The 57,671-nt window shown below is 71.0% G+C and carries 48 protein-coding genes (2 of these 48 running past the window's edge); 25 read left to right on the top strand and 23 right to left on the bottom strand.

The window, feature by feature from the left end; genetic code table 11:
• The 14 genes from ACIQNU_RS34670 to ACIQNU_RS34605 form a co-directional block, all read left to right on the top strand.
• A protein-coding gene (locus tag ACIQNU_RS34670) for a pyridoxal-phosphate dependent enzyme (RefSeq protein WP_401373940.1) crosses the window boundary here: on the top strand, positions 1 to 909 show its 3' portion. The gene continues 177 nt to the left of window position 1, outside the view; only the last 909 of its 1,086 coding nucleotides appear in the window; its start codon lies off the left edge, out of view; it ends in the stop codon at positions 907 to 909.
• Positions 910 to 916: 7 nt separating this feature from the next.
• Positions 917 to 1,888, top strand: coding sequence for an ornithine carbamoyltransferase (locus tag ACIQNU_RS34665; protein ID WP_401373938.1), 972 nt, complete (start codon positions 917 to 919; stop codon positions 1,886 to 1,888).
• 107 nt (positions 1,889 to 1,995) lie between these two features.
• Complete coding sequence (locus ACIQNU_RS34660) at positions 1,996 to 3,579, top strand: MBL fold metallo-hydrolase (RefSeq protein WP_401373937.1); 1,584 nt, start codon at positions 1,996 to 1,998, stop codon at positions 3,577 to 3,579.
• A gap of 42 nt (positions 3,580 to 3,621) precedes the next feature.
• Positions 3,622 to 4,635 (top strand): 4-hydroxyphenylpyruvate dioxygenase, encoded by a 1,014-nt coding sequence (gene hppD, locus ACIQNU_RS34655; RefSeq protein ID WP_401373936.1) that lies wholly within the window; start codon positions 3,622 to 3,624, stop codon positions 4,633 to 4,635.
• Entirely contained in the window at positions 4,632 to 7,085 is a 2,454-nt protein-coding gene (locus tag ACIQNU_RS34650; RefSeq protein WP_401373935.1) for an aminotransferase class I/II-fold pyridoxal phosphate-dependent enzyme, read from the top strand. The genes hppD and ACIQNU_RS34650 overlap by 4 nt, the downstream gene beginning before the upstream one ends.
• 88 nt (positions 7,086 to 7,173) lie before the next feature.
• Complete coding sequence (gene dpgA, locus ACIQNU_RS34645) at positions 7,174 to 8,325, top strand: 3,5-dihydroxyphenylacetyl-CoA synthase DpgA (protein ID WP_401373934.1); 1,152 nt, start codon at positions 7,174 to 7,176, stop codon at positions 8,323 to 8,325.
• A gap of 11 nt (positions 8,326 to 8,336) precedes the next feature.
• Positions 8,337 to 9,071, top strand: a complete 735-nt coding sequence (gene dpgB / locus ACIQNU_RS34640; RefSeq protein WP_401373933.1) for an enoyl-CoA-hydratase DpgB — start codon at positions 8,337 to 8,339, stop codon at positions 9,069 to 9,071.
• Positions 9,072 to 9,109: 38 nt separating this feature from the next.
• Positions 9,110 to 10,405 carry a (3,5-dihydroxyphenyl)acetyl-CoA 1,2-dioxygenase DpgC gene (gene dpgC / locus ACIQNU_RS34635; protein WP_401373961.1) on the top strand — a complete coding sequence of 432 codons (1,296 nt, stop codon included), beginning with the start codon at positions 9,110 to 9,112 and terminating at the stop codon, positions 10,403 to 10,405.
• Positions 10,406 to 11,242: 837 nt separating this feature from the next.
• Positions 11,243 to 12,076: a helix-turn-helix domain-containing protein gene (locus tag ACIQNU_RS34630; RefSeq protein ID WP_401373932.1), complete on the top strand. Its 834-nt coding sequence runs from the start codon at positions 11,243 to 11,245 to the stop codon at positions 12,074 to 12,076.
• Between the two features lie 45 nt (positions 12,077 to 12,121).
• Positions 12,122 to 13,381 carry a phenylacetate--CoA ligase family protein gene (locus ACIQNU_RS34625; RefSeq protein ID WP_401373930.1) on the top strand — a complete coding sequence of 420 codons (1,260 nt, stop codon included), beginning with the start codon at positions 12,122 to 12,124 and terminating at the stop codon, positions 13,379 to 13,381.
• 2 nt (positions 13,382 to 13,383) lie between these two features.
• Positions 13,384 to 14,625 (top strand): aminotransferase class V-fold PLP-dependent enzyme, encoded by a 1,242-nt coding sequence (locus ACIQNU_RS34620; RefSeq protein ID WP_401373928.1) that lies wholly within the window; start codon positions 13,384 to 13,386, stop codon positions 14,623 to 14,625.
• A gap of 282 nt (positions 14,626 to 14,907) precedes the next feature.
• Positions 14,908 to 16,338, top strand: coding sequence for a family 2B encapsulin nanocompartment shell protein (locus ACIQNU_RS34615; RefSeq protein ID WP_401373926.1), 1,431 nt, complete (start codon positions 14,908 to 14,910; stop codon positions 16,336 to 16,338).
• Positions 16,339 to 16,354: 16 nt separating this feature from the next.
• Positions 16,355 to 17,452 (top strand): family 2 encapsulin nanocompartment cargo protein terpene cyclase, encoded by a 1,098-nt coding sequence (locus ACIQNU_RS34610; RefSeq protein WP_401373924.1) that lies wholly within the window; start codon positions 16,355 to 16,357, stop codon positions 17,450 to 17,452.
• 66 nt (positions 17,453 to 17,518) lie between these two features.
• Complete coding sequence (locus tag ACIQNU_RS34605) at positions 17,519 to 18,394, top strand: geranyl diphosphate 2-C-methyltransferase (protein ID WP_401373922.1); 876 nt, start codon at positions 17,519 to 17,521, stop codon at positions 18,392 to 18,394.
• Positions 18,395 to 18,477: 83 nt separating this feature from the next.
• Here the strand turns inward: ACIQNU_RS34605 and ACIQNU_RS34600 are convergent, their stop codons facing one another.
• Positions 18,478 to 18,969: a DinB family protein gene (locus tag ACIQNU_RS34600; protein WP_401373920.1), complete on the bottom strand. Its 492-nt coding sequence runs from the start codon at positions 18,967 to 18,969 to the stop codon at positions 18,478 to 18,480.
• 57 nt (positions 18,970 to 19,026) lie between these two features.
• On the bottom strand, positions 19,027 to 19,668 hold the full coding sequence (locus ACIQNU_RS34595; protein ID WP_401373918.1) for an SAM-dependent methyltransferase: 642 nt from the start codon (positions 19,666 to 19,668) through the stop codon (positions 19,027 to 19,029).
• 101 nt (positions 19,669 to 19,769) lie between these two features.
• On the opposite strand from ACIQNU_RS34595, the gene ACIQNU_RS34590 reads away from it, so the two are divergent.
• Positions 19,770 to 20,366 carry a helix-turn-helix domain-containing protein gene (locus ACIQNU_RS34590; protein WP_401373916.1) on the top strand — a complete coding sequence of 199 codons (597 nt, stop codon included), beginning with the start codon at positions 19,770 to 19,772 and terminating at the stop codon, positions 20,364 to 20,366.
• Between the two features lie 13 nt (positions 20,367 to 20,379).
• Here the strand turns inward: ACIQNU_RS34590 and ACIQNU_RS34585 are convergent, their stop codons facing one another.
• The 3 genes from ACIQNU_RS34585 to ACIQNU_RS34575 form a co-directional block, all read right to left on the bottom strand.
• Entirely contained in the window at positions 20,380 to 21,312 is a 933-nt protein-coding gene (locus ACIQNU_RS34585; RefSeq protein WP_401373915.1) for a VOC family protein, read from the bottom strand.
• A gap of 82 nt (positions 21,313 to 21,394) precedes the next feature.
• On the bottom strand, positions 21,395 to 22,525 hold the full coding sequence (locus ACIQNU_RS34580; RefSeq protein ID WP_401373914.1) for a tetratricopeptide repeat protein: 1,131 nt from the start codon (positions 22,523 to 22,525) through the stop codon (positions 21,395 to 21,397).
• Between the two features lie 30 nt (positions 22,526 to 22,555).
• Positions 22,556 to 25,903: a CHAT domain-containing protein gene (locus ACIQNU_RS34575; RefSeq protein ID WP_401373913.1), complete on the bottom strand. Its 3,348-nt coding sequence runs from the start codon at positions 25,901 to 25,903 to the stop codon at positions 22,556 to 22,558.
• A gap of 152 nt (positions 25,904 to 26,055) precedes the next feature.
• On the opposite strand from ACIQNU_RS34575, the gene ACIQNU_RS34570 reads away from it, so the two are divergent.
• The 5 genes from ACIQNU_RS34570 (at position 26,056) to ACIQNU_RS34550 (ending at position 30,092) form a co-directional block, all read left to right on the top strand.
• On the top strand, positions 26,056 to 26,520 hold the full coding sequence (locus ACIQNU_RS34570) for a hypothetical protein (protein WP_401373911.1): 465 nt from the start codon (positions 26,056 to 26,058) through the stop codon (positions 26,518 to 26,520).
• Complete coding sequence (locus ACIQNU_RS34565; RefSeq protein WP_401373909.1) at positions 26,517 to 27,425, top strand: hypothetical protein; 909 nt, start codon at positions 26,517 to 26,519, stop codon at positions 27,423 to 27,425. The genes ACIQNU_RS34570 and ACIQNU_RS34565 overlap by 4 nt, the downstream gene beginning before the upstream one ends.
• Positions 27,426 to 27,499: 74 nt before the next feature.
• Complete coding sequence (locus ACIQNU_RS34560) at positions 27,500 to 27,931, top strand: Rrf2 family transcriptional regulator (protein ID WP_401373907.1); 432 nt, start codon at positions 27,500 to 27,502, stop codon at positions 27,929 to 27,931.
• A gap of 110 nt (positions 27,932 to 28,041) precedes the next feature.
• Positions 28,042 to 28,797 (top strand): SDR family NAD(P)-dependent oxidoreductase, encoded by a 756-nt coding sequence (locus tag ACIQNU_RS34555; protein WP_401373905.1) that lies wholly within the window; start codon positions 28,042 to 28,044, stop codon positions 28,795 to 28,797.
• 272 nt (positions 28,798 to 29,069) lie between these two features.
• Positions 29,070 to 30,092 (top strand): phosphotransferase family protein, encoded by a 1,023-nt coding sequence (locus ACIQNU_RS34550; protein ID WP_401373903.1) that lies wholly within the window; start codon positions 29,070 to 29,072, stop codon positions 30,090 to 30,092.
• A 64-nt stretch (positions 30,093 to 30,156) separates the two neighbouring features.
• On the opposite strand, the gene ACIQNU_RS34545 is transcribed toward ACIQNU_RS34550, so the two are convergent.
• The 8 genes from ACIQNU_RS34545 to ACIQNU_RS34510 all read right to left on the bottom strand — a co-directional run bounded on the left by ACIQNU_RS34545 (position 30,157) and on the right by ACIQNU_RS34510 (position 39,687).
• Positions 30,157 to 31,179 (bottom strand): Gfo/Idh/MocA family protein, encoded by a 1,023-nt coding sequence (locus ACIQNU_RS34545; protein WP_401373902.1) that lies wholly within the window; start codon positions 31,177 to 31,179, stop codon positions 30,157 to 30,159.
• Positions 31,176 to 32,252 carry a Gfo/Idh/MocA family protein gene (locus ACIQNU_RS34540; protein WP_401373900.1) on the bottom strand — a complete coding sequence of 359 codons (1,077 nt, stop codon included), beginning with the start codon at positions 32,250 to 32,252 and terminating at the stop codon, positions 31,176 to 31,178. The genes ACIQNU_RS34545 and ACIQNU_RS34540 overlap by 4 nt, the downstream gene beginning before the upstream one ends.
• 111 nt (positions 32,253 to 32,363) lie before the next feature.
• Positions 32,364 to 33,263 carry a carbohydrate ABC transporter permease gene (locus ACIQNU_RS34535; RefSeq protein ID WP_401373898.1) on the bottom strand — a complete coding sequence of 300 codons (900 nt, stop codon included), beginning with the start codon at positions 33,261 to 33,263 and terminating at the stop codon, positions 32,364 to 32,366.
• Complete coding sequence (locus ACIQNU_RS34530; protein WP_401373896.1) at positions 33,256 to 34,254, bottom strand: carbohydrate ABC transporter permease; 999 nt, start codon at positions 34,252 to 34,254, stop codon at positions 33,256 to 33,258. Before ACIQNU_RS34530 ends, ACIQNU_RS34535 begins: the two co-directional genes overlap by 8 nt.
• On the bottom strand, positions 34,255 to 35,523 hold the full coding sequence (locus ACIQNU_RS34525; protein WP_401373894.1) for an ABC transporter substrate-binding protein: 1,269 nt from the start codon (positions 35,521 to 35,523) through the stop codon (positions 34,255 to 34,257).
• Between the two features lie 109 nt (positions 35,524 to 35,632).
• Positions 35,633 to 36,778, bottom strand: a complete 1,146-nt coding sequence (locus ACIQNU_RS34520) for an ROK family transcriptional regulator (RefSeq protein ID WP_401373892.1) — start codon at positions 36,776 to 36,778, stop codon at positions 35,633 to 35,635.
• A 191-nt stretch (positions 36,779 to 36,969) separates the two neighbouring features.
• Positions 36,970 to 38,493 carry an amino acid permease gene (locus ACIQNU_RS34515; RefSeq protein WP_401373891.1) on the bottom strand — a complete coding sequence of 508 codons (1,524 nt, stop codon included), beginning with the start codon at positions 38,491 to 38,493 and terminating at the stop codon, positions 36,970 to 36,972.
• Between the two features lie 195 nt (positions 38,494 to 38,688).
• Positions 38,689 to 39,687 carry a hypothetical protein gene (locus ACIQNU_RS34510; RefSeq protein WP_401373889.1) on the bottom strand — a complete coding sequence of 333 codons (999 nt, stop codon included), beginning with the start codon at positions 39,685 to 39,687 and terminating at the stop codon, positions 38,689 to 38,691.
• A 290-nt stretch (positions 39,688 to 39,977) separates the two neighbouring features.
• Here ACIQNU_RS34510 and ACIQNU_RS34505 point away from each other — a divergent pair, with 290 nt between their 5' ends.
• From ACIQNU_RS34505 to ACIQNU_RS34495, 3 genes are read left to right on the top strand one after another with little or no spacing between them, the layout of a single operon-like run.
• Positions 39,978 to 41,420, top strand: coding sequence for an FGGY family carbohydrate kinase (locus ACIQNU_RS34505; RefSeq protein ID WP_401373887.1), 1,443 nt, complete (start codon positions 39,978 to 39,980; stop codon positions 41,418 to 41,420).
• The gene (locus ACIQNU_RS34500) at positions 41,417 to 42,841 is read left to right on the top strand and encodes an FAD-dependent oxidoreductase (RefSeq protein WP_401373885.1); all 1,425 of its coding nucleotides are present in this window, start codon (positions 41,417 to 41,419) and stop codon (positions 42,839 to 42,841) included. The genes ACIQNU_RS34505 and ACIQNU_RS34500 overlap by 4 nt, the downstream gene beginning before the upstream one ends.
• Positions 42,835 to 44,091: an NAD(P)/FAD-dependent oxidoreductase gene (locus ACIQNU_RS34495; protein ID WP_401373959.1), complete on the top strand. Its 1,257-nt coding sequence runs from the start codon at positions 42,835 to 42,837 to the stop codon at positions 44,089 to 44,091. Before ACIQNU_RS34500 ends, ACIQNU_RS34495 begins: the two co-directional genes overlap by 7 nt.
• Here the strand turns inward: ACIQNU_RS34495 and ACIQNU_RS34490 are convergent.
• Positions 44,013 to 45,896, bottom strand: coding sequence for a flavin-containing monooxygenase (locus ACIQNU_RS34490; protein ID WP_401373883.1), 1,884 nt, complete (start codon positions 45,894 to 45,896; stop codon positions 44,013 to 44,015). The two genes, ACIQNU_RS34495 and ACIQNU_RS34490, sit on opposite strands and share 79 nt — an antisense overlap.
• A gap of 174 nt (positions 45,897 to 46,070) precedes the next feature.
• On the opposite strand from ACIQNU_RS34490, the gene ACIQNU_RS34485 reads away from it, so the two are divergent.
• On the top strand, positions 46,071 to 47,123 hold the full coding sequence (locus ACIQNU_RS34485; RefSeq protein WP_401373882.1) for an SMP-30/gluconolactonase/LRE family protein: 1,053 nt from the start codon (positions 46,071 to 46,073) through the stop codon (positions 47,121 to 47,123).
• Positions 47,124 to 47,138: 15 nt separating this feature from the next.
• Here the strand turns inward: ACIQNU_RS34485 and ACIQNU_RS34480 are convergent, their stop codons facing one another.
• The 3 genes from ACIQNU_RS34480 to ACIQNU_RS34470 form a co-directional block, all read right to left on the bottom strand.
• The gene (locus tag ACIQNU_RS34480; protein WP_401373880.1) at positions 47,139 to 47,729 is read right to left on the bottom strand and encodes a TetR family transcriptional regulator; all 591 of its coding nucleotides are present in this window, start codon (positions 47,727 to 47,729) and stop codon (positions 47,139 to 47,141) included.
• A gap of 64 nt (positions 47,730 to 47,793) precedes the next feature.
• The gene (locus ACIQNU_RS34475; RefSeq protein WP_401373878.1) at positions 47,794 to 48,558 is read right to left on the bottom strand and encodes a crotonase/enoyl-CoA hydratase family protein; all 765 of its coding nucleotides are present in this window, start codon (positions 48,556 to 48,558) and stop codon (positions 47,794 to 47,796) included.
• Positions 48,559 to 48,616: 58 nt separating this feature from the next.
• Positions 48,617 to 49,633: a YbhN family protein gene (locus tag ACIQNU_RS34470; RefSeq protein ID WP_401373877.1), complete on the bottom strand. Its 1,017-nt coding sequence runs from the start codon at positions 49,631 to 49,633 to the stop codon at positions 48,617 to 48,619.
• Positions 49,634 to 49,771: 138 nt separating this feature from the next.
• On the opposite strand from ACIQNU_RS34470, the gene ACIQNU_RS34465 reads away from it, so the two are divergent.
• Entirely contained in the window at positions 49,772 to 51,679 is a 1,908-nt protein-coding gene (locus tag ACIQNU_RS34465) for an ABC transporter ATP-binding protein (protein WP_401373957.1), read from the top strand.
• A gap of 18 nt (positions 51,680 to 51,697) precedes the next feature.
• Here ACIQNU_RS34465 and ACIQNU_RS34460 read toward each other — a convergent pair whose 3' ends face one another.
• The 6 genes in view from ACIQNU_RS34460 to ACIQNU_RS34435 are tightly spaced (at most 19 nt apart) and all read right to left on the bottom strand, a layout consistent with a single transcriptional unit that may run on beyond the window.
• Entirely contained in the window at positions 51,698 to 52,285 is a 588-nt protein-coding gene (locus ACIQNU_RS34460) for a hypothetical protein (protein ID WP_401373876.1), read from the bottom strand.
• Positions 52,286 to 52,304: 19 nt separating this feature from the next.
• A complete protein-coding gene (locus ACIQNU_RS34455; protein ID WP_401373874.1) occupies positions 52,305 to 54,191 on the bottom strand; it encodes a prolyl oligopeptidase family serine peptidase in 1,887 nt (628 codons plus the stop codon).
• Positions 54,192 to 54,193: 2 nt separating this feature from the next.
• Complete coding sequence (locus tag ACIQNU_RS34450) at positions 54,194 to 55,255, bottom strand: ABC transporter ATP-binding protein (protein ID WP_401373873.1); 1,062 nt, start codon at positions 55,253 to 55,255, stop codon at positions 54,194 to 54,196.
• Between the two features lie 14 nt (positions 55,256 to 55,269).
• Entirely contained in the window at positions 55,270 to 56,304 is a 1,035-nt protein-coding gene (locus ACIQNU_RS34445; RefSeq protein ID WP_401373871.1) for an ABC transporter ATP-binding protein, read from the bottom strand.
• Positions 56,304 to 57,221, bottom strand: a complete 918-nt coding sequence (locus ACIQNU_RS34440) for an ABC transporter permease (RefSeq protein WP_401373869.1) — start codon at positions 57,219 to 57,221, stop codon at positions 56,304 to 56,306. The genes ACIQNU_RS34445 and ACIQNU_RS34440 overlap by 1 nt, the downstream gene beginning before the upstream one ends.
• A protein-coding gene (locus tag ACIQNU_RS34435; RefSeq protein ID WP_401373867.1) for an ABC transporter permease crosses the window boundary here: on the bottom strand, positions 57,218 to 57,671 show its 3' end. 515 nt of this gene lie beyond the right edge of the window; 454 of the gene's 969 nt are visible here — the last part of the coding sequence; its start codon lies off the right edge, out of view; its stop codon occupies positions 57,218 to 57,220. Before ACIQNU_RS34435 ends, ACIQNU_RS34440 begins: the two co-directional genes overlap by 4 nt.

The following is a 57,671-nucleotide window of genomic DNA, read 5'->3' as shown; positions in this document are numbered from 1 at the left end:
AAGCTGGAATCCAAGAATCCTTTCGGTTCGCTCAAGGACCGCATATCCGCCGCTTTGATCGACCAGGTGGCCGACCGTATCGACAAGGAAATCGGCGTCATCGAGTCGACTTCGGGGAATCTTGGTGTCGCCATGGCGGCCGAATGTGCGGCGCGGGGGATACCCTTCACCGCCGTTGTCGATCCGCGGACCAGTGTCTTCTTCGTCGACCGGATGCGTGGCTTCGGGGCGCGGGTGCGGGTGATTGATGAACCGGATGCCACCGGCGGATATCTACTGAATCGCATCCGATACGTCAGGGAACAGCTGAAGATTCGACCCGGCCTGGTGTGGACGAATCAGTACCGGAGCGAGGCGAACCCGAACGCCCACTTCGAGAGCACGGCGCCCGAACTCCTGCGCGAGGTGCCCGGCCCGGCGACGGTGCTGGTCCCCGTCTCCACGGGCGGCACGCTCGCCGGCCTGACCCGGTTTGTTGCCGCGAGCGACGCGGAGTGGCGCCTCATCGGTGTCGACGTCCACGGCTCGGCGGCGCTCGGCCGCACGTCCGGGCGGCGGCTGCTGTCCGGGATAGGAGCGAGCTGTCCGTCGAGTTTCCTGGACCCTGCCACCGCATCCGCGCAGTACGTCGATGTCGCCGAGGCCGTATCGGCCTGTCTGTGGCTGTCCGAGGAAGCCGGCATCGGTGTCGGAGGCAGCTCCGGGGCGACCGTGGCCGCCGCGCTGCGGATGTTCCGGCAGGACCCGGCGGCCGAGGAGTTCGTATGCCTCTGCCCCGACGGGGCCGACCGCTACCGGACGACGATCTACCACGCCGACTGGCGGGCCGCGCAGGGGATCACCACCGCCGGGATGGGCGGCGCCGTCGCATACCGCGGCCAGAGCGAAAGCGGAGAACGATGTCCATAGGAGAGCGATGTCCATAGAGGCGCGCGGGCTGCTGACGCTGTCCGAACTGACCAGGGAGGACCTGGAGGGCCTCATGGCCAGGTCCCGAGAGCTTTTCCACGACCGGAAGGCGCATGACAGGCCGCTGCGCGACAAGGTGGTCGGGGTGCTGTTCGCCAAGACGTCGACGCGGACCCGGACCGCTTTCACCAGCGGCGTCGTGCGGCTCGGCGGATTTCCCGTCACCTACGGACCCCACGATCTCCAGACGGTGACGGGCGAATCGCTCAAGGACACCGGCCGCATCTTCGGCTCCATGCTGGACGCGCTCGTCGCGAGGACGTCCGGTCCGCTCGCGGACCTGCGGGAAATGGCCGGCGCAGGGCGGCTCCCCGTCATCAACGCCATGGCCGCCGAGGAGCACCCCACCCAGGGCGTGTGCGACCTGGCGACGATGCTCATGGAATTCGGTTCGCTCGACGGCATCTCCGTCCTCTACGTCGGCGAGGGCAACAACACGGCGTCCGCCCTGGCCCACGGCGCCTCCCACCTCCCGCGCTGCCACCTCACCTTCGCCACCCCGCCCGGCTACGGACTGGACCCCCAGGTGCTGGACAGTGCCGCGAAGCGGGCCGCCGAGTCGGGCGGCAGCGTACGCGAGGTCCACGGCATGGACGATCTGCCGACAGATGTGGACGTCGTCTACACGACGCGCTGGCAGACGACGGGAACCGTCAAGGCGGACCCCGACTGGCGGGAGAAGTTCCGCCCCTTCCACATCGACGAGCAGCTTCTGCGGCGCTGGCCGGAAGCGAAGTTCATGCACGACCTGCCCGCGCACCGCGGCGAGGAGGTCTCCGGCGCGGTCCTCGACGGGCCGCGCTCGATCGCCTGGCAGCAGGCCGAGATGAAGCTGACCAGTGCCATGGCCGTACTGGAGTGGGTGGCCACCGGCAACACCGGCAACACCGGCAACCCGCCGCAGCCGAAGCGCAGTTGACGAACCGCCGCGGACGGCCGCCCTTCCGCATGGGCCTGGGCGTCTTCCGCGGCTGACCAACCAATCGATTGATTCTGGTCCGAATTCTTTGGAGGGCGGGGGCACCCATGTCTGACGAGCTGCTGTTTTTGCGACCCAAGGTCATAGTGGAACCACTGGTGGACCGGTTCTACGTCTGGCCGCACACACTGGCGCCCATTCAGGCCGCGATGAACCTGGCATTTCTTCAGGTGCCGCTCCTGGAGTCGTATCTCCAGTCTCCGAAGGTCCACGTGGCGGCCAGCAGCAATCCCGAACTGCGAGGCGGCTACTTCATCAACATCGCGGAGGAACGCGCCGACGAGGTGCGCGATCTGCTGACCACCATCAAGCGCGACCGGGCGGGCATGCTCCGATTCGCCGAGGCGATCGCCGAGGGCCAGGAACTGCTCCGCGCCCATGCCACCGGCTTCGACCTGACCCCGCTGTACCCGAAGCTGCCCCCGGAACTCGCCGGCCTGGTCGAGTTGGCGTACGACACCGACAACCAGGCGCAGATCCGCTTCATGGAGCCGCTCGCCTACCACAGCGACATCTACCAGGAGGAGCGCCAGTCGGTTCAGCTCTCCTTCGAGACCGGTGTGGAAAGGCCGTTCATCCTCAGTACCCCGCGACTCCCCTCACCCGATGTGCTGGAACTGGACATTCCGTTCCGTCATGCCGGGCTCGAAGAGCTTTTCAAGGCCCGGGTGCGGCCCACGACCCTCGCGAAACTCCGCGAAGCCCTCGAACTGGACGACGCCCAGACGCAGCACCTGTCCGGCATGCTGAGCGACCGGCCGAGCCTCGCGGAGGACCGGCACATCGACGCGGGCGGCCGTATCCGCTACTTCGGGCACGCGTGTCTGGTCCTCCAGACGCCCGATGCCGCCGTCGTGACCGACCCGTTCATCAGCGCCGACAACACCGCCGGCGACCGGTACACCCTTGACGACCTGCCCGACTACATTGACCTTGTACTGATCACGCACGGCCACCAGGACCACATCGTCCTGGAGACACTTCTCCAACTCCGGGGCCGCGTCGGCCGGATCGTCGTCCCCCGGGGCTCGCGCGGCAACCTCGCCGACCCGTCCATGGCGCTCATGCTCAAGCACCAGGGCTTCCCGGTCGTGGAGGTCGACGACTTCGACGAGGTGGAGTTCCCCGGCGGCAAGATCACCGCGACGCCGTTCCTCGGCGAGCACTGCGACCTCGACATCCGCGGCAAGTCCACCTACTGGGCGGAGTTCGCGGGCAAGAAGGTCTTCATCGGCGCGGACTCCTCGGGCATCGACCCGATGCTGTACCGCTACGTCAAGCGTCACCTGGGCACCGCGGACATCGCCTTCCTCGGCATGGAGTGCGACGGCGCCCCCCTCACCTGGCTCTACCAGGCGCTGCTCACCAAGCCGGTGACGAAGAAGATGAGCAACTCCCGCAAGCTGTCCGGCTCCAACGCCGCCCAGGCCGCCGACATCATGACCGAGCTGGGAGCCAAGGAGGCGTACGTCTACGCCATGGGCGAGGAGCCCTGGCTCGGGCACGTCATGGCGACGACCTACACCGAGGACACGTTCCAGATCAAGCAGATCGACGAGTTCATGACCTGGTGCAAGGACCGCGGCATCAAGGCAGGCCACCTGTACGGCCAGCAGGAATGGCGCTGGTAACCCGACCCCAGGCAACTCATCGACTCTTGAGGAGACAGCGTCATGACAGTGCAGGACATCGAACACGTCGAGTTGTACACGAGGGACGCGCCGACGGCCGTCGACTACTTCGTCTCGGGAATGGGTTTCACCCGCGTCGCCGACTCCGTGGAGTCCGACCGGAGTTCCATCCTGCTGCGCCAGGGGCAGACCCGGCTGATCGTGACCTCGGGCCCCGGCACCACCCGCTTCCTCGACCGGCACGGTGACGGTGTCGCCGACATCGCGTTCACCTGTGACGACGTGGCCGCGACCCACGACGCGGCGGTGGCCGCCGGCGCCCGCTCCCAGGGCGTCTCGCACGGCCACCCGGTCGTCTCGGGCTTCGGCGACGTCACCCACACCCTGCTGCCGAACACCGCGGCCGCACTGCCGCCGGGACGCCGATGGGTGAGCACACCGGAGCCGCGCGCCACGTCGCAGGGCCCGGTCCGGCTACTCGACCACATCGCGGTCTGCGTCGAAGGACACCGGCTCACGGAGTACGCCGACTTCTACGAGAGCGCCTTCGGGATGTCCCGGTACTCCTCCGAGTACGTCGCGGTCGGCGAGCAGGCGATGGACTCGATCGTCGTCCGCAGCGACTCCGGACGGGTCACCTTCACCCTCGTCGCCCCGGACCCGACGAAGGAACCCGGACAGCTCGACGCGTTCCTCGACAGGAACGGCGGCCCCGGCGCCCAGCACCTCGCCTTCCTCGTGGACGAGATCATCCCCGCCGTGCGGCACATGCGCGAGGGCGGCACCGAGTTCCTCAGCACACCCGACTCGTACTACGACGTGCTCGCCGAGCGGGTCACCGGCATGCGCGAGGAGGTCGCGGAGCTGAGGGCCGCCCAGGTACTCGCCGACCGGGACGAATGGGGCTATCTGCTCCAGCTGTTCAGCCGCTCGCCCTACGAGCGCAACACCCTCTTCTACGAGCTGATCCAGCGTCAGGGCTCACGCGGCTTCGGCAGCGCCAACATCCGGGCCCTGTACGAAGCGGTCGAGCGAGACCGGCTGGCCGCGGGGTGAACGGCGCGGCGGCGGACGGCGCCGCGCCGGTTCCGTACACCCTCGCCGACTACGCGACCCTGGCCCGCGCGGGCATGGACCCGGCCGTGTGGGACTTCTGCGCGGGCGGCGCGGGCGACGAACGGACGCTCGCGGCCAACGTGGAGGCGTACGACCGCGTGCGGTTCCGGCCGCGCGTGCTCACGGGGATGGGACAGCCGGACACCACGACCCGGATCCTGGGACGTTCCTGGGCAGCGCCCGTCGGTATCGCGCCCCTCTCCTACCACACCCTGGCGGACCCGGCGGGCGAGGTCGCCACGGCGGGGGCCGCAGGGCGGGCCGGGCTGCCGCTCGTCGTGAGCACCTTCGCCGGGCGGACCTTCGAAGACATCGCACGGGCCGCCACGGCGCCACTCTGGCTGCAGGTCTACTGCTTCCGGGACCGCGACACGACGCGGGCCCTCGTCCAACGTGCCGAGCGGGCCGGCTTCGAGGCCCTGGTCCTGACAGCGGACACGCCCCGGCTCGGCCGGCGGCTGCGTAACATGCGCAACGGCTTCCGGCTGCCGGAAGGCATCGTGCCCGCCAACCTCACCGGCGACGGTTTCGCCTCGCCCGCGGATCACGCGCTGGCCGAGTTCGACGCCGCCCTCGACTGGACGGTGATCGCATGGCTGCGCTCGATCAGCTCCCTGCCGGTGCTGGTCAAGGGCATCATGACGCCCGCCGACGCACGGCAGGCGGTCGCGTCGGGTGCCGCCGGCATCGTCGTGTCCAATCACGGAGGCCGCCAACTGGACGGAGTCCCCGCGACGCTCGACGTACTGCCGGAGATCGCGGACGCGCTCCAAGGGGCGTGCCCCGTACTCGTCGACGGGGGTGTGCGGCGCGGCTCGGACGTGCTGGCGGCGCTCGCGCTCGGCGCCGACGCGGTGCTCGTCGGACGGCCGGTGCTGCACGGTCTGGCGGTCGGGGGCGGAGCAGGCGTCGAGCGGGTCCTCGGCACCGTCGTAGAGGAACTGGCGGAGACGATGACGTTCACGGGCACGGCAGCCGTCGACCGGGCCGAGCCCCCGCTCGTGGGAGGGCCCGAGCCCGCCGGGCAGCTCCCGCAGCCACCGCCGAACCGGACGGCTGTCCCCGGCCTCCGCAAGGAGGAGCTGCACGGCAGCGTCCGCGACCCGGTCCTCGACACGATGAACTTCCTCAACGAAGTCACCCATCGCTACCCCGACGCGGTCTCGTTCGCACCCGGCCGCCCCTACGACGGATTCTTCGACACCGAGGACGTCTTCACCCATCTGCGCCGCTACCTGGACCACCTGGCGGCGGAAGGCGCCACCCCCGAGCAGGTCCGCTCCGCGATCTTCCAGTACGGCCCGACCGCCGGCCAGATCCGGGAGCTGGTCGCGGACTCGCTCCGCAAGGACGAGGGGATCGACGTGCCACCCGCGTCGGTGGTCGTGACCGTGGGCTGCCAGGAGGCGATGTTCCTCGCGGTACGGGCCCTCATCTCCGGCCCCGACGACGTGCTGCTCGTGTCCAGTCCGTGCTACGTGGGCATCACCGGCGCCGCACGGCTCCTCGACGTAGAGGTGTGTGCCGTCGAGGAGAGCGAGAAGGGATTCGACTGCGCGGACCTGGAAGCCGCACTCCTCGCGGAGCGGGCCGCCGGCAGACGTCCGCGCGCCTTCTACGTCATCCCCGACCACTCCAACCCCTCCGGTACGACCATGCCGTTGCCTGCCCGCAGGGAACTGCTCGACCTGGCGGAACGCCACGACATCCTGATCCTGGAGGACAGCCCGTACCGGATGGTCAGCCCCGGTGAGCAGCTTCCGACGCTCAAGTCCCTGGACCGCGCACGCAGGGTCGTGCACCTGGGTTCGTACTCCAAGACGCTCTTCCCCGGCACCCGGGTGGGCTTCGTCGTCGCGGACCAGCCCGTCACCGACGATGCGGGGAACACCGGACTGCTCGCGGACGAACTCGCCCGGATCAAGAGCATGCTGACGGTGAACACCTCACCGGTGAGCCAGGCGGTCACGGCCGGGATGCTGCTCTCCGTCGACGGCCGGACCTCGGAACTCAACACCCGCACGGCCGCGTACTACGGAGACGCCATGCGGGTCACTCTCCGGGAGCTGGAACGCTGCTTCCCCGAGGACGAACGCAGCGCGCTCGGCATCAGCTGGAACGAGCCCGGCGGAGGCTTCTTCCTCTCCGTCACGGTCCCGTTCCGCGCGGACAACGCCGCACTGGAACGGTCCGCCGAGGAGTTCGGCGTCATCTGGACGCCGATGTCCTACTTCTATCCGCGGGGCGGCGGCGAGACGAGCATGCGGCTGTCCGTCAGCTATCTGAGCCATGCGCAGATCGCGGACGGCGTCGAGCGGCTGGCGGGCTTCGTACGGAGTGCCCTCCGTACGGAGCACCTCGATACGGAGCCCCGAGTACTCAGCCCCTGATCCGACAACAACTCACCGAAGGGAAAGCGGTGTTTGCCGTGAAGGTTCTCATTCGCAGTAAGACCCGTATGTGGGGGTGGACATTCCGATGACCGCAGGAACGATCACGCCGGGGATCGACGTCACGGAGACACACGCACCCCGGACGAAGCCCGCCGCCGGCGCCGCCCGCATCGTCGGTGTCGGCACGGCGAACACCGAACACTCCTACTCCCAGCGGGAGTTGCTCGACCACTTCGCCATCGAGGACCCCAAGGTCCGGTCGGTCTTCCTCAACAGCGCCATCGACCGGCGCCACCTCTCCCTCCCCGAACTGGACGCCGACGGCGCTCCGATCGAGGAGAGCCAGGGCGAACTGCTCACCAAGCACCGGCGGCTCGCGCTCGACATGGGAGCCCGAGCCTTGCGCGCCTGCCTGGACAACTCCGGCCTCGAACCGTCGGACATCGACTACCTGTGCTGCGTGACCACCACCGGATTCCTCACCCCGGGGCTGAGCGCCCTACTCATCCGCGAGATGGGGCTCTCGCCGCGCATCAGCCGGGTCGACGTGGTGGGTATGGGCTGCAACGCCGGTCTCAACGCCCTCAACCCCGTGGCCGGCTGGTCCGTGGCCAACCCGGGCAAAGTCGCCGTCGCGCTCTGCGTGGAGGCGTGCTCGGCCGCGTACGTCATCGACTCGACCCTGCGCACCGCCGTGGTGAACAGCCTCTTCGGAGACGGTGCGGCGGCGATCGCCCTGGTCACCGACTCCCAGGACACCGCCCACAGCGCCCCCGAAGCGCCGACCGATTCCGGCAGTCCCCGCATCCTGGCCTTCGCCAGCCATCTCATCACCGACGCGATCGACGCGATGCGCTTCGACTGGGACGACGCACAGGGCAAGTTCAGCTTCTTCCTGGACCCGCAGGTCCCCTACGTGGTGGGCGCGCACGCCGAGCGCATCATCGACCGGCTGCTGGACGGCGCGGGGTTGCGCCGCAGCGACATCAGCCACTGGCTGGTGCATTCGGGAGGCAAGAAGGTCATCGACGCTGTCCGGGTCAACCTGGGCCTGACCCGGCACGACGTGCGGCACACGACCGGCGTCCTGCGTGACTACGGCAATCTGTCGAGCGGCTCCTTCCTGTTCTCCTACGAACGGCTGCTCCAGGAACGCGTGACCCGGTCCGGGGACCACGGCGTCCTGATGGTCATGGGCCCCGGTTCGACCATCGAGGCTGCCCTGGTGCAGTGGTGACGGAGACGAAGATGAGCAACGCCACGAAAGACTCGGCCGACACCGCCGATACCGCCGACACCGCCGACCTCGGGGAAGCGGCGGACCACGTCCTGCTGCGCATCGACGGACGGCGGGCCCTGTCCACGGAGACGGTCGCGGCTGTCGCGGCGGCCTGCGACCGGGCCGAGGACCAGGGCGGGCGCGCCAAGGTGATCGTGCGTGTGTCCGGCGAACCCGAGGCGCCCCGGGCGCGCGACCTGACCGTCTCACTGGTCAACAAGTGGGAACAGGCGCTTCGCCGGATGGAGCGGCTGCCGGCGACCACCATCGCCGTCGCCGATGGTGATTGCGGGGGAGTGGCCCTGGACGCCTTCCTCGCCGCGGACTACCGCATCGCGACCCGTTCGGTACGCCTGATGGTGCCGGTGGAGGATGGTGCGACCTGGCCGGGCATGGCGCTCTACCGGCTCGCGAAGCATGGGGCGCACGCCGCCGCGATCCGCCGGGCCGTGCTCTTCGGCACGCCCGTCGAGGCGGCCGACGGGCTGGCCCTGAACCTCGTGGACGAGGTGGTCGACGACCCGGCGAAGGCCGTGGCCGTGGCGGCGGAGCGGGCGGGCGCCGTCGCCGGTGCCGAACTGGCCATCCGGCGCCAGTTGTTGCTGGACGCTCCCACGACGAGCTTCGAAGAGGCCCTTGGCGTCCACCTCGCGGCGTGCGACCGCGCGCTGCGCCGTGCCGCCGGAGTGGGAGGCCGGTCGTGAACCTCGCCGAACCCGCGGCGGAAGGGGGACAGGGCGAGTTGAGGGCCGTGTGCGGTGAACTGGCGCACGCGCGCGTCGCCCTCGCGAAGGCCGCCGCGCGCGCCGACGACGTCATCGCGGCCTTGCCCGAACCGGCGCTGCGCTCACCATCGCAGCGGGCGGACGCCGCAGCAGCGGTGGCCGGGGCCCGGACCCTGCGCGCCGCGTTCCTGGGTGTGCACGCCGACGCCGTGTACGACGAGCTGACCGCGGACCGCACGCGCCATGTGCGGGTCGCCGAGCTGGCCGACGGCGCCGCGACGGCCTTCCGCGGTCTGGTGCCGACCCCCGAACGACTGGCGGCGGAGCGCGCGCGGCACCAGGCCGACAAGGAAGGGGACGAGATCGACCAGGGCCTCTTCTTCCGGGGGGTGCTGCGCTCGCCGACCGCGGGGCCGCACCTGCTCGACGCGATGCTGCGTCCCACCCCGCGAGCCCTCGGCCTGCTGCCGGAGTTCCTGCGCACCGGCCAGGCGGACCTGGGCTCGGTGCGCATGGAGCGGACCGGCGGAGCCGCGCGTCTGACGATGTGCCGTGACGACTGTCTGAACGCGGAGGACAACCAGCAGATCGACGACATGGAGACGGCGGTCGATCTCGCGCTGCTCGACCCCGCGGTGGAGGTCTGTCTGCTGCGGGGCGGCGAGATGACGCACCCCCGGTACCGGGGCAGACGTGTCTTCAGTGCGGGCGTGAACCTCAAGTCGCTGCACGGTGGCGGGATTTCACTGGTCGACTTCCTGCTGCGGCGTGAGCTGGGTTATATTCACAAAATTTTTCGCGGCGTCCTGACCGAGGACGCCCCGGGAGGGTTGCCGGCCACCGTGGAGAAGCCCTGGGTGGCGGCCGTGGACACCTTCGCCATCGGCGGCGGTGCCCAGATCCTGCTGGTGTTCGACCACGTGATCGCCGCCTCGGACGCCTATGTCAGCCTTCCCGCGGCCAAGGAGGGCATCATCCCGGGGGCGGCCAACTTCCGTCTGGGCAGGGCCGTCGGTCCGCGCCTGGCCCGGCAGATGATTCTCGGCGGCCGTCGGCTGCGGGCGAGCGAGCCGGAGGCCCGGCTCGTCTTCGACGAGGTCCACGAGAGCGAGGCGCTGGACGAGGCCGTCGAGGGGGCGCTGCGACGCCTGCGCGGTTCCGCGGTCCTGGCCAATCGGCGGATGCTCAACCTGGCGGAGGAGTCTCCGATCGAGTTCCAGACATATATGGCCGAGTTCGCGTTCCAGCAGTCGCTGCGGCTGTACAGCCCCGACGTCATTGACAAAGTGGGACGGTTCGCCGCCACGGGGTGACGGGTGGCCGGATGGAGCGGGTGTTCGAATGACGCAGGGCCGCAGTTGAACGCTCCCGCCATCCGGCCGGACCCTCCCGTGGCCGGCGCCACGGGAGCGTCCGGAAGCCGCCACCGACGACGTGCGCGGGGAAACCGGCACCTTACCGAATGTTGAATCCGCAGGTGATATCGCCTGGTCAGGACTGGGCATGGACAGTTCATGACCCAGGGGCCCGGTAGGAAGAGAATCAAAAATTCCGGTAAAGGGAATTTTTGATTCCGGTGGTGCTCCGGTCTCACGTCGTGCCGCGTGCTGTCCAGTTCACTGTGCGGGAAATGTTGATCCATTCGGTAGACACGGCGGGGGCGGAAAAGTGACGATGGCAGCGGACGACACGGCAGGCAGGAGTGTTACGGGGGGCCGAGATCGTGGTGCTCTGCTGCCCTCCCGCACGTTCCAGGCACGGGGTGGTGCTGACGCGCTGGAACGTCGGGGGCGACGACGGGAAAGGTAAATCAGGTAGCTCGGCGAACAGCATTTGGATGGCCAATCGAGATGGTTCGAATGGCGCATTCTGAATCGGAACCGGATTGGGTGAAAGCCTTGATTCAGTCAGTTCGCACGCTCGAAGAAAAAGACCTCGAAGAAACAGACGCAGAGAACCGTACCGTTGCGGCCGAGAAGGGCAGCGCTCCGTGGTGTCCGTTGGATCGCCACGAGAATGTCGCACTGATTTCGATAGCATTACTCCTTCCCGGAGAATCTCCGCGTTCGCAGGGGCCCGACGAAGAGCACATAGCCAGACTCGCGGAGATCGACACACCCATCCCGGCAATTCTCGTGGACCGCCGCACCATGCGCGTGATCGACGGGATGCACAGACTCATGGCCGCGAAACTGCGGGGCCAGGAGATGATAGAAGTCGAGCTTTTCGACGGAACGTCGGAAGAAGCTTTCCTCCGGGCGGTGGAGGAGAACGTCTCGCACGGCCTTCCGCTGTCCTTGGCCGATCGGCGGGCCGCGGCCGGCCGGATCATCGCCTCGCACCCGCAGATGTCGGACCGGGCGATCGCGCGGGCGGCCGGCCTCGGCGCCAAGGCCGTCGCGGCGATCCGGCGCCGTACGGCCGGCGAGGTGCCCCAGCTCGGCGCCCGCATCGGCAGGGACGGCAAGATGCGCCCGCTCAACAGCGTGGACGGCCGACTGCGCGCCGCCGAACTGATAGCCGAACGCCCCGAGGCGTCGTTGCGTGAGGTGGCGCGCCTCGCCGGTATCTCGCCCGCGACCGTCAGCGATGTCCGCAAGAGGCTTGAGTCGGGACTGGCCCCGGTGGTGGAGCCGGTCCGGGCCCCCGAGGCACCGGCGGACCCGCCCGCGGCGGCCGAAACCGGCGAGCGGCGGGCCGAGCAGAGGAAGAGCCAGCTCCTGCCGGACCCTTCCGCCGCCCTGGAGAAGCTGTTGCGGGACCCGTCGCTGCGCCACAAGGAGGAAGGGCGGCAACTGCTCCGGCTGCTCCAGCAGAACGCGGTGGTCACCCGGGCGTGCGAGGAACTCATGGCGGCTGTGCCGAGCCACTGCGGAACCCTGGTCCTCGACCTTGCCCGGTACTACGCGGGGACATGGACGGACTTCGCGAAACTGCTGGACGAGCGGGTGCGGATGGAGAACCGGCGTGGAGCCGGTGAGTGATGTGCTGTGGGCCGCGCCATGACCGACCCGGCGGCATTCGAAGCCGTGCGACAGGAAATCGCCTACGCGTTCGACAGCACCGCTTTCTTCCGTCAGCACATGGAGGCCAACGGTCTCCGGCCGGAGGACATCAAGGACCCGGAGGACTTCCTGCGGATTCCGCCGACGTCGAAGCCGGACTACCGGCGCAACTTCCCCGCAGGTGTACTCGCCAAGGAGTACACCCTCAACTCGCCCCACGTCATGCGTTTCCAAAGCTCCGGGACGTCCGGCGATCGTCTCAACAGCGCCATCCTTTCCTACGATCTGGCGCGGCGGCAGGCGACGGCCCTCGCGGTCAACCGTCGCTTCGACGATCTCTGGCGTCCCGGCAGCAGACCCAGGACATGCCGGTTCGCGCCGCCGAACTGCTCGGACGTGGAGTGCGCGACAGGACTGTCGACCCTGGCGGACCGGACGCTCCCGGACGGCACCGTGGTGCTGTCCGTCGCCCACGACCTGCTGGCGACACCGGAGTGGCAGATCGTCAAGGCGCTCGACGAGCTGGACATCTGCCAACCCGACCTGCTGCTCGTGGACTCCACGCACTTCGCCTTCCTGACCAGATGGGCGCGGCGGCTCGGACGGCGGATCACCTCGCCGCACACCGTGCACATGGTGAGCGGCTACACCCTCATGACGCGGGTGGCCCGTCGTGAGATCGACGAGTTCATGGGCGCGGACATGCCGGTCGGCGACATGATCGGCATGTCCGAGCTGGGCTACCTGGGTTTCGAGTGCCACAAGGGACGCCGGCACATGAACAACAGGGACTTCTTTCTGGAGTTCGTCCGCGACGGCCGGCCCGTCGAGGACGGCACGATGGGCGAGTTGTACGTGACCACGGTGGACGACGGTCTCGTCCCGCGCATCCGCTACGCCACCGGGGACTACTTCACCCCCTTGGGGGCCTCGTGCGACTGCGGCAGTGATCTGCCGGTGGTGCGGATCGAGGGCCGCGCCACCCAACTGGTGCGGCTGCGGGACGGTCGCGTCGTCTCACCGGGCGCCGTGGACGCAGTGGTCGGCGACGCACCCTGGATGGATCTCTACAAACTGGAGCAGGACCTGACCGGTGCGTGCACCTTCCGGTACGTCGCCAACTCCAAGGAACAGGCCGGCGACGCACCGGCACTCGCACTCCGCCTGACCGAAGCACTGGAGCCGAACCGCGTCCGTACCGAGGCCGTCGACTACATCTCCTGCGAACGCAGCGGGAAGTTCCAGGCATGCGTTTCCCACCTCTCCGCGGAAGGTGCGTGGTGACCGTGACCGATCCCCGCCGGGACGACTTCCCGGCGCTGCGGCGACAGATCGACGGACAGACGATCTCGTACCTCGACAACGCTGCCACGACCCTGAAACCGCGCTCGGTCATCGAGGCGGTCACCCGGTACTACGAGTCCAACGGCGCGAACATTCACCGAGGGAAGCACCGGCTCTCCGAGGAGGCGTCCGACGCCTACGAGTCCTCCCGCACGGTCATCGCCCGGCACATCGGCGCCGCGGCGAACGAGGTGGTCCTGCTGAAGAACGCGAGCGAGGCGCTGAACCTCGTCGCCGGCGGACTTCGCCTGGACCCCGACGCCCCCATCGTGGGTTGTCTGGACGCGCACCACTCCCAGCTCCTGCCATGGCGGAGAGTCGGCCGCCTCCACCTGACACGGGTGGACGCGCACGGCCGCCTCGACCGCGAACACTTCCGGACGCTCCTGCGCACCCGGCCGAAGGTGGTCGTTCTCACCCACTGCTCCAACGTCACGGGCGTCATACACCCGGTGCCGGAACTTATTGCGGAGGTCCGCGCGGCCTGCGATGCGACGGTCGTGCTCGACGCCGCACAGTCCCTGCCCCACCGGCGTCTCCACGTGCGCGACCTGGACGTCGACTTCATGGCGTTCTCGCTGCACAAGATGCTCGGCCCCACCGGCGTCGGCTGCCTCTACGGCCGGAGCGAACTCCTCGGGGGACTGCGCCCCCTGACGGTCGGCGGGGGGATGGTCGACTGGGTCGACCTCGACGGCAGTGTCGACCGGCGCATCCCCTTCATGTTCGAAACGGGCACACCGGCCATCGCCTCCGTCATCGGCGGCGCCGCGGCGATCCGGTACCTGGAGGAACGGGACACGGCACAACGCCATCAGCACGACCAGGAGCTGTGCGCGGCCCTGGTCGACGGTGCGCTCGCCCGCCCCGCGGTGAGCCTCATCGGGCCCCCGGACCGGACCGACCGGATCGCACTCGCGTCCCTGCGCCTGGACAGCGCTGTCCCCGCCGGCGAGGTCGCCCGCCTGCTGAGCGACTCGTACGGCTACATGGTGCGCAGCGGCCACATGTGCGCGCAGCCCGTGGTCACCGAACTGGCAGGCGGCGAAATCCTCCGCGTCTCGGCGTACTTGTACAACGAGGTCTCGGAGATCGAGGGTTTCTACCAGGCGTTGGACGAACTGCTGAGCTGGATGGCACCCGCACCGCCCGCCTCCGACTCGCCACCGCTCTCCCGCACCTGACCGGCCTCCCTCCGGGCTTCCCTCCCGGTGTTCGTTTCGGGGCACCCGTGAGGGTGAATGATGAGGGGTAAAACCTGGGCCAGGGGTGACGCGGCAGCGTGGATCTTGGCGCGCGCCTGTTGTTTGCCGCAAGGGGCGCGTTTACGCAACCTGCGCGCGAAGCGCCCCCTTTTCACGCCTTACCCGATGATCGTGCCGCCTGTTTGGCTGTCCTCCGCAGCGCGCCGACCGGCTCACCACCGGCCGGTCCCCTCACCACCGTTCCGCCGCTCTGGAGGGCATGTGTCCACACCGGACGCCACCGGTTCCGTCGTCGAAGAAGCCGTCCCCGACCCCGACGCACAGCTCAGTCTGAGTACCCGGGCGGCCCGCCAACTCAGTACGACCACCAAGTCCGAACCACAGATGCAGGCCATCACCTCGCGATGGCTGCTGAAGTCGCTGCCGTGGGTGGACGTCAAGGGAGGCACCTACCGCGTCAACCGCCGGCTGCAACTGCGCACCGGACGCGGCCGGGTGCAGTTCGAGCAGAACGGCGCGGACGACATCCGCGTCATCCCGGAGACACTGACCGAACTGCCCGTGCTGCGCGGCTATCCCGACGGCGACGTCCTGCGCGAGCTGGCAGGCGGCTTCCGGCCCCGCGAGGTGCGCGCCGGTGAGGTGCTGTTCGAGGCCGGTCAGCCCGTGACGGAGACCTATCTGGTCGTCCACGGCCGGTTCACCCGCTACACCAGCGGCAAGTACGGCGGCGAAGAGATCACCGGAGTGGTCACCGCCGGCGACCAGATGGGCGACGAGGCGGTCGGCCAGTCCGACCCGCTGTGGCTGACCTCCGTGCGGGCCGACACCGCGGGCGTGGTGCTCGCCCTGCCCTGGGCCGCCGTCCGGGAGGTCACCGACCGGGCGCCGTCGCTCGCCGCACACCTCCAGGCGTACGTCGAGCAGCAGCGCAAGCCCATGAACCGCAAGGGCGAGGCCGAGGTACCCGTACAGGCCGGCCATGTCGGCGAGCCGACGATCCAGGGCGGCTTCGTCGACTACGAACTCAAACCGCGCGAGTACGAACTGTCCCTCACCCAGACCGTGTTGCGGGTGCACACCCGGATCGCCGACCTCTACAACGACCCCATGGACCAGACGCAGCAACAGTTGCGCCTCACGGTCGAGGAGATCCGCGAGCGCCAGGAGTGGGAGCTGGTCAACAACCGCGAGTTCGGGCTCCTGCACAACGTCGACTACGGCCAGCGGATCAGCACCTTCACCGGCCCGCCGACCCCGGACGACATGGACGAACTGCTGTCCATGCGCCGTAAGACCAAGGTGTTCCTCGCCCACCCGAAGGCCATCGCGGCCTTGTTCCGGCAGTGCAACCGGCGCGGCCTGGTGCCCGGCACCGCGACGCTCGACGGACACGAGGTGCCGGCCTGGCGCGGGGTGCCCGTCCTGCCCTGCGGCAAGATCCCGATCAGCGACAACCACACCACCAGCATCATCGCGCTGCGCACCGGGGAGGCCGACCAAGGGGTCGTCGGCCTCTACCCGACCGGTATCCCGGAGGAGTTCCAGCCGGGCCTCAACGTCCGCTTCATGGGCATCACCGAGCAGGCCATCGTCAACTACCTGGTCACCGCCTACTACTCGCTGGCCATCCTCGTCCCGGACGCCGCCGGAATCCTGGAGCACGTCCAACTCGGCCGGACCGCCGACTGAGGCTGGAGCGCGCACCATGGACACGGACACCACCCCGCCCACTGTCGCCACGGACACCGCCACCACCCCGCCCCTCGCCGTCTACACACCCCCCGGGCCCCCGAACATCGCCCAGAGCCTGCGCCCGGCGCGGCGTACGGGCGTGGTTCCGGGACTGCACCACCGGCCCGCCGTGCCCGCCGATCCGGAGAAGGCCGCCGAGATCGACCGGCGGCTGGAGGACTGGGCCCGCGACCTGGACCTCTTCCCCGAGGCGTGGAAGGGGGACTTCTCGGACTTCCAGTTCGGCCGCGCCGTCGTCCTCCAGCACCCCGGCGCCCTCGACCTGGACCGGCTCACCCTGGCGGGCAAGCTGCTGCTCGCCGAGAACATCGTGGACTCCTGCTACTGCGAGGAGGACGAGGGGCGCGGTGGATCGCGTCGCGGTCTCGGCAGCCCGCTGATCATCGCCCAGTCCGCGCTCGACCCGTTCCACGGCGTCCCGGAGTTGCAGGCGGAGTGGCGCGCGGGCATCCAGGCCGACGGCCCACTGCGCTCGTACCACCACGCCCTCGCGGATTACGCCGCCTTCGCGACGCCCAGCCAGACCGACCGGTTCGTCCACGACATGGCCCGGCTGCACCTGGGCTATCTGGGCGAGGCCGCCTGGATGGAGACCGGGTACACGCCCCGGATCTGGGAGTACCTGGTGATGCGGCAGTTCAACAACTTCCGCCCCTGTCTGTCGCTCGTGGACGCCGTGGACGGCTACGAGCTGCCCGAGCAGGTCTACGCCCGCCCCGAGATCCAGCGCATCACGGCCCTGGCCTGCAACGCCACCACGATCATGAACGATCTGTACTCCTTCACCAAGGAGCTGGCGAGCGACCCGGACCACCTCAATCTGCCGCAGGTCGTCGCGGCCAACGACCGGCGCGGACTGAAAGCCGCCTACCTGAAGTCCGTCGACATCCACAACCAGATCATGGACGCCTTCGAGGAGGAGTCGGCCGCCCTGTCCGGCACCTCGCCCCTCGTCGAGCGTTACGCCCAGGGTCTGGCGGCCTGGGTCTCCGGCAACCACGAGTGGCATGCCACCAACACCCGCCGCTACCACCTTCCCGACTACTGGTAGTCCGCCCCTGCCATGGGCGAACCACCTTCACCGCAATGCCGTCATATGTGTCCAGAGGAGTCATCGTTGACCACTGCCCCCGTCGCCACCACGCGCGTCCAGGTACCGACCCACTCCGTCTATCAGACCCGGGTCGCGGACTACTGGAACGCCGAGAAGAACCCGGTCAATCTCGAACTCGGCCAGATCGATGACCTGTACCACCACCACTACGGCATCGGTGCGGCCGACCGGTCGGTCCTCGACGAGACCGACCCCGAACTGCGCAGGGAGCGGATCACCGGCGAACTGCACCGCCTGGAGCACGCCCAGGCCGAACTGCTGGCCGCCCACCTCGGCCCGCTCGACCCCACCGACCGGGTCTTCGACGCCGGCTGCGGCCGGGGCGGCGGCAGCATCGTGGCGAACCTCCGCTACGGCTGCCATGCCGACGGTGTCACCATCTCCGCCAAGCAGTGCGACTTCGCGAACGAGATGGCCCGCAAGCGGGGCGTCGGCGAAAAGGTGCGCTACCACCACCGCAACATGCTCGACACCGGCTTCACATCGGGGGCGTACGCGGCCTCGTGGAACAACGAGTCCACGATGTACGTCGAGTTGGAGCTGCTGTTCGCCGAGCACGCCCGGCTGCTGCGCCGCGGCGGTCGCTATGTGACGGTCACCGGCTGCTACAACGACACCTACGGCCGGGCCTCGCGCGAGGTGTCGCAGATCAACGCGCACTACATCTGCGACATCCACCCGAGGTCGGAGTACTTCCGGGCGATGGCCAGGAACCGGCTGGTGCCGGTCCATGTGCAGGACCTGACCGCAGAAACGATCCCCTACTGGGAACTCCGGAAGGAGGCCGACCATCTGGTGACGGGAATCGAGGACGCGTTCCTCGACGCCTACAAGAACGGCAGCTTCCAGTACCTGTTGATCGTGGCCGACCGGGTCTGAGTCCGCGGACGGCGGCGGCGTACGGTACTTCGGTGACTGGTTCCCATGCCCGTCACCGAAGTGTCGACGCCGTCGCCGTCCCTTCAGCGTCCGGTGGTGCCGTCGAGCAGTTCGCGGAGGATGTCCGCGTGACCCGCGTGGCGGCCGGTTTCCTCGATCAGGTGGGTGAGTGCCCAGCGCACGCTCGGCGCCGGGCCCGGACGCCCCGGGCGGGGGAGCGGTGCGCCGAGATCGGCGCATCCGTCGAGAACCTTGTTCGCGCGGTCGACGGTGGCCCGGTAGCGGGCGACGACATCGGCGACGCTGTCGTCGGGGGACGCGCGGAACGTCGCCTGCCAGTCGGTGACCTTCTCGCCGAGGAACGTGGCGCTCTCGACGGCGGTCAGATGGGTGAGCAGGCCCAGCAGGTTCGTACCCGAGGGGACCGCCGGGGTCCGGACCTGAGGCTCCGCGGCCCCGTCGACCTTCGCGGCGATCGACGCCCGCAGATAGTCGAGGAAGCCGCGCAGGACATCGGCTTCGCTGTTCGCGGTGCGCGGCGGAGGGGTGTCGGTGCGGCGGGAGGAGGTGGGCACGGCGTTCTCCTTGCGGGGTGCTGGTCCGTGTACGTACGTACGCGTGTGGGGGCGGTGTCACGCGGTCCGGCGGATGAGCAGGACGTGGTCGACGACCTCGGCGATCTGCCGCCCGTCCGGGCCGGTCGCGATCCGGCGGGGCGCGTCCGCCCGCTCCACCGTCCATCGCGCGGGCGACAGACGCAGCGGCGCCGCGACCTCCTGAGGAGTCGGAAACCGCACGTCCGGACCCTGATTCCACGACCACGGCGCCGTCGAACCGTGATCGACCACCAGGAGTCGTCCACCCGGACGCAGCAGGTCGGCGGCCGATCGGAGGACGGCCGTCCTGTCCTGCTCGTAGGGCGCTTGGAAGTAGTGGGCGGTCACCAGGTCGTAGCGCAGCGTGGGCAGCGAGGCGCGTACGTCGTGCTGCTGGGCGGTGATCCGGTCGCCGAGGCCCCGTGCGCGGGCCAGCCGGGCGAGCCGTGTGGTCGCCACCGCTGAGACATCGAGGGCGGTGACCCGCCAGCCCCGGCCCGCGAGCCACAGGGCGTCGCCGCCGCCCCCGCATCCGAGGTCCAGCGCGTCCCCCGCGGGGAGCGCCGTGACCGTCTCGACCAGGCGGGCGTTCGGCTGCGGGTCGGTGGGCGCGGGCCGCTGCCCGTACACCTTGTCCCAGTACGTTGCCGCGGACACTGCCGCTTCGGTGTGCTCCATCGGGTTCCTTCCCGTCGGTCTCCGTCGGTTTCCGTGCGGTCAGTCTCGGCCGACGGGTCGCGAAGTGGCGCCGATCCTTGCTGTTTCGGCAAGCTGGCCCCATGGACCCCGCAATGGAAGACCTGCTGACAGCGGTCGGCCCCCGGCTGCGTGCGCTGCGGCAGACGCGTGGCATCACCCTCGCCGAGCTGTCCCGGACCACCGGAGTGTCCGAAAGCACGCTGTCCCGCCTGGAGAGCGGTCAGCGCCGGGCGACCCTGGAACTGCTGCTGCACCTGTCCGGCGCCTATGACGTGCCCCTGGACGATCTCGTGGGCGCCCCGCGCGCCGGCGACCCCCGTATCCATCTGAAGCCGATCCGGCGGTTCGGGATGACGTTCGTCCCGCTGTCCCGGCGGCCGGGCGGAACGCAGGCCTTCAAGATGATCATTCCCGCACAGCCGAAGCCACGGGAACCGACCCTCCAGACACACGAGGGCTTCGAGTGGCTGTACGTCCTCCACGGCACCCTGCGCCTGGTGGTCGGGGAGCGTGATCTGACGGTGGCGGCGGACGAGGTCGCCGAGTTCGACACCTCGTTGCCGCACTGGCTGGGCAGCGCGGACGGTGGAGCGGTGGAACTTCTCGTCCTCTTCGACATGCAGGGTGCGCGTGCCCATGTGCATGCCGGGCGCACACCACGGACGGCGAAGCCATAGCCGTTACGCGCTGTCACATGCTCGGTGGCGTCCACAGGGCGGGGTCCGTCGCCGGTGTCATCTTCGCGAGGACCAGTTCGTCCCAGGGATTGGCCGTGCCCCACTGGTCGTTCTCCTCGGGCGTCGTGCCCCACACCTTCGGCGTCCAGCCGTGCTCCTCGTCGATCTGGAGCAGCGCGGTCGTGTACTCCATGACGAACCCGCTCGACGGCTCCTGGAAGTACGCGTAGGTGTTGTCCCCGGCGCCGTGCCGGCCGGGGCCCCACAGTGGCTGGACGCCCGCGCGCATCATCCGGCCGGTGCCGCGCATGAACTCGTCGATCCCGTTGAGTTCGAAGGACACATGGTTCAGGCTCGTGTGCGCCGATCTGACGAGCCCGATGATGTGGTGCGCGCTTCCGGTGCGCAGGAAGCAGAAGAAGTCCCCGACCCAGTCCGAGATCCGGAAGCCCAGCATCTCGACGTACCAGGAGACGGACCGGTCCACGTCCGTGGTGTTGAAGACGGCGTGGCTGAGGGACTTCGGTCGCGACTCGCCCCGCTCGACCGGGCGGTGGACGCGCTGTTCGACCTCGGTGGCGAGTTCGACGGGACGGCCGTCGCAGTCGAAGAAGAGACAGGAGTACCCGCCGCCGAGGTCCCCGCGGTCGCCGGGTTCGCGAATGATCTTCGCGCCGCCGTGGGCGACCCGCTCGAACAGCAGGTCCACCCCGGCCCGGTCCCGGACGTCGAACGTGGTGAGTTCGATGCCTGGGGCGCTGCTCCGGCGCAGCTTGACGACGTAGTTGCTGGGGCATCCGGACCCGAGGTAGCTCCTGTCCCGCTCCTCGGTGACCAGGTCCAGCGCCCAGAGGTCGCGGTAGAAGCTCCGCGTGGCCGGCAGATCCTCGACGGTGATCGCGACCGACCGCAGGCCGGTGATCGGGTGGGGGGTGGGGAGGGGCATGTGATGCTCGCCTTCTCGTGGAGGATTCGGCGCCGGTCCCATCGAGCATCGTGCGGTCACGTCGTCCGGTCACATCGAGCGGTCACGAATGGAGCCAGTCGAGGCGTTCGGCGGCCTTCCGGGTCAGGGGATGGTGTGCGCCGAAGACACGGGTGTAGTCGGCGTGGCAGCGCGTGAGGAGCTGGGTGGCCTCGTCGTACTCTCCGGCGTCGATCAGCACGTTGGCGAGGTTGTCGCGGGCGTGCACGGTGTTCGGGTGGTCGTCCCCGTCCCGCCGGGTCACGGCCGCGAGAACCTCCCACAGGATGACCGCCGCCTCCGGGTACCGCTCCCGGGCGTGCAGGACGGCCGCGAGGTTGTTGCGGGTGGTGAGCGCTTCCGGATGGTCCGTACCCTTGGTGCGCTGCTGGGCGGCGAGCACGTCGCGGATCACCACCTCGGCCTCGTCCAGGCGGTCGAGGCGGCACAGGGCGGCGCCCAGGTTGGCGCGGGCGGAGAGACCGGCGGAGCCGTCCTGTTCGCCGCGGCGCTCCAGGCGGGCGATGAGTTCACGCAGGGCCGGTTCGGCCTCGTGCCACAGGTCGGCCCTGCCCAGTGCGGCGGCGTGGCGCCCGAAGTCGTCCAGTACCGCCGGATCGTCCGGTCCGAGGAGCCGGGTCCTGCGCTCAAGGACGTCCCGCTGGAGCGCGACGGACTCCGCCTCGCGGCGCAGGTCCGAGAGGACCCTCGCCAGTCCGTTCGCGGCGTCCAGGGTCTGCGGGTGGTCGGGCCCGAGCAGTTGGCTCCGGCTGGTCCACACACTGCGCCAGATCTCCTCCGCCTTCGCGAAGTCACCCATGGTCCGGACGAGGTCGGCCACGTCGGCGGAGGTCGTCAGGGTGTCCTCGTGGACGTAGCCGAGCACCTGGGACTGGAGGCGTGCCAGGTCCATGAGCCGGTCAAGGGCCTCTCCCCGGCGGTCCTCCATCGCCGCCAGCGCCCGCGCGTAGTCCCGGAAGGCCAGCAGGGTCTCGGGGTGGTCGGGCCCCAGACGTTCGTAGGCGGCGTTGGCCTTCATCCCGAAGAACTCGTGCGGCGGGATGGCGACCCGGCCGATCTCCTCCTCCTGCCCGTCCTCGCCTCCCAGCGACATCACCCACTCCGCGACCGGGGGCGGCGGCGGTGGGTTCCGCCCCTCGTCGTCGTCCCGCTTCCTGCGCCATGTGGAGGCCATGTCGTGGCCAACTCCTTCCCGATGGAATCGTCAGGCTCCGGAATGCATGTGCGCGGCCCACAGACTGGGGCTGCCCCCGAACGTGGTCCGGCACTGCCGGACCGCCCGGTGCAGCGCGAGGGCCGCCTGGTCGGCGTCGAGCCCCGGGGACCCGGCCGCTCTGTCACCGCGCAGATGGCGGTAGAGAATCCTGGCCACCCGTCCCGCCACCGCGTCGTGCACCGGCCACAGGGTGCCGATCGCGTGCGGGTAGCCGGCGACCTGGAACGCGGAGGTGATGTGGATGGACTCGTCCGCGAGGCGCCCGGAGCCCCGCGCCGTCTCGCACGCCGACAGCACGGCGAGCCGGGCGTCCGGCAGCTCCAGACGCGAGATGTGATGGACCGTCAGCGGATGCTCCTGGTGGTCGTGCACGAGGAGACGGGCGTGGGACGGGGCGTCCGGGTCGCTCACACCGTGGCAGGCGAAATGCACGTACGGGTAGTCCGGCAGTGCGCGCAGGACCTCGGCGAACGTCGCCCGCGGGCCGGAGACCACCTCCGTGGGCAGCAGCGCGCTCAGCTCCTTCACCTCCCGGCGTACGCCGCCGAGTGCGCGCGTTCCGGGGGCGTCGGGCACGACCACGGCGAGCAGGTCGCCGGTGGGGTGGGGGCCCGCCGCGCGGTGTCGCGCGTAGGCGAGGGCGCGGACGGTCGGCGTGTACGACGAGACCACCAGGTCGAGGACGGCCGGGGGCCGGGGACCGGGCGGCTCGCCGTGATGTCCGGCCGCGTGCAGCGGCAGCGCGGCCAGTGCGCCGACCGGTGACCACCACAGCCGTGGCCAGGCGCCGTCGGCGGGCGCGTTGAGCAGCCCGAGTCGGCGGAGTACCGGTTCGGCCACCCGGTCCCAGGTCCAGGCGAGCACCGCCTCGACGGCCTGCTGGGCGCCCCGCTCCCCGGTCGGCGAGACCGCGGCGGCCAGCGCCTTGTCGAGCCGCGCCACCTGCTCCGCGACCGCCTCGGGGCTCACCCACGGCAGCGGCACCAACCGCACACCGTCGGGCAGCAGGACCAGGGCGTCGCTGCCGTAGACGCTGGAGTACGCCACCACTACGGGACCCCGCTCGGCGCACGCAAGGATCTCCTCGTACGCCGGGGCGCCGAGAAAGTCCCCGAAACCGGGCAGCGCACGGATCTCGCCGATCAGCCGCTCCCAACGGGCCGCGAGGGTGTGCAGCGCGTCGGAGTCGTGGCCGGTGGTCTCCTGCTCGGTGACCCCCGGGTCCAGCGCGTCGATGTGGTCGCGCAGTTGGACGAAGACCGCGGCAACCTCCGGGTGCGCGGCGCGCAACCGCTCCAGTTCGGCACGCGCGGCCATCGTCCGGCCGAGCAGGACACCGCGACCCTGCTCCAGCAGCACCATCGCGTGGCCGAGCCGCCCCAGCCGTACGGCGCACGCCGCGGCGTCGGCGGCCAGCCCCTGGACACCGGTGAGGCGGTGCTCCTGGTCGCCGCGCCGCAGCCTCCTGGTGAGGGTGAGCGGCAAGAGGGCCAGGGCCAGTTCGAATCCGGCGAGTGCTTCCTCCCAGCGGCCCGCGTCACCCGCGGCGGCACCCCAGTCGCGGGCGGCGGCGGTGCGGGACGCCGCCGGGAGGGCGTCGATGAGAGCGACCTGCCGGTACGCGTCCTCGGCGGCGAGCAGAACGGCGGGGTCGCCGTTCGCCGCGTGCAGGGTACGGAGCGAGGAGGCGTACGACTGGAGGAAGCCGGCGGTCTGGGCGGTGCCGGGGGACGACGCGTACACGGCACGGCCGAGCGTGCTCACCGCCTCGTTCACCAGCGTCTCGTCCTCGGTCGCCCTGGCTCGGGCGAGCTGCGAAAGCCCGAGGTTGTGCAGGTGACTCGCGTGGTTCGGTTCGCCGTACGACGTCTTCGTCGCCGCGCGGGTGAGGACCGTGACGGACTCGTCCAGGTCGGCCGGGTCGCCCCCGGACAGGTAGAGCTGGTGCAGTGCGTTGCCGAGGTGGTTCAGGCGTTCGGCGAGGTCGGTGCTGTCCTCGGGGGTGCGGTCGACGACCTGTCGGGCCGCTGCCACGGCTTCGGCGGCGGCGTCGGGGTCCGCCGTCCGGTCGTACCAGGTCTGGAGGATGACGCCGAGGGTGTCGAGCTTGGTGGCGGAGTCCAGGGGCGACCGGGCGGAGCGCAGTGCGAGCCGGGCCAGTTCGGCGGCCTCCCGCAGGGTCGTGAGGTCGCCGGACTGGAGGTAGCGCTCGCGCAGGACGGTGGCCAGGTTCGCGACGCGGCCGAAGTGGTCCGAACTGTCGCCGGACGGCTCCGTGACGGCTTCGCGCAGATGCCGCACGGACTCGTCGAGGAGCGTGACGTCGCCGGTGCGTTCGCCGAGCCTGAGCAGGGCGTTGCCCAGGCTGTTCAGCCGGGCCAGGTATACGGGATCGGCCCGGCCCGTCATCCGCACGGACTCGCGCAGCAGCCCGACCGATTCGTACAACAGGTCGGTTCCCTCGGTGTGTTCGGACGCCATCCGCAGCGCGACGCCCAGCACCGTCAGGCCGCGCGGGTGCTCGGGATGCCCTGGCGGTGTCGCCGCGTGGGCCACCCGGGCCGCGCCGACCATCTCCTCGATGTCGGTCGCAGCCGAGGTCAGACCGGCCTTCCTGCGCAGCGCCTCGGCGAGATGCAGCAGTGCCGGTGTCCGGCGGGGCGAGCCGGGAGGCGTCGCCGCGAGGACTCCCCGTAGCAGCTCGACGGCTTCGTACGCGGCGGACGGTGTCCCGTGGTTGTCGACGGCGCGGCCCAGGACCGCCGCCAGGTTGTTCCGGGTGGCGGTGATGTGCGCCGCGCTCCCAGGTTCCCTGTCGAGCAGCACCCGTACGGCCTGCCGCAGCGACCGCACCGCCTCCGCCATGTCGGCCGCGCTGCCCGTCTCCGCCAGCATCAGTCCGAGGACGTCGAGGGCCAGCGCCGGTTGCTCGGTTCCGTCCGGAGGCATCGCCGCGGCGCGCCGCAGTACCGTGATCGCCGCGTCCCTGTCCGCGGGGTTCCGGTCCAGGTCGAACCGGTCCGCGAGCATGCACCCCCACAGACGTACATCCTGCTCGCTGGGGGCACTCCCGGCTGCCAGTAGTTGCCCGAGGCCGATCGCGTCGTCCAGGTCGGGCCGTTGCCGACGGGACTGCCAGCGCATCACCAGTGTGGAGCGCAGCGTCTCCAGCCAGAACCTCCGTACCCGTTCCACCGCGGGTTCCTGGCCAAGTGCTGCCCGGCACATCTCGACGGCGGCGTCCAGCGGGGCGCGCTCCCCGGTGCGGTTGAACTGTCCGATCAGCGCGGCCACCCTCCGGGTGGGGTCCTCGGCTGTTCGGTACGCGTCCGGCATCACGGCCCCCGTGGGTGTCACTGCGGGCTCTCGACCGTGGTCGGCGGCGGGAACTCCGGAACCCGATTTACCCACCCGATTTTACCCAAGTAGCCCATGCGGCGCGCTCGTTATGCTGGGGGCGCGGCCGGTCGATCCATGGAGGTGCGGCGGTGAGCGGACCCGGCGACGGTGATGGTGGCGGTGACGGGGGAGACGGAAGCGGCGCGGCGAGCGGCGGCCCTGCGCACGAACGGCTGGCGGCCCTCTGCCACCGGCTCACGTCCGCACCTGGCATGCCGGACCTCGGCGCGGAGGGCGACCGCCTGGTCGCGGACATCATCTCCCAGGTGCGCGAGGGCCGTTCCCCCGAGGAGTTCGAGGACGCCTTCGACGACCTGGAGGACCGACTCCTCGCCGCCGGCCACAGCGCGGGCCTCGGCTCCTACCGTACGGAGACCCCGCCCGCCTACCAGAGCTTCCCCGGCGCCGGACCCGGCCACCCCTGGCTCTACGTCCTCGCCTGCCCGCGCGGCCACTGCGCCCGTGTGGAGGCACCGGCTTCGGAGGGCGCCGAACCGTCGGCCTGCCGCGTCTTCGGCGGACCGCTGCGCGAGATCGGGCTGCGCCGCCCGTGAGCGCGTTCCTCAGCGCGCTCGGCGGGCGACTCGCCGAACGCTGGCTGGCGCTCCTGACGATCCCCGGCCTGGCGTACCTCGTGTCCCTGGCCACGGCGGTCACCCTGGGCCAGAGCCACTGGCACGACGTCGGGCGGCTGCGGACGCGGCTCGACTCCCTGGCCGCGTCGCCGGGCGCGTCGAGCGCGGGCGCCCTCGCCGTGGCGGCGGTCGCCGTGCTGGCCGGGGCCGCCGCGACCGGTACCGTCGCGCAGGCCGCCGGATCCCTGATCGAACGGGTCTGGCTCATGGACGCGCGGGGACCGGTGAGCCGACGGCTGACCGAGCGCCGAGCGCGCCGCTGGCGGACGGCCGACGCCGAGTACCGCACGGCCCTGGTCGCCGCAGGCCGCGCCCAGATCGGCGGCACGGCCGACGCCCCCGCCCTCACCGAAGAGGCCGAGTCGCGGTACGCCGTCCGCAACCGGATCTCCCTGGTCCCACCCCGGCACCCGTTCTGGACCGGTGACCGGATCACCGCACCGGACCGCCGAGTCCGGCGCGCCTACCGCCTGGACCTGACGCTCTCCTGGCCCCATCTGTGGCTCCTCGCCCCCGACACGACCCGCAACGAGCTGAGCACCGCCCGCACGGCCCTGAGCGCGGCGGCCCGCCTCACCGCCTGGGGCCTCGCGTACGTCCTGCTGTCCGTCTGGTGGTGGCCCGCGGCCCTGGTCGGCGCGGCCACGGTGGCGACGGGCGTCACACGCGGTCGCACGGCGGCCACCTCCTTCGCCGAACTGGCCGAAGCGCTGGCGGACCTGCACGGCAGGGATCTGGCGGTGGCGGTGGGAGTGGAGTGCGAGGGTCGCCTCACCGCACCGGTCGGCGAGCAGGTGACACGGCTGCTGAGCAAGTCGGACTGAGGCCGGGCTGAGCCGGAGTTGCCGTTCGCTGTCGTAACAATTACTGTTACTATGAGCGCGAGTGGAGGTGAGGCGTGAGTGCCAACAGCAGACTGACCGTCGCCGTACATGCTCTGACCTGGATCGGGCTGTATCAGCGGCGCGGTCACGAGGTCGCCACGTCCGAGCAGATCGCGACGAGCGTCAACACGAATCCCGTCGTCATCCGCCGCCTGCTGGCCGAGCTGCGCAAGGCGGGCCTGGCCGCGTCGCGGAGGGGTGCCGGTGCCGGCTGGACCCTGTCGCGGGACCTGTCGGAGATCACGCTGCTCGATGTGTACGAGGCGGTGGAGCCGGGGCCGATCTTCGCGCTGCACCGCTCCACGCCCGACCCCGAATGCGTCGTGGGCAACGGCATCGCACCGGCGCTGACCACCGTCTACGACGGGATCGAAGCCGTTCTCCGCGAAGAGTTGGCGGGAACCACGCTGGAGGACGTACTGCGGGATGTACTGAAGGCCGCCTAGCTCGACCGTCGACGTTCCTGGCCGTTCGCGGGCTCCGTGGACCGTCTTTTGCGGCCTTTTGCGGCATGAAATGTAACAAGATTAGTTACATCAAAGATTCGGAGAATCTCATGGGACAGCTGGACAACAAGATCGCCCTCGTGACCGGGGCGTCCACCGGTATCGGCCTGGCCGTGGCCCGGCGGTTCGCCGCCGAGGGGGCGACCGTCTATCTGACCGGTCGCCGGGAGGCCGAGCTGGCGGCTGCCGTCGAGCAGGTCGGAGGCCGTGGCGTCGGTGTCCGCAGCGATGTGTCACGGCTCGACGACCTCGACCGGCTCTACGCCGAGATCGCCGAGCGCAGCGGCCGGCTCGACATCGTCGTGGCCAACGCAGGCGTCGGCGACTTCGGCCCACTCGGCGAGATCACCGAGGAGGAGTACGACCGCACCACCGACATCAACCTCAAGGGCACGGTCTTCACCGTTCAGAAGGCGCTCCCGCTGCTCCCGGCGGGCGCCTCGGTGATCGTGCTCTCCTCCAGCGCGGCCCTGCGCGGCGCCCCCGGCCTGGGGGTCTACGCCGCCACCAAGGCCGCGATCCGCAGCCTCGCCCGCACCTGGGCCGCCGAACTCGCCGACCGGGGCATCCGGGTCAACGCCCTCACCCCCGGCCCCGTCGCAACCCCCGGCGCCGACGAACTGCGCGCCGCGCTCCCGCAGGACGATGGAGCCACGCCGGCGGCCCGGCCCGCCCCGCCGACCCCGCTCGGCCGCGTCGGCCGCCCCGAGGAGGTCGCCGCCACCGCCCTCTATCTGGCCGGTGACCAGAGCACCTTCACCACGGGCGCGGAACTCCTCGTGGACGGCGGCGTCACGCAGATCTAGCCCACGCAGCTCTGGACCGCGCTGAGGAGCTGGCGCTTTTTCGACACCGTCTTCGACACGGGGCTCGACAAGTCGAGATTCGCCGAGTTGGCTTCGGCCGGGGACCAGGTGGCCGTGGCCGCTCTACTGGTGCCTGTGGTCGGCCAGTTGGCCCCGGATGCGGACGGCGCGTTCGACTGGCGCGCTCACGGGCACGGAGGCTGACGGTCCGCAACAGGAGGACCAGCGGCGGACAACGGCGGAGCAACTGCGACGTGACGGAGGAGCCAAGGGTGAGTGCGTCGTACGAGGTCATCGTGGACGTGGTCGACGCCGTCCTGCGGGACGCCGGCGTACCGGGCAGACAGACCGCCCGGTACACACCGCTGACCGGCGGCACCTACAACACGGTTGTCCGCGTCTCGCTCGGCGGGGGGCGGGACTGGGTGCTCAAGCTGCCGCCCCCGCAGGGCCCGTGTCTCGCGTACGAACGGGCCCTGCTCGCCGGTGAGATCGCCTTCTACTCGGCCGCCGCGGACACCGACCGCACCGGCATCGTGCCCCGGGTCGTCGCCGCGAGGACGGACAGCGGGGACGACATCGGCCCCTACCTGATGATGACGGCCCGGCCCGGAACCCCCTGGTCCGAGGTCGCCACCTCGCTGGAGGACGGGGAACGGCGGCGGCTGCGAAGGGAGTTGGGAGGGATCACCGCCCGCCTTCACACCGTCACCGGACCCGGATTCGGTTACCCCGGGGAGCCGTTGGGCTCCCTGGAGGCCGGCTGGCGGGAGGCGTTCACGGCGATGACCGATGCCGTCCTGGACGACGCGGAGCGGTACGCGGCACGGCTTCCGCGCTCCGCCGACGCGATCCGGAAGCTGCTCGCGGCGGCCTCCGGCGTACTGGACGACGTCACCCGGCCCGCGCTGGTCCACTTCGACCTGTGGCAGGGCAATCTGCTGCTGGCCGGGGAGCCGGGCGACCGCCGGCTCAGCGGCCTCATCGACGGCGAGCGGATGTTCTGGGGCGACCCGGTCGCGGACTTCGTCTCGCTCGCCCTCCTCGCGGACATGGAGGCCGACCAGGACTTCCTGGACGGGTACGCGAGCGCGGGCGGAGAGGCCGTCTTCAGCGAGTCGGTCCGGCTGCGGCTCGCGCTCTACCGCGTCTACCTCTACCTGATCATGCTGGTGGAGCTGGAACCCCGGCAGGCCACCCCCACCGACCGCGCCTGGGCATGGGACCGGGTGGCCCCCCACCTCCTGTCGGCCCTGGACGACGTGGAGAGGGGAGCACGGCACGGCGACCGGTGACCGGTGACCGCGCCGCCCTCTCCTCCCGTCGCACCCCGTCCCTCACCCCGTCGCACCCCGTCCCTCACCCCACCCGCACCGACCGCCCCGTCCGCGCCGACTCGTACGCCGCCGTCACGATCCGCAGTGACCGTAGCCCCGCATCGCCGTCCGTGACCGGGATCGAGCCGGACGTGGGCACCGGTGGACCGAACAGGAACTCCCGCAGCATCAGGGCGTCCAGGTCGACCCCGTAAGGGAGTTCGACGGGAGTGCGGGCGGTCTCGCTGAAGCCGTGGACCTTCTGGTCGAACGCGTCCATCTCGACCGTCGCCCGCTCCCCGATGACCTGCATCTGGAGCCCGCCCCACGCCGGATGGTGCCGGGGCTGGCTCCAACTGCAGTCGATGGTGGCGACCGCGCCGTTCGCGTACCGGACCGTGATCAGCCCCGCCGTCTCGGCCGCCACCTCACCCTCGTACAGGAGATTGTTGACCTGCGCGTACACCTCCTCCGCCGACGACGCTTCGAACAGGTCGTCCAGGAGGTCCGCCAGATGCACGGTGTGGTCCATCAGGGCGCCGCCGCCCGCGAGCGCCGGATCACCGAACCAGCGACGGGCGCCCGCCGGCATATAGCCGTTGTTGGCGCCGGACACCGTCAGGACCCGGCCCGCCGCGCCCGAGCGCACCGCGTCCCGGACCGCGCGGTAGGCGGGGCTGAACCGCACCGGGTGCGCCACCGCGAGCCGCACCCCGGCCGCCCGGCACGCGGCCACCATCGCCGCGCCGTCCTCGTCGGTCGTCGCGAGGGGCTTCTCGCACAGGACGTCCACGCCGTGCGCCGCCGCCAGCTCCACCAGGGGCCGGTGGCGTACGTTCTCGGAGCAGACGACGACCTTGTCCGGGCCCCAGGCGAACAACTCCTCGTACGTAGCCGCGTAGTCGACACCGATCTCCTCGGCGAACGCCCGGCCGCGCACCTCGCCCGGCGCCGCCAGATCCGTGTCCGGGTCGGCGGCGCGCACCTCCACACCGTCCATCCCGGCGAGGAGCCGGGCGAAGCCCCCGGCGTGGACATGGGCGAACGACAGCACTCCGACCTTCACAGTGCACCCTCCCGTGACCTGGACACCTCGACCACCGATGGATCGGCCACGGACGGCTCGACCACCGGGGGTTCGACCACCGACACCTCGACCGCCGCCCCGGTGCGCGCAGACTCGGCCGCCGCTGTGGCGATCCGTACCGCCTCCACCCCGTCCCGCGCCGTCACCCGGGGCGGCGGACCACCCGCGACGGCCGCCGCGAACTCCCTCAGCTCCGTCAGATACGGGCTCTCCGTCATCGGGCTGCCCGGAATCCCCTCACCGGCCTCACCGTGCCCCCGCGAGAGGACCCGGAAGCCGGGCACGGCCGTCGAGTCGTGCTCCAGGACCCCACCGGGGCCGGCGATCCGGAACGTGGTGCGGAACGGCAGGTCCGGCTGCCCCCAGACGCCCAGGACATGGCTGACCGCGCCCGACGCATGGGTCAGCACCGCCGTGCCGACCGCGACGTCACCGGCCCGCGCCCCCGGCTCCTGAACACCGCTGACCTGCGCGTGCACCCGTACGACCTCGCCGGCCAGCAGCCGCGCGAAGTCGAAGTCGTGGATCATCTGGTCCACCAGGATCCCGCCGGACAGCGCCGGGTCCGAGAACCAGGGCGCCCACACCGGATACGTCCCCGAGCGGGTGAAGCGGAGGACCGCGGGCGCCCCGATGTCGCCCCGGGCCACCGCCCGCGCCATCGTCTCGTACGCGGGGAAGTACCGCACGACATGCGCCGGGAACAGCAGCAGCCCGGCGGCGTCGGCCGCGTCGGCGATCTCGGTGGCCTCCGCCACCGTCAGGGCGAGGGGCTTCTCACAGGCGAGGTGCTTGCCCGCGGCGAGGGCCGCCAGCGCCAGATCGCGGTGCGTGTACGTCGGGGTGCAGAGGTCGACGACCGTGCAGCGGTCGAGGAGTTCGGGGAGGTCACGGGCGGCGGTCACGCCCTGGTCGGCATGGGTCTCGGCGAGTTTCTGCGCATGGCCGTCCGTCGACAGCACGGTGACCCGTGCGCCGAGGGCCAGCCAGCCCGGGAGGTGGGCACGGGCGATACCGCCCGCGCCGATCAGCCCCACGTCAAGCCCTGTCATGGAGTTCCCCCTTCTTCCGGCTTTCCGGCCTTCCGGCAACTGGCGAGTGGTCATGTGCCCTTCCGGTCGCGGGTGGTGGTGCGCTGGTCGGTCGACGCTGAGTCTCCGCACTCAGCCCTTCGTGCCGCTCGACGCGATGCCCTGCACGAAGTGCCGCTGGAGCAGCAGATAGAGGACGATCATCGGCAGGCTCGCGATCAGCGAACCGGCCATCATCACCGGGTAGTTGGTCTCGAACTGGCCCTCAAGGGAGGTCAGTCCGGCGCTGATCGGCATCTTCGCCGGATCTGTGTTGACGACGAGGGGCCACAGCAGGTCGTTCCACGACCACATCGCCGTGATCACCGCGAGCGCGGCGAGCGCCGGACGCATCAGCGGCAGCATCACCGACCAGAAGATCCGGAAGGAACCGGCGCCGTCGATCCGCGCGGCCTCCTCCAACTCCTTGGGCAGCGAGAGGAAGAACTGCCGCAGGAGGAAGGTGCCGAACGCGCTGAACATGCCCGGCAGGAACAGCGCGGGCGGTGTGTTGAGCAGCCCGAGCCGCTGGATCACGTCGTACTGCGGCAGCACGAGCAGCGACGGCGGGACCATCAGGACGGACAGGAACAGCGCGAACAGGACATTGCGCCCCCGGAACCGCATACGGGCGAACGCGTACGCGGCGAGGGAGCAGAACACCAGCTGGCCCGCCGTCCGGCCCACCGTGTTGATGACACTGTTGCCGAGCATGTCCGCGTACGGCAGCGCGCTGAAGACCTCCTTGAACGCCGACCAGTCCCAGCGCTCCGGCAGGAACGTCGGCGGCGCGTGCACCGCCTCGGGCAGCGACTTGAACGAGGTCAGAAGCTGCCACAGGAACGGGAACACCATCACCAGGGCGCCCAGGGACAGCACGAGATGGGTGGCCACGGAGCCGGGCGAGAAGCGGCGGCCCGGCGAGAGACGGCGGCCTGGCGAGATGCGCCGGACGCGTACCGCCGCCGCGGTGCCCGTCGAAGGCTCAGCCATAGTGCACCCACCTCTTCTGGAGCCGGAACTGGACAAAGGTGAGCGCGGCCGTCATCACCATCAGCAGGAACGCGAGAGCGGTCGCGGCGCCCTGCGCGTTCTGCTGGAACGCCCACTGGTAGAAGAGGCTCACCACGGACTGCGTGGAGGCGAGCGCCGGATTCGAACCGCTCATCATCACGTAGATGAGGTCGAAGGTCTGGAGCGAGTTGATCACGCAGATCACGGCGGCGAAGAAGATGCTCGGACTCAGCAGCGGCAGCGTGATCCGGAAGAACCGCCGCATCGGGCCGGCGCCGTCCAGCTCGGCGGCCTCGTAGTAGTCACGGGGAATCCCCTTGATCCCGGCGATGAAGATGATCAAGTAGTAGCCGACGCTCTGCCAGACCATCACCACACCGATCGCCCACAGGGCCGTCGTCGGGTCGGACGCCCAGTAGTGCCGGGCCACGCCGAACCACGACAGGACCTCGTTGAGCAGCCCGAAGTTGCCGTTGTAGAGCCAGTTCCAGACCAGGCCGACCGCGACCGGCAGGGTGACGAACGGGATGAAGTACAGCGCCCGGTAGACGGTGACCCCGCGCAGCCCGCGCCGGTTGAGCAGCGCCGCGACCAGGACGGAGACCGGCAGCGTCACCAGTCCGATCGCCCCGTACAGCAGGGTGTTGCCGATGGCCCGCCACACCGTGACGTCGCCCACCACGCGCGCGTAGTTGTCGCCACCGATCCAGGTGTTGCCACCGAACGGCCCGAACGACGTGAAGCTGTACACGAAGGTCTGGATCAGCGGCCAGATGTAGAAGAGGAGGAAGCCGATCGCGAGGGGTGCGACGAAGACGTAGGCCGACTTCTGGGTACGGGAGTTGGGGCCCCGGCCCTTGCTCGCGGCGCCGGATCCGGTGCCGCGGCCGGTGCGGGTGCGGGTGCGGGTGCGGTCACGGGCGGCGCGGGACTCCGCTTCCGCCGCCGCGGTCGAGGGGAACACCGCCATCTATCCGCCCGCCTTTCGCTCTTCGTCCAGCGCCCGGTCCATCTGCCGGGCGAGCGTCCGTGCGGCGGACTCGATGCCGCCCTTGCCGCTGAACGGCGCGCCGAGCAGCAGATACTCCAGGTCCTCCCAGACGGCCGTGTTCTTCGACCTCGGGAACGGATAGGCGTAGTCGAGCATGTCGATGAAGACCCGCAGATCGAACTCCGGCATCGACGCACGCCAGGTGTCCTGCGTCCCCGCGTACGACGAGATGGTCACGCCGCCCGCCGCCTGGATCTCCGCCGCCTCCCTGCGCGCCATGAAGTCGACGAAACGCCAGGCCGCCTCCTTGTTGCGGCTCTTGGCCGAGACGACATTGGCGAGACCGTGGATGACGGTCGCGCGCCGGCGGCCCTTCGGCAGCACGGCGACGCCTCCGTGGTCCTTGATGGCGGGCGTCCCGTGCATGAACGACGCCATCGCCGACAGGTCGTGGTTCATCGCGACCCGCTCCGACAGGAACAGATTGCGGGCCGTGACCTCGGCCATCGCGCTCTGCGGCGGCGACCAGCCCCGGTCCACCATGTCGGTCCAGTACCGCAGGCCGTCGATCGTCTCCGGATCGGCGTACCCGGACCGGCCGTCGCGCAGCACCTGACCGCCGGCCGCGAAGATCGACGGATAGAAGTAGCTCTGCCGGTCCATCTGGGCCGCGATGCCGTACACCTGGGCCGACGGGTCGGTCAGCTCACGGGCCGCGTCCCGTACGTCGTCCCAGGTCCACGTCGCGTCCGGGTAGCCGATGCCCGCCTTGTCGAACAGCGCCTTGTTGTACCAGAGGCCGATGGTGTCGAAGTCCTTGGGCAAGCCGTACTGCTCGCCCCCGTACGCGTACAGCTCCACCAGCGCCTTCGGATGCCGGTCGACGGGGGTGCGGTCCTGGGCGATATGGGCCTTGAGGGGTTCCAGGACACCGTTCGACGCGTACAGCTGTATGTTCACCGCGTTCATCCAGAACACATCGGGTGCGGTGCCGCCGCGCATCGACGTCCTGAGGGTCGTCCAGTACGACGCCCAGGGCGTGAGCTGGATCTCCACCGCGATGTCCGGATGCTCCCGCTCGAACGCGGCGATGATCTTCCGCATGCCGGGCGCCTGGGCCACGTCCCAGATGCCGTACGAGAGGGTCGTCCGGCCGCCCGAGGCGGCGGTGCCTGATCCGCCGCCCCGGTCGCACGCGGCGAGCGCCGGCGCGGCCAGTGCACCGGCGAGAAGGGTTCTCCTGCGCATACGCGCCTCCGGTAGCTCGGTTCAAGGGAGTTGAGGAGTGAAGGAGTGAGGGAGTGAGGGAGTGAGGGAGTGAGGCCGTGAAGGGGCGGGGGAGTAAGGGGGTGGGGTGTCAGCGGGGCGGTAACGGTATGGCGCGGTCGGGCAGTTCGGCGTCGACCGCGTCCAGCGCGCGCCGCACCGCGCCGAGCGCGACGCCTTCCCTGCCGAGGGTGCTGACCACGATCCGCGGGACGTGCAGGGTAAGTTCGCGCAGATGCTCCGTGAGCAGCGGTACCAGCGGCTCACCGACCGGTGCCATCGCGCCGGACAGCACGACGAGTTCCGGGTCGACGGCCAGGACGAGGGCGGCGATTCCGGGGGCGAGTCCGGCGAGATAGCCGTCCAGGACGGTGAGCGCGTCCGGGTCGCCGTCCCGTACCGCGCGTGCCAGGGCGTCCGTCTCGGACTCGCCGTCGTGCCGCGCGCCTGCCCAGACGAGGGACTTCGCGGCCTTGCCCATGCCGAGCTGGGGCAGGATGCCCAGCTCTCCGGCGCCGCCCCTGCGGCCCCGGTGCAGCTTGCCGTCGATGATCAGACCGCAGGAGATCCGGCGGCCCGCGAGGACGCACGCGACGTCGTCGGCGAGGACGGCCGCGCCGCGCCAGTGTTCGGCGAGCACGGCGAGGTTGACGTCGTTCTCGACCAGGATGCGGCAGGGGAAGTCGTCGGCGAGGCGGCGGGCGAGGTCCACGTCGGTCCAGTCCGGGACGATCACCGACCGGATCCGGCCGGTCTCGTCGACCATGCCGGGCACCCCGATGCCGACGGCCCACACCTCGTCGTGCCGGAGCCCGTGCTCGCGCAGGAACCCGCCGATCCGTTCCCGCAGAAAGGTGATGCGATCGGCGCCGGTCATCGAGGGTGGGACCGTGTCGATGTCGGTGGCGACGGTCTCGCCGTCGAGCCGGGAGAGCAGCAGCACGATCTTGCGCAGTCCGAAGTCGACGCCTACGACATGGCCCGCCTCGGCCCGGAAGCGGAGCCGGCGGGCCGGGCGGCCGGGGGTGCGCTCGGCGGGCCGGTCCTCGGCCTCGGCGATCCAGCCCCGGCCCATGAGTTCGTCGGCCAGACCCTCGACGGTGGGCCGTGACAGGCCCGTGGCGGCGGCCAACTGGCTCACCGTCTGCGGGCTCAGCCCGCGCAGCGCCCGCAGCACGACGGCGGTGTTGAGCCCGCGGAGGGCCGCCAGATCGTGGCCTCGCGCATCGCGCCGCATGCCCTCACCCCGCCGCCGTGTCGTACGCGTCGTCGTGCGTGTCGTCGTGCACATGACCGCGCCGGGCCCCGGGCCCGGCGCGGGTTGTGCAGGACTCTTGCATAACGTCGGCTCGTTGAGAACCCCACGACGTGATGAATTACGGAAGACTCCTTCTGAACGTCGATCCGGCGGGGCTTGGATCCGGTCGACTAGACGATGCCCTCCGCGATCTCCGCCTGCTCCCGGTCCGAGCCGTACGCGGACGGCGTGCCGTACGAGCGCCGGGCCACGTACCACCAGACGCTGGCCAGGACGAGGACCACGGCCAGTGCGATCGACGCGTAGTTCATCGTGTCGCCCGTCACCGGCGACGACTGCGGCAGACAGAACAGCACCGTCACACAGGCCACCCACACCACCGCGATCCAGCCGATGGGACGGCTCCAGCGGCCCAGGCTCCACGGTCCTGGCTGGAAACGGTCGCCCGCCCGCAGTCGTAGGAAGATCGGGATGGCGTACGCGGGCGTGATCCCGATGACGTTGATCGCGGTCACCGCGCCGTACGCCGTCGCCGAGTACAGGGACGGCAGCGCGAGGACGCACGCGACGGCGACCGACAGCCACACGGCGGGGACCGGCGTCTGCGTCCGGCTGCTGACCTTGCGCCACAGCGCCGAGCCGGGCAGCGCGTTGTCACGGCTGAACGCGAACACCATCCGGCTCGCGGCGGCCACCTCGGCGTTGCCGCAGAACAACTGCGCCGCGATCACCACGAGGAGCAGCGCGGTGGCGCCGCCCGAGCCCAGCGCGTCCAGCAGGATCTGTGCCGGCGGTACCCCGGTCGCGCTCTCCTGCGTGCCCTTGTAGTCCTGGATCGCGAAGGTCAGCCCGGTCAGCAGCACGAAACCGGCGATCCATGACACCCAGATCGCGCGGACTATGCCCTTGGCCGCGGACACCGACGCGTTGGACGTCTCCTCGGAGAGATGCGCCGACGCGTCGTACCCGGAGAACGTGTACTGGGCGAGCAGCAGACCGATCGCGGCGACGTAGAACGGGTTGGACCAGCCGGTGTCGTTGACGAACTCGGTGAACACGAACTCCGGCGACTGGTGGTGGTCCGGCACGATCCACAGGGCGCCGACGATGAGCGCCACCCCTCCCAGGTGCCACCACACGCTGATCGAGTTCAGGATGCTGACCAGGCGGACGCCGAACAGGTTCAGGACCGCGTGCAGCAGCAGGATCGCGATGAAGATCAGCATCGTGGAGCCGGGCGTCGGCTCGAAACCCCACTGGAGGTTCAGGAACGCCCCCGTGAACAGCGCGGCGCCGTAGTCGATGCCCGCGATGGCGCCCAGCAGACCGAGCAGATTCAGCCAGCCCGTGTACCAGCCCCAGCGGCGACCACCGAGCCGGTCGGCCATGTAGTACAGCGCCCCCGACGTCGGATAGGCGCTCGTCACCTCGGCCAGCGCCAGACCCACGCACAGGACGAACAGGCCGACGCCCGCCCAGCCCCAGAGCATGACCGCGGGCCCGCCGGTGCCGAGCCCGAACCCGTACAGGGTCATGCAGCCGGACAGGATGGAGATGACGGAGAAGCTGATGGCGAAGTTGCCGAACCCGCCCATGCGGCGGGCGAGAACCGGCTTGTAGCCCAGCTCCCGCAGCCGTTGCTCCTCGTCCTGGTGCACCGGGGCACCAGGCTCCGACCATTGCGTACGGGACATGACAAATACCTCCGGGAGAAAGGTCAGCGGAAGGAAAAACAGGAGAAGGGGAAACAGGGGAAGGGGGCAGGAGATGGGGAAAGGGAATATCGGTGGTGCGCGAGGCCGGTCGTGCGAAGGCGCGAAGCGCGGTGCCCGGCCGGCCTCGTCAGGGGGCGCGGCGAGTGGCGGCGGGTCAGGGCCCGCCGTGCCGGTTCACGGACGGCCCCGGCCGCGGCCCGTGCCGAGACAGCGCGCGCGGGCCTGCGTGAACAGCTCGACCGCCGCGGCCGAGTCACCCGCGTCGGGCGTACGGTACGACCAGGGCACGGGCGTCCAGTACGGGCCCAGGGCCTCGAACACCCGGGCGCCGTCGGTGAATTGCAGCGCACCCCACAGGGCGTGCGCCAGATGGTTCAGATCGAGGAGGGAACTCTCCTCCGGCTCCACATGGTCGAACCATCCACCGAGCGCGCGCAGCGCCTCACGCGTCGCGTCCTCGGCGACCCAGTGCAGATCGAGCGCCGACTCCCGGCCACCCTCCCTGCGATACCGCTCCACCCGCACATACAGCGGCAGCACGTGCAGCGCCGAACCGGGCCCCGCCGAAGTCACCGCCCACTGCACGAAGTTGACGGCCTCCGACAGCCTGCCGCCCGCCCGGCGCACATACATGAACTGGAGCATCCGGTGGTACGCCTCGCGGTTGTGCGGGTCCCGCTTGTCGGCCTCGGCGAGCAGACCCCACGGCCCGTACGGCAGCATCGGCTCGGGCGGCGCCGCCCGGTGCTCCTCCATCTGCTGCCCGGTGTCGAGCGGTGCGAGCGCCAGCAGACACACCCAGGGCACCGGGTCGTCGGGGGCCGCGTGCGCCGCGAGCCGGCACGCCTCCCACGCCTGCTGCCACAGCTCATGGGTGTGCCGGTGCTCCCCGCGATGCGCGCGCAGGGTCCGCTCGACGGCCACCCGGCCCTCCATCACGGCCGCGGACACACTGCGGGGCTCCTCCGCGCGCCACGCCTGCACCAGATCCGTGCCGGCCGCCGCGGCGGCGAGCACCTGGGTGCGCTGCGTCCACAGGGAGCGGTCGGCGGTGGAGTCGAGCAGATTCCGCATCGACACCCAGCGACCCGCCCGCAGATCCTGGAGCGCGACACGCAGCCCGGCGTCGTGCCCGGCGGGGTGGTAGGCGGGGCGGAAGCCGTCTCGGGACATCAGGGCCGCGCCCCCGTGAGGCCCGGAGGGACGGTGTTGGACAACAAGGGTCCTCCGCGCTTTCGGTGGGGGGATGCGATGGACGGGCGACAGTGTAGAGGGGCGACTTCCACTTACCGGGCGGTTTACCGATCTTACTCGCGTGAGATCCATCGCCTCGCTCAACAGTGGTTCTTTCAAGGGAAATTGACGGAGCGTCTGATCTGGGTGCTTGACGGGCGGCCGTACGCGGGAGGAGGCTGACGCGCGATGATCACCGAACGCGGCTGCGCGCGCCCCGGGAGCGGACGATGACGGCACCCGTCCTGGCCGTCGACCAGGGCACATCCGGCACCAAGGCGCTCGTGGTCTGCCCGGAGCGCGGAGTGATCGGCACCGGCACCGCGGAGGTACGCCCCCGCCATCTGCCCGGCGGCCTCGTCGAGGTCGATCCGGCCGAGCTGTACGGTTCGGTGGTCGCCGCCGGGCGCGCCGCGCTCGCCGCCGCCGGTGAACCGGTCGCCGCGGTGGGCCTCGCCAACCAGGGCGAGACCGTACTCGCCTGGGACCGCGCCACCGGACAGCCGCTCACCGACGCGCTCGTCTGGCAGGACCGCCGCGCCGAGACGGTCTGCGCCGACCTCGCGCCCCGCGCCGACGAACTGCGGCAGCTCACCGGACTGCCCCTCGACCCGTACTTCGCGGCGCCCAAGATGGCGTGGATCCGCCGCCACCTCACCCGCGACGGCGTGGTCACCACCAGCGACGCGTGGCTCGTCCACCGGCTCACCGGCGCGTACGTCACCGACGCGGCGACCGCGGGCCGTACCCAACTGCTCGACCTGGACCGCGTCGACTGGTCCCCGGCCGCGCTCGACGCCTTCGGCCTCAGCGGCGAACACCTTCCCGAGATCGTCGACGCGGCCGGACCCGTCGGCACCACCCGCGCCTTCGGACCCGAACTCCCGCTCACCGGGCTGCTCGTGGACCAGCAGGCCGCGCTCCTCGCCCAGCGCGTCACCGCACCGGGCGCCGCCAAGTGCACGTACGGCACCGGCGCCTTCCTGCTCGCCCAGACCGGCGACCGGCCACGGCGCGGCGCGTCAGGGCTCGTCAGTTGTGTCGCCTGGCGCCTCGCCGGGAGGACCAGCTACTGCCTCGACGGGCAGGTCTACACGGCCGCTTCGGCGGTCCGCTGGCTCACCGACCTCGGGGTGATCTCCGGCGCCGCCGACCTCGACCCGGTCGGCTCGGCCGTACCCGACAGCGGCGGCACCACCTTCGTGCCCGCGCTCGCCGGGCTCGCCGCGCCCTGGTGGCGCGGCGACCTGCGCGGCACCCTCACCGGGCTCGGCCTCGACACCACCCCCGGCCATCTGGTGCGCGCCCTCTGCGAGGGCATCGCCGCGCAGGTCACCGCACTCGCCGACGCCGCCGCCGAAGATCTCGGCACCCCGCTCACCGTGCTGCGCGTGGACGGCGGGCTGACCCGCTCGGCGCTGCTCATGCAGACCCAGGCGGATCTGCTGCAACGCCCCGTCGAGGTCTCGGCGCTGCCCGACGTCACCGCGCTCGGCGTCGCCGCGCTCGCCCGGATGGGGCTCGACCCGGAGGTCGGCGTGGACGACGCGGTGCCCGCGTGGCGTCCGGTCACGGTGTACGAGCCCCGGATCACGGCGAGCGAGGCGGCGGAGCGGCTGGCCGGGTTCCGGGCGGCCGTGGACACCCTGATCCGCTCCGGAAGCTCTTCATGACCGTCACCAGGTCGGGCGCGCTGCCGGACACCCCGTACGACGTGACCGTGGTGGGCGCGGGGGTCGTCGGCTCGGCGATCGCCCGTGAGCTGGCCCGGTACCGGGGTGCCGTCGACGGTCGCCCGCCGCGTATCGCGCTGGTCGAGGCGCGGGACGACGTCGGGGACGCGACGTCGAAGGCCAACACCGCGATCCTGCACACCGGATTCGACGCCGTGCCCGGGTCCCTCGAAGCCCGGCTCGTGCGGGACGGCGCGCGCCGCCTCACCGCCTACGCGGCCGACTGCGGCATCCCCGTCGAACGGGTCGGCGCCCTCCTCGTCGCCTGGGACGACGAGCAACTGGCCGCGCTGCCCGCGCTCGCCGCCAAGGCGGAACGCAACGGCTGCCACGACACCCGCACCATCGGCCCCGACGAGGTCCGCACCCGCGAACCGCACCTCGGTCCCGGTGTGCGCGGCGCCCTCCACGTGCCCGGCGAAAGCATCATCTGCCCCTGGACCACGACCCTCGCCTACGCCACCCAGGCCGTCCGCGCGGGCGTCGACCTGCACCTGAACTGCCGGGTGGAACAGGTGGACCAGGCGGCCGGCGCGCACGAGCTGACGACGAGCCGGGGCGTTCTGCGTACCCGTTACCTCGTCAACGCCGCCGGGCTGCACGCCGACGACCTCGACCGGCGGCTCGGCCACGACGACTTCACGGTACGCCCGCGCCGCGGCCAGCTCGTCGTCTACGACAAGCTCGCCCGTGACCTCGTCCACCACATCCTGCTGCCCGTCCCCACCGCGCTCGGCAAGGGCGTCCTCGTCGCGCCCACGGTGTACGGCAACGTCCTGCTCGGGCCGACCGCCGAGGACCTGGAAGACAAGGGCGCCACCGGATCCACCGCCGAAGGGCTCGCCCTGCTGCGGGAGAAGGGCCACCGGATCCTGCCCGCCCTCGTCGACGAGGAGGTCACCGCCGTGTACGCGGGGCTGCGCGCCGCCACCGAACAGGACGACTACCAAATCCGGGCCCACGCCGAACAGCGCTACGTCACCGTCGGAGGCATCCGCTCCACCGGCCTCACCGCTTCCCTCGCCATCGCCGCGTACGTCACCGATCTCCTCGCCGAAGCGGGCCTCGACATCGGAACGCCCGAGGACCTGGAGCCCGTACGCATGCCCAACCTCGGCGAGGCGTTCCCGCGCCCGTATCAGCGCGCCGAACTGATCGCCGCCGACGCCGAGTACGGGACGCTCGTGTGCCACTGCGAGCGGGTGTCCCGGGGCGAGATCCGCGACGCGCTCGCCTCCACCGTGCCGCCCGCCTCGCTGGACGGGCTGCGCCGCAGGACGCGGGCGCGCGCGGGCCGCTGCCAGGGATTCCACTGCGGCGCCGCGGTACGGGACCTCTTCGAGCGGGGGCGGAAATCGTGAACGGCTCCCGCAGCGTCGATGTCCTGGTCGTCGGCGCCGGACCCGCCGGTCTCGCCGCAGCGGCGCGGCTCGCCGAAGCCGGTGCGGGCCGGGTCGAGGTCCTGGAGCGCGAGCGGCGCCCCGGCGGCGTGCCGCGCCACTGCTTCCACGGCGGCTTCGGCACCGCGAAGCGGCCCGCCGACGGACCCACCGCCGCGCGCCGCTGGATCGACACGGCGGTCCGTGCCGGAGCCGAACTCCGTACCGGCGTCACCGCGCTCGGCTGGGCCGGTCCGCTGGCCCTGGACACCACGAGCCCCCGGGGACCCGAAACGGTCACCGCACGGGCCGTCGTCCTCGCCACCGGAGCCCGCGAACGCCCGCGCAGCGCACGCCTCGTACCGGGCAGCCGACCCGCCGGGGTCCTCACCACGGGCGAGTTGCAGCAGTCGGTGCATCTGTACGGGCTCGACATCGGGCGCCGCGCGGTCGTCGTCGGGGCCGAGCAGGTGGCCTACCACGCCGTGGACACCCTGCGCGGCGCCGGAGTCGACGTCGTCGCGATGGTCACCGATCTGCCCCGCCACCAGGCGTCGGCCGCGCACGCCCTCGCCACCCGGCTGCGGCATCGCGTCCCGCTGCTCAGCGGCGCGACCGTCACCGAACTCGTGGGCAGGGGACGCCTCTCCGGGGTCGCCGTCCGCCGTGACGACGGCAGGGCCATGACACTCGCCTGCGACACGGTGGTGTTCACCGGCGACTTCACGCCCGAGCACGAACTGGCCCGGCGCGGTGGCCTCACCGTCGATACCGGCACGCGGGGACCGGCCGTCGACGCCGCCTTCCGTACCTCGCGGCCCGGCGTCTTCGCGGTGGGGAACCTGCTGCACGCCGTGGAGAGCGCGGGCACGGTCGTCCGCGAGGGCACGCTCGCCGCCGAGTACGTACTCCGTCATCTCGCCGACGGCTCCACCTGGCCCGCCGAAAGGCCCGTACCGCCCGTACGGATCGAGGCCGCGGCGCCGCTGCGCTGGATCGCCCCGAACCGCGTCGACCCCGAACTGCCGTCCCCCCGCCCCTTCGTACTGCGCACCACCCGCTTCCTCGACCGGCCCACGTTCGTGGTGACCCAGGACGGCAGGGCGCTGCACCGGGAGCGCACGTGGCGAACGGCCGTACCGAACAGGTCCGTTCACCTCTCCGGGGCGTGGACGCGGGGTGTGGACGCCGGGGAAGGGACGGTCCGGGTCGAGGTGGAGGGCGTGTCGTGACGGCGCGTCCGGAGGATGTCGCCCAGGGACTCCTCGCGCCATCGCTGGAGGAGTGCGTGGAAGGCGACGGCGCCGTGCGGGTAGGAGGTCGGGCCGTTCGGCCGGCCTCGCCCTTCGCGGTTGTAGTAGCCGGGGGTGCACTCGGCGTGGAACCACTCGTGGTCGGGGGCGTCGGCGGCCAGGGTGGCGATCCAGGAGTCCTCGGCAGCGCGTGACGGTTCGACGAGGGCGCCCTCGGCTTCGGCGGCTGCGACCAGGGCGGCGGCGTGCACGGCCTGCTCGTCCAGGATGTGCGTGTAGTTGACGCTGCTGGCGTTCTGCATGCTTCCCATCTGGATCAGGTTCGGGAAGCCGTTGCACGTGAAGCCGTGCAGGGTGCGCGGGCCCTGTCGCCGCCACACGTCAAGGAGCGGGGTGCCGTCCCGGCCGTGGACGGGGAGCTTGCCGGAGAGCACGCCGGAGGTGCCGACGGAGAAACCGGTGGCGAAGATCAGGCAGTCGAGAGCGTAGGTGGTGTCGCCGACCACGACGCCGTCCGCGGTCACGCGCTCGATGCCGTGGGTGTCCGCGGTGTCGACCAGGGTGACGTTGTCGCGGTTGAACGCCGGATAGTAGGCGTCCGAGAAAGTGGGGCGCTTGCAGGCGTAGCGGTACCAGGGCTTGAGCCGGTCCGCCGTGTCCGGGTCGGTGACGATCTGCTCGACGCGGGCGCGGAGTTCGTTCATCTTGGCGGCGTCGGCGGCCTCGTAGGCGGCCTCGAACCCGCTCAGGTCCCCTGGGCGGCGGAAACTTGTCAGCTTCTCCAGAAGCCCGGCCGACATCGTCCACCGGTCCGCGACGAGGTCCTGCTCGGCTCCCTCGCCGGAGACGATACGGAGATAGTTCTCGCGGCGCCGACGCGCCCAGCCGTCGTGCCCCGCGCCGACGTCCTCTGCGCTGGTGCGGCGGTTGGCGCGCACGTCCACGGTGGACGGGGTGCGCTGGAAGACGTAGACGCGGGCGGCGTCATCGGCCAGCTTCGGGATGACCTGGATGCCGGTGGCGCCGGTGCCGACGATGCCCACCCGCCGGTCCGCGAGACCGGTCATGCCGCCGTCCGGGGTGCCTCCCGTGTAGGCGTAGTCCCACCGGGACGTGTGGAAGGTGTGGCCCTTGAAGTCCTTGATGCCGGGTATCCCGGGGAGCTTCGGCTCGGAGAGCGTGCCGGTCGCGGTGACGACGTAGGTGGCCCGGAACGCGTCGCCCCGGTCGGTGGCCACGATCCACATCTCGGATGCCTCGTCCCAGGTCAGCGAGGTGACCACGGTGGAGAAGAGGGCATCCGGGTAGAGATCGAACTGCCGTGCCACGCGCACCGCGTGACGGCGGATCTCCTCGCCGGGGGCGTACTTCCACTCCGGCACGTACCCGGTCTCGTCCAGCAGCGGCAGGTAGACGTGCGCCTCGATGTCGCAGTGGACGCCCGGGTACCGGTTCCAGTACCACGTCCCCCCGAAGTCGCCTCCCGTCTCGACGATCCTGACCCGTGCCACGCCCTGCTGCCGCAGCCGCGCCCCGGCGAGGATGCCGCCGAATCCGCCGCCGACCACGGCGACGTCGACCGTGTCGTGCAGCGGCTCGCGGTCGGCGACCTCTCCCGTGTACGGATCGGCGGCGTAGTAACCGAACTCGGCTTCGGCGTCGGTGGCCAGGTACTGGCGTGCGCCGTCGGGCCGCACGCGCCGCTCGCGTTCGCGGTGGTAGCGCTGCCTCAGCGCGGCGAGTTCGTCGGGGGCCGGGGTGTGCGGGGTGTGGGGGGTCGACACGTGGGGGGCCTCGATCCTTCGGGCTGCGGTGGGGTGGCCGCTCCGGGGGAGCGCGGCCGTCCGCTACGGTAACAACTACCGGACAAGGGTGTCCGGTTGGAGTGTCGGCGCACCTCGGTATCCGGCCAGAGTGCGTCCGGGCATCGCCCCACCCGTCGACAGGAAGAGCCCCCCATGCGACGACTCCCGATCCGATCCCTCGCCGTGCTCACCGCGATCGGTGCGCTGGCCCTCACGGGATGCGGTACGGAAACAGGTACGGGTACAAGTACAGGTGCGGGCGCGGGCGCAGGTGCTCGCGGCGACGAGGCGGCCTCCGCCGGCACCGGCCGGACCCTCACCGCGCAGAAGGTCATGCAGGTGACGAAGGTGCACGAGGAGACCGGGATGACCCTCCTGGAGGGCCCGGTCTTCGCCCCGGACGGCAGCCTGCTCGTCGTGGACGTCACCGCGCCCGAGGGTAAGCCCAAGGTGATACGTGTGGATGTCCGGAAGAAGACGTCACGGGCGGTCCACACCGATGGCCGGGGCGCCTACACCTCGGCGCAATTCAGCCCGTACGACGGACGGATCTACCTGACCGACTTCCACGGCGAGGTCGTGAGCCTGGCCCCGGACGGTACGGATCCGCGGACCTTCTTCTCCGGGGAGGTCGACGGCGCGCCGATGAACCCCGACGACATCGCCTTCGACCAGGACGGCAACCTCTATCTCAGCGACTCGCGCGGCCTGTCCGAGGGCGAGGCGCACGGCCGCGTGGTGCGGATCGACCGCGACGGCGGGAAGGCCACCGTCCTGGCAGACGGACTGGCCGCGACGAACGGCATCTCCTTCGACGCGGACTACCGGGGGCTGTGGTTCAGCGAACTCACCGAGAACCGGATCTCGTACCTGCGCCTCGACGAGGACGGGAAGGTGGTGTCCCGGCACACCGCGATCCGCGTCGACGGCGGCATCGCCCAGACCGACTCGATCGCCGTGGACGCGGACGGCAACCTCTACCAGGGGCTGCACGGCAGGCCCGCGATGATCGTCTACAGCAAGCACGGCGAGCGCCTGGCGACGGTGGAGATCCCCGGCCGCGCCGAAGGACTTGAGTCGGCGACGAACGTGGCGATCACGCCTGGCGGGACCAGGGCGTACATGACCGTCAGCGGGCCCGCCGGGGGCTATCTGTACGCCTTCGACGCGCTGGCGGAGGGCGTCCGCCAGTCCAACGGCGGCTGACCCCGCCCGCCGTCCTCACCCCTCGAAGGGCCGCACCGGTCCCACCTCGACACCGAGCAGCCGCCACGCGGCCAGCGCCCGAAGCTCCCGTACCTCGCGGGTGGGGCCGGTGACGGCGCCGGAGACCATGGCGACGGCGAGCATGAGGTCGCTCGCCCCGGCCAGCGGATGACCGTCCGGCAGGTGTCCCCGCAGAGCGTGCTCCACGCGTTCGGACAGGGACATGGCGTGCGTGATCATGCCGGAGCGGCTGGTCGCCACGTCGGCGTGCAGGAGGCCGATGAAGGCGGCCGACTCCCTCAGATGCCAGGTCAGCACGCCGAGGACTCCGGCGCAGGTCGCGTCCTGCGCTGCCGCCGCCCGCTCGATCTCCCGTACGTTCTCCTCCAGAACCGCGCTCGTCACGGCGGCCCGGTCGGGGAAGTGCCGGTAGAGCACGCCCTGTCCGACACCGGCCCGGCGCGCGATGGCGGACAGTGGAGCGTTCAGGCCGTACTCGGCGTAGATCTCGCGGGCGGCGGCGACCAGCGCCGCCCGATTACGGGCAGCGGCCTTGGGCCCGTGGTTCGCGGGTCGCCGCCGGTCCGGTACGGGGTGCTGCGTCACCCGGGAAGGGTACCGGCCGGACGGGCCGGCCCCACCTGCCGTCAGATGTCCCCGAACCCGCCCGTCAGATGTCCCTGAAGTCCCCGTGGCGTCCCGCGCCCGCCGTGAAGCGGGCCGCGCCCTCCAGGCTCCGCGCCAACACGCCCATCCCGTGCCGGAGTTCGCCCGCCATCGCCGCCGCCTCCTCCTGTCCCTCCTGTTCCAGCACCGACGCCCGGTCGGCGCGCAGGCACTCCTGCGGGAAGCGGGCGATGCCGGCCGCCAGCGCCTCGGCCTCGGCGCGGGCCCGCCCCGGCGGCACCACCCGGTTGGCGAGGCCCATCGCGTGCGCCTCCGCTGCCGGGACCGGGCGCCCGGTGAGGATCATGTCCATCGCGTGACTGGTGCCGATCAGCCGGGGCAGCCGTACCGTGCCGCCGTCGATCAGCGGAACGCCCCAGCGGCGGCAGAACACACCGAACACGGCGTCCTCTTCGGCGACCCGCAGATCGCACCAGAGCGCCAGCTCCAGGCCGCCCGCCACCGCGTGTCCGCTGACCGCGGCGATCACCGGCTTCGACAGCCGCAACCGGGTCGGACCCATCGGCCCATCGCCGTCGGTGGCGACCCGGTTGCCGCGCTCCGTACCGATCGCCTTGAGGTCCGCGCCCGCGCAGAACGTGCCGCCCTCACCCCACAGCACCGCGACACGCGCCGTCGGATCCGCGTCGAACTCCCGGAAGGCGGCGACGAGTTCGGCGGCGGTCGGACCGTCCACGGCGTTGCGCGCCTCGGGGCGGGAGAGGACGACCGTGGTGACGTACTCCTGGCGTTCGACCCGGACGGGCATGGCGGTGACCCCTCTGCTTCGGCTTCCGCCGTGGGGGTACGGCGGCCCGGTGAGGCTCTCAGATCACCTTGAGCCGCACCAGCACCCCGAGCGTGAGGGCCCCCGGCAGCAGAGGCAGCCAGACCGTGATGATGCGGTACGTGAGGACGACCGCCGTCGCCACCGCCGCGTCGCCGCCCGCCGCGACCAGGGTCACGATCAGCGCGGCCTCCACCGAGCCGAGCCCGCCCGGTGTGGGTACGAGTGCCACCGCGACCGTCGCCGCGAGATAGGCGACCGCCATGTGCGCCGCCGGGATCTGGAGCCCCAGCGCCTGTCCGACCGCGACGAGCCCTGCGGCCTGGAGCGCCGGGAAGGCCAGCGAGCCGCCCCACAGTGCGAGGGCCCGCGCGGGCCTGGTGTGGACGCTGCGGGCCTCGCCGAGCGCGGTCCGCAGGAACGACACGGCCGCCGTCCTCAGCCGGCGCACCAGGAGCAGGACCGCCGCCGCGACGACCGTCGCCACCGCGACCGCCAGCAGGAGCGGGCCGACCGCGCCCTCGGGCAGCAGGGTGCTCAGGCGCAGGGCGCTGGGGAAGGCGAGGAGCAGGGCGATCAGGAGGGTCACGCGGCTGATGGCCTCGGCGAGTATGTACAGCGCCAGCGCGGCCGACGAGCGGGCCAGCGGGATGCCGCACACCGTCATGAAGCGGAGGTTCACGGCGCTCGCGCCGAGTCCGGTCGGCAGCAGGTGGTTCGCGGCGCCGGCCGCGAACTGCGTGGCCAGCAGCCGGAACACGGGCATCCGCTCGACGACGGCGCCCTGCCGGGTGACGGCGGCGGCGACCCAGGCGAGACAGGTCGTCGTGGCGGCGGCGAGCAGCCAGGGCCACTCGCCGGTGCCGAGCTTGCCGAAGCCCTCGGTGAGGACTGTCCAGTGCTGTACGGCCACCACCGCGACCAGCGCGAGCGGCAGCAGGCAGAGCACCTGCCGGACGGGCAGACGCCGGGGAAAGCGTCCGGGGAGCCGGGGGATGCGTCGGGGGAGCGCGGGGGACACGCGAGCGGCCGTCACATCCAACGAGGTTTTCCGCATCGGACCAACGTGGGGTTGCGAGCGGGCGGACGGGCGCCGACACGCCGGTCAACTACGTGTGCGGGGGGTGATGTCAGGTGTGCGGCCACCCCCGCTTGACCTCAAGGTTGCTTGAGGTCCTACGGTCCTCGCATGAGTATGGAGACCACGGCGTGGACGCAGTTGCAGAGTGTCATGCACGCCCATCAGGACCGGCGGCCCTTCGCCCGTGCGACGCTGCGCCGTATCGCCGCCTTCGCCCGGCCGCACCGCCGCCGTATCGTGCAGTTCGTTCTACTCGGCATGGTGACCGCGCTGCTCGCGGTGGCCACGCCGGTCCTCGCGGGGCGGGTCGTGGACGCGATCGTGACCGGCGGGTCCGCCCGGTCCGCCGAGAACACGGCCACCGTCGTCCGCCTCGCGCTGCTCATCGCGGTGATCGCCGTCGCGGAGGCGGCGCTCGGTCTCCTCAACCGGCGTCTGTCGGCGACCCTCGGCGAGGGGCTGATCCTCGATCTGCGGACGGCCGTCTTCGACCACGTCCAGCGGATGCCGGTCGCCTTCTTCACGCGTACCCGCACCGGCGCCCTCGTCAGCCGACTCAACAACGACGTGATCGGTGCCCAGCGTGCTTTCAGCAACACGCTCTCCGGTGTCGTCACCAATCTGGTGACCCTGCTGCTCACCCTCGCCGTGATGCTCACGCTCTCGTGGCAGATCACGCTGCTCGCGCTGGTCCTGCTGCCGGTGTTCGTGGTGCCGGCGCGCCGGATGGGCACCCGGATGGCACGGCTCCAGCGGGAGGCGGCGCATCTCAACGCCGCGATGGGCACACGGATGACCGAGCGGTTCTCGGCGCCGGGGGCCACGCTGATCAAACTGTTCGGGCGGCCCGACGACGAGTCGGCGGAGTTCGCGGCGCGGGCCCGGCGGGTGCGGGACATCGGCGTACGGACCGCGATGGCGCAGTCCACCTTCATCACGGCCCTGACCCTCGTCTCGGCGCTCGCGCTCGCCCTGGTCTACGGACTTGGCGGCTTCTACGCCCTGCGCGGCAGCCTCGAACCCGGCGCGGTCGTCGCCCTCGCACTGCTCCTGACCCGGCTGTACGCGCCGCTGACCGCGCTCGCCGGGGCGCGTGTCGAGGTGATGAGCGCCCTCGTCAGCTTCGAGAGGGTCTTCGAAGTGCTCGACCTCAAGCCGCTCATCGCGCAGCGGCCCGACGCCCGGCAGGTCCCCGAAGGCCCGGTCGCCGTCGAGTTCGACGACGTCCGCTTCGGCTACCCCTCCGCCGACAAGGTCTCCCTCGCGTCGCTCGAAGAGGTCGCCTCACTCGACGGGCGGGGCGGCGCCGAAGTCCTGCACGGGGTCTCGTTCCGCGCCGAACCCGGCCAGACCGTCGCCCTCGTCGGCTCGTCCGGGGCGGGCAAGTCGACCATCGCGCAGCTCCTGCCCCGCCTGTACGACGCGGACGCGGGCGCCGTCCGGATCGGCGGCGTCGACGTACGCGACCTGTCCGCGGACTCCCTGCGTGCCACGCTCGGCATGGTCACGCAGGACGGCCACCTCTTCCACGAGTCCGTCCGCGCCAACCTCCTGCTCGCCCGTCCCGGCGCCACCGACGACGAGCTGTGGGACGTGCTGGGGCGGGCCCGCCTGGACGACCTCGTGCGGTCCCTGCCGGACGGGCTCGACACCGTCGTCGGTGAACGCGGCTACCGGCTCTCCGGCGGCGAACGCCAGCGCATGACCATCGCCCGGCTCCTCCTCGCCCGCCAGCGCGTCGTCATCCTCGACGAGGCGACCGCCCATCTCGACAACACGTCCGAGGCGGCGGTCCAGGCGGCCCTCGCCGAGGCCCTGGCGGACCGGACGGCCCTGGTGATCGCGCACCGCCTGTCGACGGTCCGCACGGCGGACCAGATCCTGGTCATCGAGAACGGTCTCGTCGTGGAACAGGGCACCCACGAAGACCTGTTGACCCGAGGGGGCCGCTACGCGGAGCTGTACCGCACACAGTTCGCGGACGACGACCCGCTGACGGAGAGCACTCCGGCACCGGTATAGGCGACTCTCCGGTGCGGGTCACTCACCGGAGTGGTGCTCCAGGAAGTCCGCGACGAGGTACGGCGGGTTCGCGGCCTCCGTTGCCTCGACCTCCCAGCCGGGGCAGTCCATGTCGAACAGGACGATCGGCACCTCGTGCCCGAGGGCCGCGGCGACGCTGCCCTCGGCATGCAGGTGCCGCGCCAGCTCGACGCAGGCATCGGCGAAGTGCCGATAGAGCAATTCGTCACTGGCCTCCTGCTCCGCCTCGTCCTGCGTGTCGCCCGAGGGATCGTCGTCGTACCAGAGCCCCCGCGCCCGCACTTCCTCGACGTAGAGCCGGCTGCCGACAGGATCGTCCTCCAGATGCCCGAGCGCTTCGAACCCTTCGAGCAGCCAGTACGCGTACTCCCAGCGAGCCGTGCCGGGATCGGAGGACTCTCCCCCCAGCACGCGCCGCACCTCACTCTCGGTGTTGAACCCGATGGCCACATACGGATACCGAGGATCCTGCTCCCGCCGCCAGACCCGGAACGACACCACATAGATCTCACCCTTGACCGCCCCAGGAAACCCTTCCAAAATCCGCCGGGCCTCCCGCCGAAGGTGTTCCTGAAACGCGGTCACGGGGCGGCTCCTTCGTCGCTCAGGTCGTCTGCGGTGGCTGCGGTGGTGGGGTCACCGGGGAGTGGGACCAAGGGGTGCCGTTCAGGGCTGACCTGAGCAAGGCTCTCATGTGGGTGTGGTCCGTTTCGGACTTGGTGCGGCTTGTTGTTTCGTGGCCGCCCGTGTACCAGTCCACCACGACGTCGCCGCCCGCGGCCTCCAGGGCGCGGGCGTAGCCGTGCACCTGGGCGGGGGGTGTGCGGGTGTCGTGGGATGCCTGGCTGATCCAGACCGGGGCGCGGACCTGGTCGACGTAGGTGATCGGTGAGGAGTGGCGGTAGCGGTCGGGGACCTCTTCGGGGGTGCCGCCGATGAAGTTGCGCCAGGCCGGCCGGAGCGCCGGGTTCATGTCCCGGTAGCCGGTGACCCAGTCCGCCATCGGGACGAACGCCAGTCCGCCCGCGAAGAGTTCGGGCAGCCGGCCGAGCGAGAGCAGGGTGAGGAAGCCGCCGTACGAGACGCCGGTGACGAAGACCTGGTCCTTGTGGGCGTAGCCGTCGTCGACGAGTCGGTGCACCGCCGCCTCGATGTCCTCGATCTCCCGGTCCCCGACGGTGCCGAGGAACCCCTCCCGGAAGTCGCGGCCGAAGGTCACGGAGCCCCGGTAGTTGAGCGCCGCGTACCCGACACCGTCCGCGAGCCACGCCTGCGCCTCCGGCGAATAGTGGTCCACGGTGACCATGTTGGGGCCGCCGTGCAGGTACAGGACCAGCGGTCCCGGCGCGGTGGCGTTCGGCGGGCTTGCCGCCCAGAGTTGTACGTCCGTCCCGTCGGCCGACGTCACCGTGAGGGACCGCAGAGGTGTGCCCGCCGGACCGGGCGGACCCGTGAGCGGCGAGGTCAGGTCCCGTGTGCCCGACCGGTCGATCCGCAGCACACTCAGCGGCAGGTCGAACCGCTGCCGCAGCAGCCGTATCTCGTCGTCGGCCCCGTAGTGCGACGCCCAGATGTGCAGATGTGTGTCGGCCACGTCGGGTTCGAAGTACGCGCCGTCCGGGTGCGGTACGGCCGCGAGACCGCCGGTCGTCAGGTCGTACTCCAGGACCCGGTGCACCCCGGCGTCGACATGGACGGCCAGGATCCGGGTCGCGCCGGGGGACCAGTCGAGCGCGACCACGTCACCCCGCAGTTCGGGCGCTTCCACGTCCACGCGGCTGCCGTCCAGGGGATTCCATACGCAGGGGCGGGCGTAGCCGCCCGCGCGCTCGGTGCTGACCAGGATGCGCGGGTCGCCGGGCACCGGCGAGAACCGCAGGCCGCGTACCGGGGCGTCCGGGCCATCGCTGAGGGTCGCCGTGAACTCCGGGTCGTCGATGCCGACCACGGTGACCGCGAAGCGGCGTATGCCCGGGTTGTGATCGGTGGTGTCGACGGAGGCGAACCGTCCGTCGGCGGAGATCAGACCGTTCCACGCCTCGTTCGGCGAGGAGTACAACACCCGGGGATCCGTGGGCCGTTCACTGTCGGCCAGCAGGAGGCGGAAGCCCTCGGAGGAGACGGCGGTGAGGACGATCCGGGTGGAGGAGCGCGTCACATCTATCCCCCGCAGAACATACGGCGGCAGGCCGGGAGTGAGATTCGTGGCCGCCGAGCCGTCCAGCGGGGTGTGCCAGACATGCCCGACCTCGGAGCCGTGATCGTCGCGCAGGATCAGCGCGGCCTTCCCGTCCGAGGTGAGCACCGACTCCTGCACATCCCCGAAGTCACCTTCCAGATAAGTCAGTTGATCGCGGGCGACATCCCACAGGGCGAGTCCGGGTCCGTCCTCCGTGTCGGTGACGACCAGTTCCAGGTCTCCCTCGCCGCGCCCCCTGCGCAGCGTCTGGAACCGGCGGGCGTGAAAGTACTGCTGCCAGGTGACCGTCATGGTCACACTCCATTTCCGGTCGAGGCGGCCGAGGCCGCGGAGGTCGGGGAGGTGGTCGCGGCCGTGGGTGCGTCGGTGCGGTCCGGGTAGTGGCACGCCGCCCGGTGCCCGGCGCCCACCTCGACCGGCGGCGGAACGGTCGACGCGCACAGCTCCGTCGCCATCCAGCAGCGGGTACGGAAACGGCACCCCGACGGCGGAGACATCGGGCTCGGCACGTCACCGGTCAGCACGATCCGCCGGCGGGCCCGTTCGACCCGCGGGTCCGGAACGGGCACCGCCGACAGCAGCGCCCGCGTGTAGGGGTGCGCCGGACTTTCGTACAGCGCGTCGACCGGCCCGTGTTCGACCACCCGGCCCAGATACATCACCGCGACCTCGTGACTGATCTGCCGGACCACCGACAGATCGTGGGCGATGAACAGATAGCTGAGACCGAGGTCCCGCTGAAGGTCCTCCAGGAGATTGATCACGCCCGCCTGCACACTGACGTCCAGCGCGGAGACGGGTTCGTCGAGGACCAGGATCCCGGGCTCGACGGCGAGCGCGCGGGCGATACCGATGCGCTGCCGCTGCCCGCCGGAGAACTCGTGCGGAAACCGGTCGGCGTGCGCCGGGTTCAGCCCGACCAGCTCCAGGAGTTCCCCGACCCGCCGCGCGGTGTGCCCCTCGTGCAGCCCGTGCACGGTGAGCGGTTCGGTGAGCAACGCCCGTACGCTCATACGGGGGTTGAGCGAGGCGTACGGGTCCTGGAACACGAGTTGCACCGTGCGGCGCAGGCGGCGCAGCTCGGCGCCCTTGGCCGCGGCGACATCGATACCGCCCGCGATCACGTCACCGCTCGTCGGCCGCACCAGCCGGACCAGCGTGCGCCCGAGTGTGCTCTTGCCGCAGCCGGTCTCGCCGACCAGGCCCGTGGTCCGGCCCCGGGGCACTGTGAGACTGAGCCCGGCGACGGCCCGTACCGATCCGGTGTGGCCGCCGAGCCGCTTCGTGAGCCGGTAATCGGCCACCAGGTCCCTGATCTCGATCGCCGGGCCGTCGGCCGCCGCGGTCTCTGTCACAGCCGCTGTCGTGGTCACCGTCCCACGCTCGCAATCTCGTGCACCCGCACGCAGTTGGTGGTGTGACCCGGGGAGACCTGAGTGGTCGCCGAGGTCGCCGAGGTCACGGAGGAGCACACGCCCGGGTCGGCGTGGGCGCAGCGCGGCTGGAAGGGGCAGCCCGCTGGACGGGAGTGCGGCAGCGGCGGCTGCCCCGGGATGGGGTGCAGCCGTCCGGTCCTGCGGTCGACGCGGGGGAGTGCGGCCAGCAGTCCACTGGTGTACGGATGCGCCGGCTCGTAGAAGATCGACTCGACCGGGCCCTCCTCCAGCTTGGCGCCCGCGTACATCACCATGACCCGGTCCGCGAGCCCCGCCACCACGCCGAGGTCGTGCGTGATGAGGAGCACCGCCGTACCGGTCCCCTGCTGCACCCGCTCGATGACGTCGAGCACCTGCGCCTGCACGGTGACGTCGAGCGCCGTGGTGGGCTCGTCGGCGATCAGGATGTCGGGGTCGTTCGCGATGCCCATGGCGATGAGGGCGCGCTGACGCATACCGCCGGAGAACTCGTGCGGGTACTGGTCGAGCCGGGTCGCCGCCGAGGCGATGCCGACCAGGTCGAACAGCTCCTCGGCCCGCCGCCGCAGCTCGCGCGCGGTCCGGTCCGGGTGGTGGACGAGGACGGCTTCGGTCAGTTGCGCGCCGACCGTCATCATCGGATTGAGCGCGGACAGCGCGTCCTGGAAGATCACCGCGATGTGCCGCCCCCGGATCTCCCGCATCCGGCCGTCCGCGAGCCCCAGCAGCTCCCGGCCGCGCAGCCGGACCGACCCGGTCACCTCCGCGGAACGCGGCAACAGGCCCATCAGCGCCATCGACGCGGCGCTCTTGCCCGAACCGGACTCCCCGACGATGCCCAGGGTCTCCCCGGGGCCGACGTCGAAGCTGATCCCGTCCACGGCGGTGACCGGCCCCTCGTCACTCGCGTAACGCACCGTCAGATCCCTGACCTGGAGCAGGGGTTCCCCGCCCGGCTGCCGCACCTCCGGGTCCCGTACCTCCGGCATCAGTGCCTCCCCTGAGGGTCGAAGGCGTCGCGCAGACCGTCGCCGACGAAGTTCACCGCGAGCACGGTGAGCAGGATCGCCGCGCCCGGCGCGTACAGCAGATACGACTGCGAGGTGCCGACCATCCCGGACGCCTGGCTGAGCATGTTGCCCCAGCTCGACCGGGGTGGCTGCACACCGAATCCGAGGAAGCTCAGGGTGGATTCGAGGATCACCGCACCGGCCACGGACAGCGACACATTGACGACGATCACACCGAGCAGGTTCGGCAGCAGATGGCGCCAGAGGATGCGCAGATCGGAGACCCCGAGGACTCGTGCCGCGTCGATGTACTCCTTCTCGCGCAGACTGAGCACCTGGGCCCGCACCACCCGGGCGATCAGCGTCCAGCCGAGCGCCGTCAGCACCAGGACGATGGTCACCGGCGAGGAGCCGAGCCCCTGGATGGCCAGGGCGAGCACGGCGATCGCGGGGACCACCAGGAACAGATCGGTCACTCGCATCGTCCACTCCTCGGCCCAGCCCCCGAGATATCCGGCGAGCCCGCCCAGGACGGTGCCGACCGCGGTGGACAGGACCGCCACGCTCAGCCCGATCGCCAGTGAGATCCGGCCCGCGTACAGCACCTCGCTCAGATAGTCGCGGCCGAGCTGATCGGTGCCCAGCCAGTGCGCGCCGGACGGCGGCGTCGCGCCGAGGAGGACGTCCTGCGCGTTACGGGGGTACGGGGCCACCCAGTCGGCGCCGAAGCAGCCCACGGCGAGGGCGACCAGTACGAACAGGCCGACGACGGCGAGACGGTGCCGCAGGAACCGCCTGAGCGTGGTCCGCCTCGGGCCGGGTTCGGTGCCGTCCGGCGCGAGCGCGCCGGCGGACGGCGGCGGGGTGGGGGGCGACGCTGTGCTGGGGGCGTTCATCTCAGGACCACCCGTGGGTCGAGGAGGGCGTAGGCGACATCGGCGAGCAGGTTGAGGAGGATCATCGCGAGGGCGACCACGAGCATCCACGGCACCAGCGTGAACACGTCCCCGGCCAGCATGGAGTCGAGGAAGAGCCGGCCCATGCCGGGGATCGCGTAGATCTGCTCGGTGACCACCAGACCGCCGAACAGCAGCGCCGCGTCCATCGCGACGACGGTGACCAGCGGGGCGACGGAGTTCCGCAGCGCGTGCCGGACGAGGATCCGGTGCCGAGGGACCCCCTTGGCGCGCGCGGTCCGCACATAGTCCCCGGACAGCGATTCCAGGAGGGAGGCGCGGCTGAACCGGGACCAGCTCGCCACCAGGCTGACGGTGAGCGTGAGGACGGGCAGCGCGAGATGCCGGAAGTAGTCGAGGTTCAGTCCGCTGCTGCCCGGTGAGTGCAGC

Origin of the sequence: Streptomyces sp. NPDC091292, from assembly GCF_044757265.1 — a bacterium.
Taxonomy (GTDB): Bacteria; Actinomycetota; Actinomycetes; order Streptomycetales; family Streptomycetaceae; genus Streptomyces.
This window is presented reverse-complemented; position numbering and strand designations above follow the sequence as displayed.

Coding starts and splice junctions, on each gene's coding strand:
- ACIQNU_RS34595 (WP_401373918.1), bottom strand. CDS start 19,668: ATGGAGCACACCGAAGCGGCAGTGTCCGCGGCAACGTACTGGGACAAG.
- ACIQNU_RS34470 (WP_401373877.1), bottom strand. CDS start 49,633: ATGCGGAAAACCTCGTTGGATGTGACGGCCGCTCGCGTGTCCCCCGCG.
- ACIQNU_RS34525 (WP_401373894.1), bottom strand. CDS start 35,523: ATGCGCAGGAGAACCCTTCTCGCCGGTGCACTGGCCGCGCCGGCGCTC.
- hppD (WP_401373936.1), top strand. CDS start 3,622: ATGACAGTGCAGGACATCGAACACGTCGAGTTGTACACGAGGGACGCG.
- ACIQNU_RS34630 (WP_401373932.1), top strand. CDS start 11,243: ATGCGCGTGATCGACGGGATGCACAGACTCATGGCCGCGAAACTGCGG.
- ACIQNU_RS34500 (WP_401373885.1), top strand. CDS start 41,417: ATGACCGTCACCAGGTCGGGCGCGCTGCCGGACACCCCGTACGACGTG.
- ACIQNU_RS34515 (WP_401373891.1), bottom strand. CDS start 38,493: ATGTCCCGTACGCAATGGTCGGAGCCTGGTGCCCCGGTGCACCAGGAC.
- ACIQNU_RS34465 (WP_401373957.1), top strand. CDS start 49,772: ATGGAGACCACGGCGTGGACGCAGTTGCAGAGTGTCATGCACGCCCAT.
- ACIQNU_RS34505 (WP_401373887.1), top strand. CDS start 39,978: ATGACGGCACCCGTCCTGGCCGTCGACCAGGGCACATCCGGCACCAAG.
- ACIQNU_RS34445 (WP_401373871.1), bottom strand. CDS start 56,304: ATGCCGGAGGTACGGGACCCGGAGGTGCGGCAGCCGGGCGGGGAACCC.
- ACIQNU_RS34555 (WP_401373905.1), top strand. CDS start 28,042: ATGGGACAGCTGGACAACAAGATCGCCCTCGTGACCGGGGCGTCCACC.
- ACIQNU_RS34540 (WP_401373900.1), bottom strand. CDS start 32,252: ATGACAGGGCTTGACGTGGGGCTGATCGGCGCGGGCGGTATCGCCCGT.
- dpgB (WP_401373933.1), top strand. CDS start 8,337: ATGAGCAACGCCACGAAAGACTCGGCCGACACCGCCGATACCGCCGAC.
- ACIQNU_RS34440 (WP_401373869.1), bottom strand. CDS start 57,221: ATGAACGCCCCCAGCACAGCGTCGCCCCCCACCCCGCCGCCGTCCGCC.
- ACIQNU_RS34485 (WP_401373882.1), top strand. CDS start 46,071: ATGCGACGACTCCCGATCCGATCCCTCGCCGTGCTCACCGCGATCGGT.
- ACIQNU_RS34580 (WP_401373914.1), bottom strand. CDS start 22,525: ATGGCCTCCACATGGCGCAGGAAGCGGGACGACGACGAGGGGCGGAAC.
- ACIQNU_RS34610 (WP_401373924.1), top strand. CDS start 16,355: ATGGACACGGACACCACCCCGCCCACTGTCGCCACGGACACCGCCACC.
- ACIQNU_RS34590 (WP_401373916.1), top strand. CDS start 19,770: ATGGACCCCGCAATGGAAGACCTGCTGACAGCGGTCGGCCCCCGGCTG.
- ACIQNU_RS34660 (WP_401373937.1), top strand. CDS start 1,996: ATGTCTGACGAGCTGCTGTTTTTGCGACCCAAGGTCATAGTGGAACCA.
- ACIQNU_RS34665 (WP_401373938.1), top strand. CDS start 917: ATGTCCATAGAGGCGCGCGGGCTGCTGACGCTGTCCGAACTGACCAGG.
- ACIQNU_RS34520 (WP_401373892.1), bottom strand. CDS start 36,778: ATGCGGCGCGATGCGCGAGGCCACGATCTGGCGGCCCTCCGCGGGCTC.
- ACIQNU_RS34475 (WP_401373878.1), bottom strand. CDS start 48,558: ATGCCCGTCCGGGTCGAACGCCAGGAGTACGTCACCACGGTCGTCCTC.
- ACIQNU_RS34535 (WP_401373898.1), bottom strand. CDS start 33,263: ATGGCTGAGCCTTCGACGGGCACCGCGGCGGCGGTACGCGTCCGGCGC.
- ACIQNU_RS34585 (WP_401373915.1), bottom strand. CDS start 21,312: ATGCCCCTCCCCACCCCCCACCCGATCACCGGCCTGCGGTCGGTCGCG.
- ACIQNU_RS34510 (WP_401373889.1), bottom strand. CDS start 39,687: ATGTCCCGAGACGGCTTCCGCCCCGCCTACCACCCCGCCGGGCACGAC.
- dpgA (WP_401373934.1), top strand. CDS start 7,174: ATGACCGCAGGAACGATCACGCCGGGGATCGACGTCACGGAGACACAC.
- ACIQNU_RS34530 (WP_401373896.1), bottom strand. CDS start 34,254: ATGGCGGTGTTCCCCTCGACCGCGGCGGCGGAAGCGGAGTCCCGCGCC.
- ACIQNU_RS34575 (WP_401373913.1), bottom strand. CDS start 25,903: ATGCCGGACGCGTACCGAACAGCCGAGGACCCCACCCGGAGGGTGGCC.
- ACIQNU_RS34455 (WP_401373874.1), bottom strand. CDS start 54,191: ATGACGGTCACCTGGCAGCAGTACTTTCACGCCCGCCGGTTCCAGACG.